At 39.0% G+C, this 57671-nt stretch carries 51 protein-coding genes; 31 read left to right on the top strand and 20 right to left on the bottom strand.

What is annotated here, in order from left to right:
* Positions 1–554 precede the first annotated feature (554 nt).
* Positions 555–1100, top strand: a complete 546-nt coding sequence (locus IEE83_RS14445; protein WP_194121252.1) for an outer membrane beta-barrel protein — start codon at positions 555–557, stop codon at positions 1098–1100.
* A gap of 56 nt (positions 1101–1156) precedes the next feature.
* Here IEE83_RS14445 and ald read toward each other — a convergent pair whose 3' ends face one another.
* Complete coding sequence (gene ald, locus IEE83_RS14440; RefSeq protein ID WP_137341958.1) at positions 1157–2269, bottom strand: alanine dehydrogenase; 1113 nt, start codon at positions 2267–2269, stop codon at positions 1157–1159.
* Positions 2270–2454: 185 nt separating this feature from the next.
* Here ald and IEE83_RS14435 point away from each other — a divergent pair, with 185 nt between their 5' ends.
* The 8 genes from IEE83_RS14435 (at position 2455) to lepB (IEE83_RS14400) (ending at position 9926) form a co-directional block, all read left to right on the top strand.
* The gene (locus tag IEE83_RS14435) at positions 2455–2916 is read left to right on the top strand and encodes an Lrp/AsnC family transcriptional regulator (protein ID WP_194121251.1); all 462 of its coding nucleotides are present in this window, start codon (positions 2455–2457) and stop codon (positions 2914–2916) included.
* 87 nt (positions 2917–3003) lie between these two features.
* Positions 3004–4026, top strand: coding sequence for an SPASM domain-containing protein (locus tag IEE83_RS14430; RefSeq protein WP_194121250.1), 1023 nt, complete (start codon positions 3004–3006; stop codon positions 4024–4026).
* 162 nt (positions 4027–4188) lie between these two features.
* The gene (locus IEE83_RS14425) at positions 4189–4986 is read left to right on the top strand and encodes a ParA family protein (protein WP_137341955.1); all 798 of its coding nucleotides are present in this window, start codon (positions 4189–4191) and stop codon (positions 4984–4986) included.
* Positions 4987–5019: 33 nt separating this feature from the next.
* Positions 5020–5946: a ParB/RepB/Spo0J family partition protein gene (locus IEE83_RS14420; RefSeq protein ID WP_194121249.1), complete on the top strand. Its 927-nt coding sequence runs from the start codon at positions 5020–5022 to the stop codon at positions 5944–5946.
* Positions 5943–6668 (top strand): DUF5683 domain-containing protein, encoded by a 726-nt coding sequence (locus tag IEE83_RS14415; protein ID WP_194121248.1) that lies wholly within the window; start codon positions 5943–5945, stop codon positions 6666–6668. The genes IEE83_RS14420 and IEE83_RS14415 overlap by 4 nt, the downstream gene beginning before the upstream one ends.
* 39 nt (positions 6669–6707) lie before the next feature.
* On the top strand, positions 6708–7421 hold the full coding sequence (gene dapB, locus IEE83_RS14410; protein ID WP_194121247.1) for a 4-hydroxy-tetrahydrodipicolinate reductase: 714 nt from the start codon (positions 6708–6710) through the stop codon (positions 7419–7421).
* 35 nt (positions 7422–7456) lie between these two features.
* The gene (lepB, locus tag IEE83_RS14405) at positions 7457–8584 is read left to right on the top strand and encodes a signal peptidase I (RefSeq protein WP_194121246.1); all 1128 of its coding nucleotides are present in this window, start codon (positions 7457–7459) and stop codon (positions 8582–8584) included.
* A 124-nt stretch (positions 8585–8708) separates the two neighbouring features.
* Positions 8709–9926, top strand: coding sequence for a signal peptidase I (gene lepB / locus IEE83_RS14400; RefSeq protein WP_379992939.1), 1218 nt, complete (start codon positions 8709–8711; stop codon positions 9924–9926).
* Between the two features lie 54 nt (positions 9927–9980).
* On the opposite strand, the gene IEE83_RS14395 is transcribed toward lepB (IEE83_RS14400), so the two are convergent.
* Positions 9981–11804, bottom strand: coding sequence for an alpha-amylase family glycosyl hydrolase (locus IEE83_RS14395; RefSeq protein WP_194121245.1), 1824 nt, complete (start codon positions 11802–11804; stop codon positions 9981–9983).
* Between the two features lie 145 nt (positions 11805–11949).
* Between IEE83_RS14395 and dprA the strand changes: the two genes are divergently transcribed.
* Together dprA and IEE83_RS14385 are read left to right on the top strand one after the other, a co-directional pair.
* Complete coding sequence (gene dprA, locus IEE83_RS14390) at positions 11950–13089, top strand: DNA-processing protein DprA (protein WP_194123411.1); 1140 nt, start codon at positions 11950–11952, stop codon at positions 13087–13089.
* On the top strand, positions 13090–13722 hold the full coding sequence (locus IEE83_RS14385; protein WP_228101812.1) for an AlbA family DNA-binding domain-containing protein: 633 nt from the start codon (positions 13090–13092) through the stop codon (positions 13720–13722). It abuts the gene before it with no gap.
* Between the two features lie 73 nt (positions 13723–13795).
* Here the strand turns inward: IEE83_RS14385 and IEE83_RS14380 are convergent, their stop codons facing one another.
* A complete protein-coding gene (locus tag IEE83_RS14380; RefSeq protein WP_194121244.1) occupies positions 13796–14227 on the bottom strand; it encodes an FKBP-type peptidyl-prolyl cis-trans isomerase in 432 nt (143 codons plus the stop codon).
* A 64-nt stretch (positions 14228–14291) separates the two neighbouring features.
* A complete protein-coding gene (gene proS / locus IEE83_RS14375) occupies positions 14292–15767 on the bottom strand; it encodes a proline--tRNA ligase (protein WP_194121243.1) in 1476 nt (491 codons plus the stop codon).
* Positions 15768–15956: 189 nt separating this feature from the next.
* On the opposite strand from proS, the gene IEE83_RS14370 reads away from it, so the two are divergent.
* Positions 15957–17291, top strand: a complete 1335-nt coding sequence (locus tag IEE83_RS14370) for a hypothetical protein (RefSeq protein WP_194121242.1) — start codon at positions 15957–15959, stop codon at positions 17289–17291.
* 117 nt (positions 17292–17408) lie between these two features.
* Entirely contained in the window at positions 17409–18953 is a 1545-nt protein-coding gene (locus tag IEE83_RS14365) for a hypothetical protein (RefSeq protein ID WP_194121241.1), read from the top strand.
* A 63-nt stretch (positions 18954–19016) separates the two neighbouring features.
* Here IEE83_RS14365 and IEE83_RS14360 read toward each other — a convergent pair whose 3' ends face one another.
* The 3 genes from IEE83_RS14360 to IEE83_RS14350 form a co-directional block, all read right to left on the bottom strand.
* A complete protein-coding gene (locus IEE83_RS14360) occupies positions 19017–19520 on the bottom strand; it encodes a shikimate kinase (RefSeq protein ID WP_194121240.1) in 504 nt (167 codons plus the stop codon).
* A gap of 90 nt (positions 19521–19610) precedes the next feature.
* Positions 19611–20705 carry a BT_3928 family protein gene (locus IEE83_RS14355; RefSeq protein ID WP_194121239.1) on the bottom strand — a complete coding sequence of 365 codons (1095 nt, stop codon included), beginning with the start codon at positions 20703–20705 and terminating at the stop codon, positions 19611–19613.
* A 39-nt stretch (positions 20706–20744) separates the two neighbouring features.
* Positions 20745–21290 (bottom strand): DUF1599 domain-containing protein, encoded by a 546-nt coding sequence (locus tag IEE83_RS14350; RefSeq protein ID WP_194121238.1) that lies wholly within the window; start codon positions 21288–21290, stop codon positions 20745–20747.
* A gap of 166 nt (positions 21291–21456) precedes the next feature.
* Between IEE83_RS14350 and folP the strand changes: the two genes are divergently transcribed.
* The 5 genes from folP to IEE83_RS14325 all read left to right on the top strand — a co-directional run bounded on the left by folP (position 21457) and on the right by IEE83_RS14325 (position 26877).
* Complete coding sequence (folP, locus tag IEE83_RS14345; protein WP_194121237.1) at positions 21457–22320, top strand: dihydropteroate synthase; 864 nt, start codon at positions 21457–21459, stop codon at positions 22318–22320.
* Between the two features lie 24 nt (positions 22321–22344).
* Positions 22345–23148: a diadenylate cyclase CdaA gene (gene cdaA, locus IEE83_RS14340; RefSeq protein WP_194121236.1), complete on the top strand. Its 804-nt coding sequence runs from the start codon at positions 22345–22347 to the stop codon at positions 23146–23148.
* Positions 23149–23256: 108 nt separating this feature from the next.
* Complete coding sequence (gene rpsT, locus IEE83_RS14335) at positions 23257–23520, top strand: 30S ribosomal protein S20 (protein WP_194121235.1); 264 nt, start codon at positions 23257–23259, stop codon at positions 23518–23520.
* A 305-nt stretch (positions 23521–23825) separates the two neighbouring features.
* Positions 23826–25094, top strand: a complete 1269-nt coding sequence (locus IEE83_RS14330; protein ID WP_194121234.1) for a lactonase family protein — start codon at positions 23826–23828, stop codon at positions 25092–25094.
* Positions 25095–25263: 169 nt separating this feature from the next.
* The gene (locus tag IEE83_RS14325; RefSeq protein WP_194121233.1) at positions 25264–26877 is read left to right on the top strand and encodes an ABC-F family ATP-binding cassette domain-containing protein; all 1614 of its coding nucleotides are present in this window, start codon (positions 25264–25266) and stop codon (positions 26875–26877) included.
* Between the two features lie 79 nt (positions 26878–26956).
* Here IEE83_RS14325 and IEE83_RS14320 read toward each other — a convergent pair whose 3' ends face one another.
* Both IEE83_RS14320 and IEE83_RS14315 read right to left on the bottom strand, forming a co-directional pair.
* Entirely contained in the window at positions 26957–27586 is a 630-nt protein-coding gene (locus tag IEE83_RS14320) for a gluconate 2-dehydrogenase subunit 3 family protein (protein WP_194121232.1), read from the bottom strand.
* 36 nt (positions 27587–27622) lie between these two features.
* The gene (locus IEE83_RS14315; protein ID WP_194121231.1) at positions 27623–29362 is read right to left on the bottom strand and encodes a GMC family oxidoreductase; all 1740 of its coding nucleotides are present in this window, start codon (positions 29360–29362) and stop codon (positions 27623–27625) included.
* Between the two features lie 285 nt (positions 29363–29647).
* Here IEE83_RS14315 and IEE83_RS14310 point away from each other — a divergent pair, with 285 nt between their 5' ends.
* Positions 29648–30601 carry an L-threonylcarbamoyladenylate synthase gene (locus IEE83_RS14310; RefSeq protein WP_194121230.1) on the top strand — a complete coding sequence of 318 codons (954 nt, stop codon included), beginning with the start codon at positions 29648–29650 and terminating at the stop codon, positions 30599–30601.
* A gap of 17 nt (positions 30602–30618) precedes the next feature.
* Here the strand turns inward: IEE83_RS14310 and IEE83_RS14305 are convergent, their stop codons facing one another.
* A complete protein-coding gene (locus IEE83_RS14305) occupies positions 30619–32046 on the bottom strand; it encodes an ATP-dependent DNA helicase (RefSeq protein ID WP_194121229.1) in 1428 nt (475 codons plus the stop codon).
* A 140-nt stretch (positions 32047–32186) separates the two neighbouring features.
* On the opposite strand from IEE83_RS14305, the gene IEE83_RS14300 reads away from it, so the two are divergent.
* The 4 genes from IEE83_RS14300 (at position 32187) to coaD (ending at position 34816) form a co-directional block, all read left to right on the top strand.
* On the top strand, positions 32187–32627 hold the full coding sequence (locus IEE83_RS14300) for a CBS domain-containing protein (protein WP_194121228.1): 441 nt from the start codon (positions 32187–32189) through the stop codon (positions 32625–32627).
* A gap of 141 nt (positions 32628–32768) precedes the next feature.
* A complete protein-coding gene (locus IEE83_RS14295) occupies positions 32769–33251 on the top strand; it encodes an NUDIX domain-containing protein (protein ID WP_194121227.1) in 483 nt (160 codons plus the stop codon).
* Positions 33252–33304: 53 nt separating this feature from the next.
* Entirely contained in the window at positions 33305–34210 is a 906-nt protein-coding gene (locus tag IEE83_RS14290; RefSeq protein WP_194121226.1) for a DUF3822 family protein, read from the top strand.
* 120 nt (positions 34211–34330) lie between these two features.
* Positions 34331–34816 carry a pantetheine-phosphate adenylyltransferase gene (gene coaD / locus IEE83_RS14285; protein ID WP_194121225.1) on the top strand — a complete coding sequence of 162 codons (486 nt, stop codon included), beginning with the start codon at positions 34331–34333 and terminating at the stop codon, positions 34814–34816.
* Between the two features lie 79 nt (positions 34817–34895).
* Here the strand turns inward: coaD and IEE83_RS14280 are convergent, their stop codons facing one another.
* Together IEE83_RS14280 and IEE83_RS14275 are read right to left on the bottom strand one after the other, a co-directional pair.
* On the bottom strand, positions 34896–35309 hold the full coding sequence (locus tag IEE83_RS14280; protein WP_194121224.1) for a DUF983 domain-containing protein: 414 nt from the start codon (positions 35307–35309) through the stop codon (positions 34896–34898).
* 60 nt (positions 35310–35369) lie between these two features.
* Entirely contained in the window at positions 35370–36059 is a 690-nt protein-coding gene (locus IEE83_RS14275; protein ID WP_194121223.1) for an NUDIX hydrolase, read from the bottom strand.
* Positions 36060–36115: 56 nt separating this feature from the next.
* Between IEE83_RS14275 and IEE83_RS14270 the strand changes: the two genes are divergently transcribed.
* From IEE83_RS14270 to IEE83_RS14255, 4 genes are all read left to right on the top strand, one after another.
* Complete coding sequence (locus IEE83_RS14270) at positions 36116–37462, top strand: hemolysin family protein (protein WP_452124556.1); 1347 nt, start codon at positions 36116–36118, stop codon at positions 37460–37462.
* A gap of 1 nt (position 37463) precedes the next feature.
* On the top strand, positions 37464–38105 hold the full coding sequence (gene pyrE, locus IEE83_RS14265; RefSeq protein WP_194121221.1) for an orotate phosphoribosyltransferase: 642 nt from the start codon (positions 37464–37466) through the stop codon (positions 38103–38105).
* A gap of 222 nt (positions 38106–38327) precedes the next feature.
* Positions 38328–40427, top strand: a complete 2100-nt coding sequence (gene ppk1 / locus IEE83_RS14260) for a polyphosphate kinase 1 (protein ID WP_194121220.1) — start codon at positions 38328–38330, stop codon at positions 40425–40427.
* Between the two features lie 215 nt (positions 40428–40642).
* Positions 40643–41236, top strand: coding sequence for a TetR/AcrR family transcriptional regulator (locus IEE83_RS14255; RefSeq protein ID WP_194121219.1), 594 nt, complete (start codon positions 40643–40645; stop codon positions 41234–41236).
* Here the strand turns inward: IEE83_RS14255 and epsC are convergent.
* The gene (epsC, locus tag IEE83_RS14250) at positions 41229–42059 is read right to left on the bottom strand and encodes a serine O-acetyltransferase EpsC (protein WP_194121218.1); all 831 of its coding nucleotides are present in this window, start codon (positions 42057–42059) and stop codon (positions 41229–41231) included. The two genes, IEE83_RS14255 and epsC, sit on opposite strands and share 8 nt — an antisense overlap.
* Positions 42060–42261: 202 nt before the next feature.
* Here epsC and IEE83_RS14245 point away from each other — a divergent pair, with 202 nt between their 5' ends.
* The 3 genes from IEE83_RS14245 (at position 42262) to IEE83_RS14235 (ending at position 47275) form a co-directional block, all read left to right on the top strand.
* Positions 42262–43167 (top strand): alpha/beta fold hydrolase, encoded by a 906-nt coding sequence (locus tag IEE83_RS14245; RefSeq protein ID WP_194121217.1) that lies wholly within the window; start codon positions 42262–42264, stop codon positions 43165–43167.
* Positions 43168–43259: 92 nt separating this feature from the next.
* A complete protein-coding gene (locus IEE83_RS14240; protein ID WP_194121216.1) occupies positions 43260–45863 on the top strand; it encodes a phosphatidylglycerol lysyltransferase domain-containing protein in 2604 nt (867 codons plus the stop codon).
* A gap of 5 nt (positions 45864–45868) precedes the next feature.
* Complete coding sequence (locus IEE83_RS14235) at positions 45869–47275, top strand: AcvB/VirJ family lysyl-phosphatidylglycerol hydrolase (protein WP_194121215.1); 1407 nt, start codon at positions 45869–45871, stop codon at positions 47273–47275.
* A gap of 229 nt (positions 47276–47504) precedes the next feature.
* Here the strand turns inward: IEE83_RS14235 and IEE83_RS14230 are convergent, their stop codons facing one another.
* From IEE83_RS14230 to IEE83_RS14220, 3 genes are all read right to left on the bottom strand, one after another.
* Entirely contained in the window at positions 47505–49925 is a 2421-nt protein-coding gene (locus tag IEE83_RS14230; RefSeq protein ID WP_194121214.1) for a TonB-dependent receptor, read from the bottom strand.
* Between the two features lie 235 nt (positions 49926–50160).
* On the bottom strand, positions 50161–50643 hold the full coding sequence (locus tag IEE83_RS14225) for a hypothetical protein (RefSeq protein WP_194121213.1): 483 nt from the start codon (positions 50641–50643) through the stop codon (positions 50161–50163).
* A 156-nt stretch (positions 50644–50799) separates the two neighbouring features.
* Entirely contained in the window at positions 50800–51912 is a 1113-nt protein-coding gene (locus IEE83_RS14220) for a T9SS type A sorting domain-containing protein (protein ID WP_194121212.1), read from the bottom strand.
* Between the two features lie 254 nt (positions 51913–52166).
* On the opposite strand from IEE83_RS14220, the gene IEE83_RS14215 reads away from it, so the two are divergent.
* On the top strand, positions 52167–54029 hold the full coding sequence (locus tag IEE83_RS14215; protein ID WP_194121211.1) for a glycoside hydrolase family 2 protein: 1863 nt from the start codon (positions 52167–52169) through the stop codon (positions 54027–54029).
* 114 nt (positions 54030–54143) lie between these two features.
* Here the strand turns inward: IEE83_RS14215 and IEE83_RS14210 are convergent, their stop codons facing one another.
* The 4 genes from IEE83_RS14210 to IEE83_RS14195 form a co-directional block, all read right to left on the bottom strand.
* Positions 54144–55310: an MraY family glycosyltransferase gene (locus tag IEE83_RS14210; RefSeq protein WP_194121210.1), complete on the bottom strand. Its 1167-nt coding sequence runs from the start codon at positions 55308–55310 to the stop codon at positions 54144–54146.
* Positions 55311–55479: 169 nt separating this feature from the next.
* Positions 55480–56223: a glycosyltransferase family 2 protein gene (locus tag IEE83_RS14205; protein WP_194121209.1), complete on the bottom strand. Its 744-nt coding sequence runs from the start codon at positions 56221–56223 to the stop codon at positions 55480–55482.
* The gene (locus IEE83_RS14200) at positions 56220–56786 is read right to left on the bottom strand and encodes a WcaF family extracellular polysaccharide biosynthesis acetyltransferase (RefSeq protein ID WP_194121208.1); all 567 of its coding nucleotides are present in this window, start codon (positions 56784–56786) and stop codon (positions 56220–56222) included. The genes IEE83_RS14205 and IEE83_RS14200 overlap by 4 nt, the downstream gene beginning before the upstream one ends.
* The gene (locus IEE83_RS14195) at positions 56743–57669 is read right to left on the bottom strand and encodes a glycosyltransferase family 2 protein (protein ID WP_194121207.1); all 927 of its coding nucleotides are present in this window, start codon (positions 57667–57669) and stop codon (positions 56743–56745) included. Before IEE83_RS14195 ends, IEE83_RS14200 begins: the two co-directional genes overlap by 44 nt.
* Positions 57670–57671: the final 2 nt, after the last annotated feature.

The following is a 57671-nucleotide window of genomic DNA, read 5'->3' as shown; positions in this document are numbered from 1 at the left end:
AGTCAGTAGGTTGCCGGCAATATCAATCCAATATCCTTCATGACGAATATCAAATTCAATATTGAAAACCTGCACAATTTGAAATCATGTCTGATTGTTAAGGTAAACCGCGAGAAACCGGTTCGGTACAACAACGCTGATGACTATCAGTATTTTAAATCTAAGGGATTGCGCTAAGCCCACCACAAGACATCCGTGGGGCTCTGCATGACGAAACGGGTGAAAAACCAACCAGGCGTTTTAAAGGTTGGTGGCGCTAAAACAAAAGTGCCGAACCGTGTATGAAGCAGAGAAGCGAACGGATGTTCGTTCTAATTTTTTACAAAAGTACAAATATTATTTTATATGTCAATAGGTTAAGGAAAAATAATTGTAATATTTTCAGAAATAAAAATTAGCTGCGTGAACCGGGAGATTAAAATAGTATCTCTGAATGCCTCAAAAGCCTTCCTTCCTGAATTTTTCACATTGTTACTTTTTTGTATTTAGCCCGTATAAAGAGACAAATCACCAGGGTTGGTGACTTGAAATTTCATAACTATATACATTCTATCATGAAAAAAGTTTTTTTAAGTATGATTTTCGCTTTGGCTGGTATGGCTGCACAGGCTCAAAGTAATTCAATTTTAGTTTATGGTGGTCTGGGGATTAATAGCTCAAAGTCTTCTGCTGATGTAAAAACAAATAGTTTTTCTTTTACTCCGGCTGTGGGTTATCAATGGAATGATCACTGGACGGGTGGTGTAAATCTTAAAACGACATCTTCAAAAACAGGTTCTCCGGAAATTAAGACAACATCTTTCGGGGCCGGACCATTTATTCGTTACGCTTATCCTTTGTCTGATATCTTTGCGGTGTATGGACAATTAAATACAAATTTCTTATCTGGAAAAACGGCTGGCGTTAAAATGGCTGGTTTTGAATCTACAATTTTCCCGGCGATTGGAGTAAACCTTAAAAATGGTTTTGCCTTGAATTTTAATTTCGGTAGTCTTGGTTTTGCAACCAATAAGGTAAAAGGAGAAAACAAAAGCAACAGTTTCGGTCTGAACTTTGGCAGCGGGGCAGGATTTGGGATTTCTAAAAACTTCGGGTTGTAACAAAGAAAGCCGGATCGGAAATTATCCGCTCCGGCTTTCTGACTCAAACCAATATATTAAAGCACTTCGCTAACTTCTGTGTAAGGAAGGTTCCATGCGTCGGAAACTCCTTTAAATACGATTTTTCCGTTAACTACATTAAGTCCTTTTTTCAACTCTTCATTGCTCGCACAGGCTTCTTTCCATCCTTTGTTTGCCAATAATAAAGCATAAGGAAGTGTAGCATTTGTAAGCGCAAGTGTTGAAGTATATGGAACTGCACCAGGCATATTGGCAACGCAATAGTGAACTACGCCGTCAACTTCATAAATAGGATCTTCGTGTGTTGTAGCGTGTGAAGTTTCAAAACATCCACCCTGGTCAATCGCAACGTCAACCATGACAGTACCAGGTTTCATTAATTTCAACATATCACGTGTAATCAATGAAGGAGCTTTCGCGCCAGGAATCAAAACGCCGCCAATAATAAGGATAGAGCTTTTTACAAGATCACGAATGTTGTATTCATTTGACATAACAGTGTCAACATTCGCAGGCATAATATCTTCAAGGTAACGCAGACGTGCCAGGCTGATGTCAACAATGGTTACGTTTGCTCCTAAACCCGCCGCCATTTTCGCAGCTTGCGTTCCAACGATTCCACCACCTAATACCAAAACGTTAGCAGGTTTTACACCAGCAACACCGCCAAGCAAAATTCCGAATCCGCCCATTGGTTTTTCAAGATATTTTGCGCCTTCCTGCACAGCCATACGTCCGGCAACTTCGCTCATTGGGATAAGAAGAGGCAAACTTCTGTCTGTTCTTTCCACAGTTTCATAAGCCAGACAAACGGCTTTGCGTTCGATCATTGCATTTGTAAGCGGCTCTGACGAAGCAAAGTGGAAATATGTAAATAACAACTGATCTTCTTTGATCAGCGCATATTCACTTTCAATCGGCTCTTTTACTTTAATGATCATTTCAGCAATGGCGTACACTTCTTCAATAGTTGAAAGAATAGTTGCACCTGCTTCGGTATATTGTTCGTCTGAAAATCCACTTCCTTTTCCTGCTTCTGTCTGCACATAGATAGTATGTCCATGTTTACGGAATTCAGTAATTCCCGCTGGCGTTACGGCCACACGGTTTTCATTATTTTTAATTTCTTTCGGAACGCCGATGATCATAGTAATAAGAGTTTGATTTGAAAAACAGTTGTTTTATAAATTCAATTGTAAAAATACCGTATCGTGGAAAAACTTTCTTTTGTTTGAAATAAATACAGAAAAAAAAACTGTTTTGAGATTTTCGGAAAGAAATTAATCCTTTCATTTGTACCGAAATAATCAGTTTCGACAAAAAAATACTTTTCATGCAACTTGATCTGACAGATAAACGAATACTGGAACTGCTCCAGGAAAATTCCCAGTTCACAATGAAAGAAATTGCAAGCAGGATTAATCTGTCGGTTACGCCTGTACATGATCGTATCAGAAAGCTTGAACGGGAGGGTTTTATCGATAAATATGTGTGTCTTTTGAACCGCAGAAAGCTTGGAAAATCTTTGGTTGTTTATTGTAATATCACCCTTGACAAACAGAAGCGGGAAAGCTTTGAGGATTTCAACCAGGCCATTGTAAATATGCCCGAAGTTTTGGAATGTTCTGTGGTGTCGGGTAACTTCGATTACATGCTGAAAGTGGTGGTTGAAGATGGCGAAGCTTACAATCAATTTTACCAGCATAAACTTTCTGCCCTAAAAAGTGTGTTGCACATCAGCAGCTATTTTGTAATTTCGGAAATAAAGTACTCCACAGGTATTTCAGTTCGTTAACAATAGCAGATGCGAGGCCGGAAAAATACTTTTTACCATTATTAAGCCGATTAAATCTTCAGGGTTCGACGGCTAAAAATCAACAAAATGAATAAAAATTTTAAAGATGGCTTAAACCTGATGTCCAAGGTAACCCCGAAACGTGCGTGGAATGCCATTCAGATATTAAGCAGTTATTTTTACTCAAAAACCACCGGCCAGCCCGTTCACTGGGGTATGCCGATTGCCATTTCTTTCGAACCCACAACTTCCTGCAATTTGCGTTGTCCGGAATGTCCAAGCGGCCTTCGCTCTTTCACCCGGCCAACGGGTATGATGGAAGAAAAATTATATAAGAAAACCATTGACGAACTAGCAGATACTTTATTATATCTGATATTTTATTTTCAGGGAGAACCATATCTGCATCCCAAGTTTTTTGAGCTTGTCAATTATGCCCATGAAAAAGGGATTTACACGGCTACTTCCACCAATGCGCATTATTTAACCGATGAAAAAGCGCGTAAAACCGTAGAATCAGGTTTGGATCGTTTGATAATTTCGATTGACGGAACTACACAGGAAACTTACGAACAATACAGAATTGGTGGAAATCTGGAAAAAGTTCTGGAAGGAACCCGCAATATTATTAAGTGGAAAAAAGAGCTGAAATCAAGTACGCCTCACGTTATTTTCCAATTTCTGGTTGTTAAACCAAATGAACATCAGATTGAAGATGTGAAAAAATTGGCCGAAGAAATGGGTGTGGATGAAGTTGGTTTAAAAACTGCCCAGATCTATGATTATGAAGAGGGTTCGGATCTGATTCCTACTATTGATAAGTATTCACGGTACAAGAAAAACGAAAGTGGCCGTTTTTCGATCAAAAACAAGTTTGTTGACCATTGCTGGAAGATGTGGCACTCCTGTGTCATCACCTGGGATGGAGGTGTTGTTCCATGCTGTTTTGACAAAGACGCCGAATATCAATTGGGTGATATGAAAAAAACAAGCTTCCGTCAACTTTGGCGTGGCAAAAAATATAATGACTTCCGGGCGTCCTTAATACGGTCTCGTTCCGAGATTGAAATGTGCAAAAACTGCACAGAGGGAACAGAGGTTTGGGCGTGAAACATTGGGTTTTCCCTCCTTAATTTCAAATTTTAACAAATATTAATATAAGTTATCAATCTGATATTGAGGTTGTAAAGACTTTTTATTCAAACTCCGTGGAACATTTTTTGGTGGTTTGCTCTGAATAATTGAAATTTGGCATTGGTAATTCAAAAATTCATGGGCAAAGTAATTGCAATTGCAAACCAAAAAGGCGGAGTAGGTAAGACTACAACCGCAATTAATCTTGCTGCGAGTTTAGCAGCATTAGAATTTCGTACACTTATTATTGATGCAGATCCGCAGGCTAATTCCACATCCGGACTTGGATTTAATCCACAGGAAATGGAAAACAGTATCTACGAATGCATGGTGGAGGATGTCAGAACGGGCGAGGTAATTTTAGAAACAGATTTCCCAAATCTGAATCTGCTGCCGTCGCACATTGATCTGGTAGGAGCGGAAATTGAAATGATCAACCTTAAAAATCGTGAGCATCGTATGAAAGATGCGATTGCGGAAGTTAAGGACGATTATGATTTCATTATTATTGACTGTTCTCCATCGTTGGGTTTAATAACGATAAACAGTTTAACAGCGGCAGATTCAGTGATTGTGCCGGTTCAGTGCGAATATTTCGCATTGGAAGGTTTAGGGAAACTTCTTAATACGATCACAATTATTCAATCCCGACTGAACACAAATCTTGCCATTGAAGGCATTTTGCTGACCATGTATGACCTGCGTTTACGTTTGTCAAATCAGGTTGTAAATGAAGTGACAAGTCATTTCGAATCTTTGGTCTTCAATACCATTATCCCCCGTAACATACGTTTAAGTGAATCGCCAAGTTATGGTATCCCTGTTTTGGCTCAGGATGCTGATAGCAAAGGTGCGATCAGTTATTTAAATCTGGCAAGAGAAATTCTTACCAAAAACGGGCTGCTTTCAACAGATACACATCAGGGAGTAAATTGATTCATTGTATTTAAGGGGAGATCATAGCGCAGAATGGAAACTAGCAATAAAAATAAAAAAATGACCGGCCTTGGTCGTGGTCTTGGGGCTTTGCTTCAGGACTCGGACAAGGGTAACACTTCGCGTCCTAGTCCGCGGCCTTCATCCATTGATGCGGTCGGCTCGATGAATGAAATCGAGCTGGATCAGATCGAGGCCAATCCTTATCAGCCAAGGACAAAATTTGACCAGGAAGCACTTCAGGAACTTGCGGATTCTATCCGGGTTCAGGGAATTATCCAGCCGATTACGGTCAGGCAACTAGGTCAGGATCAGTATCAGCTGATATCAGGAGAAAGACGTCTTCAGGCTTCCCGCTCTCTTGGAATGGTACGTATCCCTGCTTACGTGCGTACAGCCAACGACCAGCAAATGCTGGAAATGGCACTGATTGAAAACATTCAGCGGGAAAATCTTAATTCAATAGAAATTGCCCTGAGTTATCAGCGTCTGATTCTTGAATGTAATCTGAAACAGGAAGAATTAGGTGTACGTGTCGGTAAAAACCGGACTACGGTTAACAATTATATCCGCCTTTTGAAATTGCCACCGGTGATTCAGGCAGCATTGCGTGATAACCGTATCAGCATGGGTCATGCAAGGGCGATTATTACTATCAACAGTGACCAGATTCAATTAAAGATTTTCAATAAAATTATTGAAGAGGGCTGGTCTGTTCGTAAAGTGGAGGAAGAAGTACGCAAGCTTGGTATGATGAGCAGTATTTCTTTTGAAACGAAAAAACCTGTTACACTAAACCAGGAAATAAAGTCATTGCAATTTCAGTTATCCTCGTTTTTCGGAGCAAAGGTTTCTGTGAAAAGCAGTGATGACCATAAAGGGGAAATCAAAATCCCTTTTGGTTCGCAGGATGAATTGAAAAAGATTTTGGAAACATTGAAATTCGATAGCAAAGCTTGAAAAAGTGGTTTTGGATTGGGATGTTTATTCTTATCGCAGGTAAGATTAGTGCCCAGAAGACGGAAAAGGTTGAGGAGAAGGAACGAAAGAAGCCTGAGAAAACGGTTGTTTTTGACGACAGTACTGCTTTTATTCAGGGAGATTCTGTAAAACCACAGATTGCGGCCGGGAAAAAGAAATTTATTCCGAATCCGGGTAAGGCTACAAAACTGGCAGCGTTAATTCCAGGATCAGGGCAGATTTATAATCGTGATTACTGGAAAGTTCCTTTAGTGTATGCGGCTTTTGCTGGCGGAACCTGGACGGCTCTTTATTGGAATGTACGGTATCATGATTTTTTGAAAGGATATAAATCTTTCTACGATCTGGATCCTAAAAGCAGTAATTATGGCAAAGTAAAAGTTGCGGCGGATGCGCGTCTGCCTATTTTTTATCGGGGAGGTATTTTGAATGGTGCGCGTGTGGACTCTCTGAAGTTAACGATTGATCAGGTAAAACGTGAGAAAAATACCTATCGGCGTTATAAAGAAACTGCCATCGTGTTTACTGTTGCGTTGTATGCGCTTTCAATTATTGAAGCAAACGTAGCGGCACATTTAAAAACATTTGACTTATCGGAAGACATCAGTATGAAAGTCTCGCCGAAAATTCAACAACCTAATATGACATTGCCCACGCCGGGAGTAAGTCTGGTTTTTAACCTGCACAGGCGGAAACAATAAGAGTTAAGTTTAGTACAGATTGAAATTTAAGTTTTTACAATGAAAATATTGTTGCTGGGTTACGGCAAAATGGGGAAAACAATCGAAAAGATTGCCCTGGAAAGAGGACATAGTATTGTTGGTAAAATAGATCTCAGCAATCGCAGTGAAATGGATCAGCTTGGTAAGGCTGATGTTGATGTTGCGATCGAATTTAGTTCTCCTGAATCGGCATATGATAACATTACCTATTGCTTGAAAAAAGGCTGGCCGATTGTTTGCGGTACTACGGGTTGGCTTGAACATCGTTCAGAAATTGAAGCATTATGTCAATCTGAAAAAGGGGCTTTTTTCTACGCATCAAATTATAGTATCGGCGTTAATTTATTTTTCCGTCTGAATCGTCAGTTGGCGCAATTAATGAAAGGCCATGGTTATGCAGCTTCCATGACGGAAATCCACCATATTCATAAACTTGATGCACCAAGCGGAACTGCCATTACTTTGGCGGAAGGATTAATCGCTGAAGACAGCAGCATAAAAGGCTGGACACTTGCACCTGAAAGTGAAGGTGGTTTGATCCAGATTAAGGCAGAAAGAGAAGGAGAAGTTCCTGGTACGCATATCATCCGTTATGAATCTGAGGTTGACAAAATTGAAATTGCACATACAGCCCACAGCAGAGCAGGTTTTGCCTTAGGCGCTGTGATTTCTGCTGAATGGTTGCCAGGCAAACAAGGTGTTTTTGGAATGGACGACCTGTTGAAAATTTAGACTGATATTACTGTAACTCTCAATTAGAATAAAACATGGCTTTTAATCAGGGAAATAACCCTAGTTCTTCAAAGAAAAAATCTGCTGTTCGTGAATGGTTCGACTCTGTCCTTTTTGCAGTAATTGCCGCAACACTTATTCGCTGGTTGTTTTTTGAAGCTTTTACAATTCCAACTCCTTCGATGGAGAACAGTCTTCTGGTTGGTGATTTTTTGTTTGTTAGTAAGCTTCATTACGGTACTCGCACGCCAAAAACACCAATCCAGGTTCCTTTAACACATCAGACAATCTGGGGAACGAATATACCTTCCTACACAGATGCAATACAATTGCCATCATTTCGCCTGCCGGGTTTTAGTGATGTAAAACGTGGAGATGTGGTTGTGTTTAACTATCCGCCGGAATTACAGCACCCGGTCGATTTGAAAACCAACTATATCAAAAGATGCATGGGATTGCCGGGCGATAAACTGGAAGTTCGCGATCTTCAGGTATTTGCTAATGGAAAAGCAGTTGAAAATCCTCCACGGATGGAAAACGAATATTTCGTTGCCACTTCAACAAGCGTAAATGAGGCAAAAGTTTTTAAGGATAACGGAATTTCAGAATTCAATTCTTACGTAGAAACTTTTAACGATACTATTGCTACAAATGATCAGCCTGGATATCTGGTTTATACAACCGTCGAACTGGCTGCAAAATTGAAACAATACGATTTTGTAAAAGGAGTAACAGTGGTAAAGGCCTCGAAAGAAATCAGCGAGCCGATGTTGTATCCAAATTCTCCTTTGTTCAAATGGAATCGTGATAACTACGGACCAATCACAATTCCAGCAAAAGGTATGACAGTCCAATTAACGCCGGAAAATGTGGCTTTATATGGTACTGTAATCAAGAGCTACGAAGGAAATGATAAAGTTGAAATTACTGATAATACAGTTAAGGTAGATGGTAAGGTAATCACGAGCTATACTTTTGGGCAGGATTATTATTTCATGATGGGAGATAATCGTCATAACTCAGCGGATTCGCGTTATTGGGGTTTTGTACCAAAGGATCACATTGTAGGAAAAGCGGTATTCGTTTGGATGTCTATAGATCCGGCACCGACAAGTTTCTTTGGTAAAATCCGTTGGAACAGATTGTTCCGTATCATTAACTAAGATATAATTTAAGTCAGATATTAGGAGGGAAAGAATGGCATTTTTGCCAACTCTTTCCCTCTTTTTAGTTTGTAATTATTATATTAAATAAAATTATATATACTTGTTTGTTTGTTATTAAATTATGATGCAATATTGCATCATAATTTTGTACGCCATGATCACACCAGCTAAGAAAGAAATAGCCAGTTCACCAAAATTAATAAGAAGAAAATCTGCCATTCGTGAATGGTTTGATTCCGTTTTATTTGCCGTCATCGCAGCTACGCTGATTCGTTGGTTCTTTTTTGAGGCTTTTGTTATCCCCTCATCTTCGATGGAACATACTTTGTTGGTTGGTGATTATTTATTTGTGAGTAAGCTGCACTATGGCACACGTACACCGGTTACGCCTTTACAAATGCCGCTGACGCATCAAAAAATATGGGGCTCAGAAATTCCTTCTTTTTTTGATTGGATTTCATTGCCACAATTTAGATTACCAGGTTTTTCGGAAGTGAAAAGGGGAGATGTTGTCGTTTTCAATTTACCGGTTGAACATCCGAATCTTTATAAAAATTATGAAGCAGTTTTACCAAATCTGAAACCATATCCAATTGATTTAAGGACGAACTATATCAAAAGATGTGTTGCTGAGGCTGGTGATAAATTTGAGATTAGAAATTCTCAGGTTTATGTAAACGGGGTAAAAAGTCTGAATCCGCCTGAAATGCAAAATGAATATTTTATGGCTGTTACTACTGCTATTAATGAAGCAAACATTTTCAGAAAAAATGGAATCACAGAATTCTCACCTTATATGGAAACGCAGAATGATACGCTGGCAGATAATGATGAGGCAGGTTATATCGTAAAAACTACTGCTCAAACAGCGGCAAAACTGAAAGCTTATGATTTTGTAAAACACATTGAAAAGACGGTTATGCCAAAAGGATTACGCGAGTCTCATCTTTATCCGGAATCAGATTTATTCAATTGGAACAAAGATAACTATGGTCCGGTGGTGATTCCGAAAAAAGGAGTGACGGTAAAACTAACACCAGAGAATGTTGCCTTTTATGGTGAAGTCATTCAAAATTATGAGAGAAATTATAATGTGGTTTTGAAAGAGGGAAAGATATTTCAGCAGGGGAAACAGCTTGAAGGTTATACTTTCAAACAGGATTATTATTTTATGATGGGTGATAACCGTCACAATTCGGCGGATTCAAGATATTGGGGACTGGTTCCCAAAGATCATATTGTAGGAAAAGCAGTATTTGTATGGATGTCAATTGATCCCGATCCAGTTGGTTTTATGAGTAAAATCCGCTGGAATCGGTTGTTTAGTATTATTAAATAAATAAAGGCTTCCAAACGGAAGCCTTTATTATTGTTGTCTATGAATTTGACCGGCTTATTCTTCCTGAGAATAAATCAAAGCTGTATAAGGTGGAATTTGAAGTGAAACAAATTGTTGCAGATTGTCGAATTCTCCCTGCATCGTCTCAACATCAAAAACGCCTAAATTTGAAAAATCAGGATCGTAATCTCCCTTGTCGCTGTTGAAACGAAGTTTCCATGAACCTTCTCTTGGGAAACCTACTTTATAATCGTCAAATGTTTCAGTTGAAAAGTTAAGAACAACGACAACACTATCCTTCGGTCCGCCATCTTTATAACGGTGCATTACAATAACCTTTTTATCGTTATCAGCACGAATAATCTGAACATCCTGGCCTTGTAAACCTTCGGTTACTCCAAACCAGTTTCTACGCAAATGAATCAGATCTCGATGCAAACTGGCAAATCCTGCAAATTTATCAAGTCTTGACCAATCGATCGGATCACTGTCAGAAAACCATTTATCTTCTAAAAGCGGCTGACCTTGGAAAATCATTGGGATTCCTGGCGCAGTCATAACCAACGCAACACCTAGCGCAGCACGTTTTTTGGAATACCAGTTATTTACGTCCCCATCAGCAATTTCCTCAGCAACTCTGGCTTGTCCGTTAGAAACCTCGTCATGAGATTCGGTATAAATAATTCGCTGGAAAGAATCAGTATTATATTTTCTGGTTATAGCACTGACTACCGATGGGATATCTCTGTCCTGATCATTAGCCGTTATTACCGCGTCACGAACAGAATGTACGAATTCTGCGTCCCATTGAGAGCCATAACCCATACCGCCATTTTCCACAGAATTTGTTACAAAATCAAGTGAATGCATATCCTCAGCAATCGTGATTCTGTTAGGAAATTGCTCCTTGATATCTTTGTTAATCCACTGCATTAAAGAAATACCGTCTTTCAGATCATTTCCAGGATTTCCATCGGCTTTAACATTTCTGATATAGACAACCATATCCATTCTAAGCCCATCAATGCGGTATTCCCTTAACCACATTAAGGCATTGTCGTGTATGTATTGCCTGACTTCTCCGCGGCCATAATCAGGTCTTGTGCCTCCCCATGGAGTTTCGGATTTCCAGTCGTTGTAAAAATAAATCCCCCCGCCGCCGTTTTCTGACCAGCCATCAAACTGCCAAAGGTCAAGATCGGATGGGCCAAAATGATTATAAACCACATCGAGAATTACAGCAATACCATGCTCATGTGCGGCCTTTACGAAATCTTTAAGACCTTCCGGTCCGCCGTAATCTGACTCTATTGCAAATGGATTTGATGGATTGTATCCCCACGAACGGTCGCCCGGAAATTCAGAACTTGGCATTAACTCAATGGCGTTGATTCCCAGTCCCTGAAGATAATCCAGTTTTTCTATGGCAGTATAAAAGTTGCCGACATGATTTTCTTCTTTAGCGTTAAAAGTACCAACATGAAGTTCATAAATTACGACTTCATTCCAGCTCGGCATCTGAAAATTTGAATCCTGCCAATCAAACGATGCATGATTATATACGACACCATTTCCAGCTGAATTAGTCACTTTCAATGCGTAAGGGTCGTTTCGCATCAAAACGCCGTCTTTGGTTTTGATCGCAAACTTATATTCGTCTCCTTCTTTTGAGTTTTCAACTAATAAGCTCCAATTTCCGTTTTCTTCGGACTGCATTGGATTTGCCTGATCATTCCAGTCATTAAAGGTTCCAACCACAGAAACGCTTTCGGCATTTGGTGCCCAAACTCTGTAATGAACTCCTTCCGGGTGACAGGTTGCACCCATGCCTTCGAAATTTTGTAAAGTAGCGGTGTCTTCAGTATTTATATTTTCCATGAAGGAGTTGGGGTTATGATTAACATTTTTCCTATAATGAGCAAATTGTGTGCCAAGAGCATACGAAATGAAGATTTTAGACCGTAAAAAGTACAATGTGAAGCATATTTTTATAATTTGCGTTCTCAAAACACACTATCACTTTATGCTTGAAAATCCTGAAAGCGAAAAGCTTAGTACGCTTGCTTTGGTAAATACACCTGGAATCGGTTCGGTTACCATTCGACAACTTATCAGCTACTGCGGAAGTGCAGAAAAGGTTTTTACTTCCGACTACAAAAGGCTTATTAAAATTCCTGGAATAGGGGAAAAAGCAGCACGATCCATTCTCAAAAAGGATGGCCTTGCAGAAGCCGAAAAGGAATGGCAAAACTGTATTAAAACAGGCGCAAAACTTCATTTTTTCTCGGATAGCACTTACCCCAATCGTTTAAAATCACTTTATGACGCCCCCGTTGTTTTGTATTCCAAAGGCAATTTTGACTACAACAGTTTAAGAACGGTAGGGATTGTGGGTACAAGGCAGGTGACGGAATATGGAAAAGCAGTTACTGAAAATATCATCAAGGAATTAATCCCATATAATCCACTTGTTGTCAGTGGCCTTGCTTACGGAATTGATATAACTGCGCATAGGGCTTGTTTGAAAAATGGTCTGGCAACGATCGGTGTGATGGCGAGCGGATTAAGTGTGATTTACCCGGCAGTACATCAGAAAACTGCTATTGAAATGCAGGAAAAAGGCGGGTTGGTTACAGAAAATGCCTTGGCCACAAAACCTGATTTTATGCGCTTCCCGGCCAGAAATCGGATTATTGCCGGTTTAAGTGATGTCACCATTGTTGTAGAATCTGCAAAGAAAGGCGGAAGTTTAATAACTGTGGATTTTGCTCAGAATTATCATCGTGAAGTTTTTGCAGTGCCTGGGAATATTTCAAATCCTCAATCAGAAGGTTGTAATCAATTAATTAGGGATAATAAAGCCTGTATATTTATTTCAGTTCAGGATATGGCGGATTCAATTGGATGGAATTTGCAGAACAAAGTCAGCAATTTAACTGTTGCTGGTACAGATAGTCCTTATGAATCAACATTTATCTTTGATGGATTTACGCAGGATGAGGGGCAGATTTTATCCCTTTTGAAACGGCAGGGAAGTATGCAAGTGGATGAATTGTCCTGGCAAAGTGGTTTACATTTGAATAAACTTGCCACGCTTCTGCTCAATCTGGAATTTCAGGGAATGGTAAAATCGCTGCCCGGTAAAAAATATGGGTTAATTTAAATGATGATAAAAAGCACAATACAGTTAATTAAACAAGGTGAGGGGTTGACAGTGGAGTTCAAACGTACTATTGACAATCCTTTTAAAATTGCGAAAACGCTGGCATCATTCGCTAATACTTCAGGCGGCGTTTTGCTGATTGGTGTGGGAGATAACAAGGAAGTTCTTGGAGTCGCTTCTGAATTAGGTGAGCTTGAAAAACTGGAAAGAGCCTGCACAGAGTTAGTTGACAAAGCCTTATCAATTCGTTTTAAATCCGAGAAACTGGATAACAGAGTATTGTTGCGTGTTGAAATTGACGAAAGTCAGGAACGACCGCATTATGCAATTAATGAGAAAGGTCAGCGAATGATTTATGTTCGTGTCAAAGATAAAAGTGTACCTACGCTGCGACTTTTTATTGAGGGACAAAGTGATTTTGATACTAAGACCTTACTGGAATCCCGGCATGTCAGATCACTTATTCAGTATTTAAAGGAATATGATTCTGTTACAGCCAAAGTGTTTTCAAGAATTATAAATATTTCGGAAAAGAGAGCTGAGCGTTTGTTAAATGATCTTGCGGATAAGCAGGTATTACTAAAATTACAAAAAGGAAAACCGGAAATGTTCAGTTTGAAATGGGTTGAATAAATTTGGTATATATAAAAAAACGGGCTTGAATCAACTTTTGATTCAAGCCCGTTTTTTTATATTCAATTTCAATTTATTCGATACCTACAAGTTCCAATTCAAAAATCAGATCCTGACCGGCCAATGGATGGTTTGCATCAAGAATTACAAATTCGTCTGTAACTTCTTTCACGATAACCGGAATCACCTGGCCGTTTCCGTCCTGATGCATATTCAAAGTTATTCCAACTTCCAAAGGAATATCAGCTGGTATCTGGCTGCGCTCAAAGTTGACGATCATGTCTTCGTTGATTGGGCCGTAAGCCTCTTCGTTTGGAATATGTACCGTTTTTTTATCTCCAACTGCCATGCCGGTAACACCGTCATCAAAGCCTTTGATTACCTGTCCGCTTCCCAATTGAAAAGACAATGGCTCACGTCCTGCCGAGGAATCAAACAGTTGGCCATCCGGAAGAGTGCCTGTGTAGTGTACCTGGACAGTATCACCTGCTTGTGCTTGTTTCATTTTATTAGAATCTATTGGTAAAAAAATAAGTTTAAGATGATGGTCAACAAATTAGGACCTCGTATTAATATGCTCTTGCAAAAACAACTCTTCTGTTAGAAGGTTTGCCTGAATAAATACAAACCCCTTCCTCTTCCACAGAATCCAAAGGAACACAACGAATCGTTGCTTTAGTTTCCTCCTTAATTTTTTCTTCTGTTTCCGAAGTCCCGTCCCAGTGAGCAAGAATGAATCCACCTTTGGTATCAAGCACTTTATTGAACTCTTCAAAAGTGTCAACCTTTATCGTGTTTTCCTCACGGAATGCCAATGCTTTATTATAAATGGATTCCTGAATGTTCTCTAATAACGTGCCAATGAAATCAGCGATTCCATCCAGAGAAACTGTTTCTTTGGTTTTGGTATCACGTCTTGCTACTTCAACCGTATTGTTTTCCAAATCACGGGCACCCATAGCCAAACGTACCGGTACTCCTTTAAGCTCATATTCAGCAAATTTGTAACCCGGTTTGTAAGCATCGTTATTGTCAAATTTAATACTGATTCCTTTTTTGCGAAGATCTTTCGTGATCCCTGCAACTTTCTCTGAAATCAATGTTAATTGCTCTTCATTCTTATAAATCGGAACAATCACTACCTGGATAGGAGCAAGCTTTGGAGGTAGTACTAAACCGCTGTCATCCGAATGTGCCATAATCAGTGCACCCATCAAACGCGTACTCACACCCCATGAAGTTCCCCAAACGTATTCCAGTTTTCCTTCTTTGTCCTGGAATTTAACATCAAAAGCGTTCGCAAAATTTTGTCCAAGGAAATGGGAGGTTCCTGCCTGCAAAGCTTTTCCGTCTTGCATAAGGGCTTCGATACAGTAGGTGTCAACCGCTCCTGCAAATCTTTCATTAGCAGTTTTAACACCTTTTACAACGGGAAGCGCCATCCATTCCTCAGCAAACTGAGCATAAATTTCAAGCATTTGTTTTGTTTCTGCTACCGCTTCTGCCGACGTCGAATGTGCTGTGTGGCCTTCCTGCCACAGAAATTCAGTAGTTCTCAAAAATAATCGGGTACGCATTTCCCAACGAACCACATTTGCCCACTGATTGATAAGCAAAGGAAGGTCGCGGTAAGACTGAATCCAGTTTTTATATGTACTCCATATTACCGTTTCAGAAGTTGGACGAACGATTAATTCTTCTTCCAGCTTCGCTTCCGGATCCACGATTACACCGTTTCCATTGGGGTCTGCTTTTAATCTATAATGCGTTACTACCGCACATTCCTTTGCAAAACCTTCAACGTGTGAAGCTTCCTTGCTCAGATATGATTTTGGAATAAATAGGGGGAAATAAGCATTCTGATGGCCTGTTTCTTTAAACATGTCATCCAATGCGCGCTGCATTTTCTCCCAGATAGAATAGCCGTAAGGTTTGATCACCATACAGCCTCTGACAGCAGAAGTTTCCGCCAAATCGGCTCTTTTTACTAGTTCATTGTACCATTCGGAGTAATTTTCACTGCGGGTTGGTAAGGCTTTACTCATTCTACGAAAATATTATAATTGGAAAAGAGTATGACGGTTTGTCACTTCGCTTTTATATGAAGTTGCAAAGATAGTTTTTTATGTTAACTTTGGAATTAATGTCATACTAATGATGTTTTATTCACAGTCTGGTACGAAAATTTATGTATATTAGATACAACATTATAAACAACTAGAGCCATGAGGAGCATGAATAATTTAAAATATTTTTCCCTGATGTTGCTGTTGGGAGCTGCCGGATGTAGCAGTAATCAATACGCTTCACAATCAGGTGGAGGATATGATGACCTTTACGGAGGGATTCCAAATACGGGAGTTGTTACAAAAAACAATCGTTCGACACAGACTATGTCCCGTTCAAGTAATCCTGATTACGTAGATACGCGGGATGAAGATGTAATAAGCAACGGCGATTATTATGATGATTCATACATTTCAGCCAGAAGTGCGCAACGTAACATTTCAAGTGATGTAGGATATAATGCCGGTTTTACTGATGGATACAATCAGGCAACCCGCTTTTCAAATCCTTATAACTCATATACTATGAATAGCGGCTTTAGATCTTATTATCCTGGCTATATGGGTGGAATGGGAATGGGAGGTTTAGGTTTAAGCCTTGGTTTTGGAAGCATGTTTGGTATGAGTCCATTTTCCAGTTTAGGATTTGGTCTTGGTTACTCTTCGTTTGGTTATGGCTATTCTCCATACGGTTTCGGAAGCAGCATGTACGGATACAGTCCTTATGGCTATGGTTACGATCCATTTTACAGCAGCTTGTATGGATACGGCGGATATGGCTATGGCGGTTACGGATACGGCGGTTTTTACAGCCCATGGGCTTATAGCAGTCCTGTAATTGTTGTTAACAATATCAACGACAGAAGAGCATTTGCACGTACTTATGGTGCTCGTGAATCAGGTGGAAGTCCAAGAAGCAGCGAACGTTATAATTCTAATTTTGTTAATTCGCCTCGTTCAGCAGATAATTCCTCCGGACGTAATTTAAGATCTTCAGGTAACTCATCTTCCGGTGATTCTTATTATTCTTCTCCAAGAGCAAATAGCCGTGGTAATTCTGGGAATAGCAGAGCCGGGGTTGATGGTACTACCGGAAATGCCAATGCAAGAAGCAGCAACGGCTATTCAAGATCAGGAAATACGGTAAGTGACGGAAATACATATTATTCTCGTCCAAGAAGTTCTGGAAGTAACTATTCGGATGGTAGTTTAAATTCGTATAGCCCACGTTCTTCTTCCGCATCTAGAAGCTCAGATTCTTACAACTTGCAAAGAAGCCAATCAAACTATTCCGCTCCGGCGCGTAGTTCACAATCTTATCAGGCTCCTACAAGAAGTTATGATAATTACAGCTCGCCAAGAAGTAATAGCAACAATTACAGTGCTCCTACTTACAGTGCACCAGCAAGATCTTACAGCGCACCAAGTTACAGTGCTCCAAGCGGAGGCGGCGGCGGTGGTTCAAGAGGCGGCGGTGGCGGCGGTTCAAGAGGTCCACGCTGATAATCAGGAATGATTTTTATAGATTAAATTATAAATCGACCCTGCAAAATGTCATAATTTTGCAGGGTCTTCGTTTAGTAACCAGTATATTCAACTATTAAAAACTTTACACCAGCCATGTCAAAATCAGGAAAATGGATTGGACTTTTTTGCAGTTTAACGCTATCCATTCCAACATTTGCCCAATACGCCTCTGATGCTTTCAGATATTCAGAAATTAATCAAACAGGAACTGCACGTTTTCAAGGGCTTGGCGGAAATCATGCAGCGCTTGGAGGAGACGCAAGTTCAATAAGTGGAAATCCGGCTGGATTGGGGTTTTATACAAGATCAGAATTTAGTATGAGTCCATCAGTCGCAAATTACAATACCAAATCAGAATATATTGGTAATACTAGAACTGATGGGAAATCCAATTTCAATTTATCGAATGCATCTTTGATTATAACAAACAAACCTGGTTATCAACGCAGATGGAAAAGTTCTTCGATCGGAATTTCTTACTCGCGTCAGCAATCATTTCAAAACAGGTTTAGTTATTCCGGATTGAACAATAGAAGTGCCTATGTTGATAAAGTTTTGGAAAATGTTAACAGTACAAAACCAACCACTGCTGCACTTGGTAACGATTATGATTCAGACGCAAACCTGGCTTATTCTGAAGCGGCAGCTTATTACCAGTTGTTTTTGATTAATCCAACCACGGCTACCGGGGCGCCATATAGTCGTTATGATGCCAACAGTCCTACACAACAATTGGGAGAGTTTGATTCAAAAGGGGCACAAACCCAGTGGAATTTTACTTATGCAGGCAACTACAATGATAAATTGTATGTAGGTGGTTCGATTGGATTTAACAGAATCAAATATGACTATATTCACACCTTAACGGAGACTTATACGACAGGAACTGTTTTTAGGGGTGCTGTACAAAGTGAAGATTTGACTGTCTCGGGAAATGGGGTGAATGCCACATTCGGTATTATTTATAAAGTAAATCCTACATTTCAATTAGGTGGATCGCTTACTTCTCCGACCTTTACGAAAGTCAGCGAAACTTTTAATCAGAGTACGCATGCGGATTATATCCTAGGTTCTATCCGGGATGATAAAGGAGTTGATGTTGGTCCGAGCCTTTTGGATATTCCTCAGGCTCCAAACGATTTTGAATACTCTATTACAAGTCCTTTCCGCGGATCTGTTGGTGCTACTGTGTTTCTTAATCAGAAAGGTTTTATTACAGGTTCGTTGGAATATGTAGGCTATGGAGGAATGCGTGTCAGAACCAAATATTTATCGGATACTGATAATCAGGCTTTCAAGGAAAATTACAAGCAAGAAATTCAGGACACCTATAAAGCTGGTGTTAATGCCCGTCTAGGTGGAGAATACCGCTCCGGATTATTCAGAGGAAGATTAGGTATTGCTTATTTGTCAGATCCATATAAAATTCAGTCTGACGGTATCAATAGAGATAAATTGTTATTTTCAGCTGGTATAGGTATTCGTAATACCCGGTTTTTTGCAGATATTTCCGGTACTTACAATGCATTTAAATCAGTGTATACACCATATGTCCTGACAAACGCTCAGGATTATGCTTCTGCTAAAATCAATAACCACACAACAAATGTGGTATTAACAGTGGGAACATTTTTCTGATAAATCTGATAAAACAGGTTATAAGAAGAGAGCCGAAAATCATCATGATTTTCGGCTCTCTTCTTATAATAAGGGCTTGACAATAGCCACTAATTTCGATGCGTCTGCATCACCGCTCAAAGTGAAATCAGCGCGGGAATAATAGGGGAGACGTTGCTGATATTTTTTTTCAAGTTCAATTTCAAGGGAAGTTGCACCTGATAATAATGGACGATCATCTTTTCCGTGATTTTGAATACGCCTGGCAAGTTCTATATGGTGAACGTCAAGAAAAACACTTATTCCTGATTTTTTGATGAAATCCATGTTATCAAAAAAACAAGGTGCTCCACCGCCGGTTGCAATGACCACACTTCTGTTTTCAATAGTATTTTTTAAAATCCGGCTTTCTACCTCCCGAAAATAATTTTCACCCTTCTGTGTAAATATTTCGTGAATTGTCATTTCCTGATCTTTTTCAATCAGTTTATCCATATCTACAAAACGGTAGTCGAGCAGGCGCGCCAGTTTTTTTCCCAAAGTAGACTTTCCCGAAGAAGGAAGTCCGATCAGAAATATATTTTTCATGTCAAACTTATAAAGGCTGTATATATCAAAAACAGCTTGGGGTCAATTAAACTGCAAAAAGGGAAATAAATACCAAGAAAATGAGGCGAATTACTTGGCCAGATCTTCTAAAACTTCCTCTTCGGTCGGAGTATCATTGTAATGCCATTTACCCTTTACAATGCCATCTTTCAAAAGCCATAATCCCGGATTCGAACGAGAAATTGTTTTTAGTACCGTTGCATCAACGTAATAAAACGGTAGTACCAATTGATGTGAAGAAAGGAATTCTGTAATTTCCGCACTGCTGGCTGATGTAAGAACGATTGGCTCGATACCTTTTTTCTTAACGCCATTAACAAGTTTTTGAATATCAGGAAATGCCGCAGTATTGATATCTGTAAGGTTTTTAATGATCAGAAAAAGTTTCTTACCCTTAAAAGTTTGTTCTGTAAAATCACCTTCATCATTCCAAACCCGGTAATCGGTAATTTTTGGTTTGGCATCTTCGTTTAAAACAATCATATCCTTAAAAACAAGTGTCGTGTCTGTTGGATACTGTTCAAATTCCTGATCTTTTCCTCCTTTCGTAAAAATATATTTATACTTCAAAGGTTCAGAAGGTTTCATTTGTGCCGGAATACTGGCACCCACGCGATAAGCAAGCAAATCAATTATGGGTAAATGTCTGATGGAATAAACTGCAATTCCCAAAGAGGCCAACGTGGAAAGCGCCACAATGAAACCTGTTGGCTGCGATTTAAAGATTTTTCTTTTGTAAAGAATTACAAGAATCAATATCAAAAGGAAAATATCTTTTCCAAACGAAGTCCAGGGCGTCAGTTTGATCGCTGCACCAAAACATCCGCAATCCGTAACTTTATTAAAATAAGCGGAATAGAATGTCAGGAACGTAAAGAAAATAATAATCAGCAATAACAGCCAGGAAATCGTTTTTGGCTTATAACTCACTAAAAGCGCAATCCCTAAAACAACTTCTGCCGCGCATAGAAATACTGAAAAGTAAAGCGCAAACGGAATAAGTGCTTCAAAGAAATGTTGAAAATGAGAGAAATCGGTGGCAAAAACCTCAAAATATTCTTCAAGTTTATATTGCGTCCCAACCGGGTCATTTAACTTGATCAGACCTGAAAATATAAACAGTAACCCTACGATGATCTTGGAAATATGGGCAAGAATTTTCATTTTAAGCAATTGTTAGGCAACCGTAATTCTTAAATTCAATTAATTTGTTTGAAGCGCATTTGACTTGATAAGACAAAAAACCGAATAGTTTATTATGTCCTGATACCCCGATTTTACGCCTTCCGAAACCAATGTAAATCCTTCATTATCTTCAATTTGTTTGATACGAAGCAATTTCATCAAAATAATATCCGTCATTGAACTTACCCGCATATCTCTCCAGGCTTCCCCGTAATCGTGATTTTTATTGAATAACAACTCCTTCACTGCTTCAACCTGGTCATTATATAATGCAGTTAGTACATCCGCACCGATTTCAATTTTGTTATCACCCAGCTCAATCTGAATCAGGGCCATTACGCAATAATTGATGATACCGATAAACTCTCCGGAAATATCATCATTTACTTTTTGTATCCCTTTTTCCTGAATTGTCCGGATTCTTTGGGCCTTAATAAATATCTGGTCTGTAATAGAAGGAATGCGCAGGATGCGCCATGAAGTTCCGTAATCTTTATTTTTTTTTGTAAAAAGATCTTGGCAATACTGAATGATTTCCTGATATTCCGCTTCGGTCGATTTCACGCGTACTTAATAAGTTTTGGCTTTATGAATTTTCAAAATTTATGATAACTGAAACAGTCCATTAAGAATGCTTTTGTAAACTAGTATTTGTGTTTTAAAATGACGGACTTTTGTTGGCTCTGAAACTCTAAAAACACATATTATAATCTCGAATATCAGCTATTTTATGGCGCAAGTTAGTAAAAAAACGATCAAAATTAAGGGGCAATTGCTGGATCTTTCCGTGCCGCGTGTCATGGGGATTTTAAATATCACACCAGATTCCTTTTATACAGAGAGCCGTATGGCTTCGATAAACGAAGTAATGGACCGGGCTGAAAGTATGCAAAATGACGGGGCGACATTTATAGATATTGGTGGCTATTCCACACGTCCGGGAGCAGCTGAAATTAGTGCAGAGGAAGAAGCTGACAGGGTTTTGCCGGTAATTGAGGCGCTTAATAAGAATTTTCCCGATCTTATAATTTCTGTTGATACCTTTCGTTCAGAAGTGGCGAGGCAGTCAGTTTTGAGCGGCGCGCACGTTATTAATGACGTGGCAGGAGGAATTCTGGATAATAATATGTTTGATACGGTTGCAAGCCTTGGCGTTCCATATATATTGATGCATATGCGGGGAACGCCGCAAACGATGAGTAAGCTGACAAATTATGATTTTCTGGTGCCTCAGGTTTTAAAAGAATTAGGACAGAAACTTGTCAATCTTCGCCAGAAAGGGGTTTCGGACGTTATAATTGATCCCGGTTTTGGTTTTGCCAAGACAACCGCTCAAAATTTTGAACTCATGAATAATCTTTCAGAATTTCATCAGTTGGGGTGTCCGCTTTTGGTGGGAATTTCGAGGAAAGGTATGATATACAATACGTTGGGTATTTCTGCAAAAGAAGCTTTAACAGGAACAACGGTATTGAATACAATTTCTTTACAGCATGGAACGTCAATAATACGTGTTCATGACGTAAAACCGGCTATTGAGGCTGTAAAACTATGGATGGCCACTAGTGGCGTGAAGGAAAAAATAGTAATTTAGTCGCGAAATAATATTGAGTTTCTTATGCGTGTTGGTTTTTTAAATGTTAACTGGACTGATATTCTGGATGTTTTTTTGGTATCGATTCTTCTTTACCAGATTTATTTTCTAGTCCGAGGCAGTATAGCGAGCAGGGTATTTTTAGGTTATTTGTTTGTATATGTCTTTTACCTAGTCGTTAAAGGACTGGGTTTGGGTCTGCTGACCGCGATTTTGCAATATTTCATGGGAGTAGGGGCTGTGGCTCTTATTGTTATTTTTCAACAGGAAATACGCCGTTTTTTATTAATTATTGGGAAATCAACTATTTATACAAATAACGAATTTTTGAAAAAGATACTGGGAAGTACCGTTCTCGACCTGAAAAACAAAAACCTTAAAGAGATTGTAGACGCCAGTAAGACTATTGCTTCTAATTTTAACGGTGCACTCATTGTCGTTAACAAGCGGGATGATCTGGGGAAATTCATTGAAACCGGAGAATTACTTGATGCACGGGTATCAAAACCATTAATTGTTTCTCTTTTTAATCAATATAGTGAACTTCATGACGGGGCGGTAGTAATTGTTGATGGAAGATTAAAAGCAGCACGTTGTGTTTTGCCCGTTGCAGATGGTGTTGACGTACCATCTTCATTAGGATTTCGCCACAGAGCGGCGATGGGAATGAGTGAAGCAACTGACGCTGTGGTAATTGTAATTTCAGAACAAACCGGCAAAATATCTCTTGCAGTAGAAGGCGAATTGCTTAGCAATATTCCGTTGGCGGAGTTGGAAAATCGCCTGGCTGAATATCTATCGTCGGATGTGCAGCGACTGGTAAAATAGAAATTACGTATATATTCAAATATATTTATCACTTAAGTTGCGTTTTTAATATCATATACCTATTTTTGCACACCGATTCCAAGAATTGAAAAATATCATTATTATAAAATGGCAAATCATAAATCAGCATTAAAAAGAATTCGTGCCAACGAAACGAAGCGTTTGCGTAACCGCTACCAGCACAAAACCACTCGTTCTTACATCAAGAAATTGAGAGAAACGACTGACAAAACTGTTGCGATAGATGTTTACAAAACTGTTTCTTCTATGTTGGATCGTTTGGCAAAGAAAAACATAATCCATAAGAAAAAAGCATCTAACCAGAAATCAAAATTAGCTAGATTAGTTAATTCTCTTTCGGTAGCAGCGTAAGCAGCTTTTACTATGATTTTTTGCCCCGATGGTTTCACTGTCGGGGTTTTCTGCTATATAATTATTCCTGTTGTGAATTTTAGATTAATTTGAACTAATCGGATAAGTAGATACGATTACTAATAATTCATGGACAATGGACGGTTGAAGGACAGTAAATCTTGTAGTTTAAATGTTTTATGTCATATATTGCAATCTTATAAAAAACGTTTTAAGCCTGTTTTGAGTAGTTATAACGTTTATTTTATAGCCAGCTAAATTCTGTTTATTCTAAAAATTCAATTTATCTAAACATTTCTTTTTCTATGAAAAAAGTCGCATTATTTGCCGGTTTTGTAGCTTTGGGACTTCTTCCTGCTGCTGCACAATCGCCTGTTAATTTTAACGCCCGTGGCCTTGTGGTTGTTTCTGATGCGGATATGTCGGCCTCGGCGCTTGTTGATGGGAAGCTATTAAGAGACAACACAGCAAAAGACGTTTTAACATCAATTAAATTTCCGGTAGAGAGAGGAAGCAAATCCGTAGGAACGGCACTGGTATCAAATTCATTATTAGGATCAGCCAAGACAATTGCAGTGCCGGCGACTGGCGGTTTGGCATATGTTCTTGAAAGCCGTCTTCGTCCGGACGATGGTGTTGCTGAGTATAAGGATGTAGCAACTGAGTTGCCCGGCGGTGAAAAGTTATTTGTGGTTGATATTGCAAACCTAGCTGCACCAAAAGCCAAGTTTGGATTTGCCGTTGGAAAGTTTCCTACTTCCATTGATATCAATAAAAATGAACTGATTATTTCAACAATGCAGTCCGGCAAAGAATTGGTTTTTATCGAATCAGCTCCTGATGGAAAGCCTGCAAGATTCCTGAACTTGCCTTTTGGCCAGGATTCTACAAATAAAATCATTGATATTTCATGGCACCCATCGGGTGACTTTATCGCTTTTACATTGAAAAGCCATGAAGTTGGTCTATATAAAGTACTTCGCGAAGCTGGTAAACTGAAAAATGTTGAACTGGTTGGTAAGCCGGTAAAAGTAGGAATAGAAGCTACCTTTGGTAAATTTTCTCCTGATGGCAAACATTATTTCGTTTTAGATAATAAAGCTGCCGCTGGTAAAGGAACAGGCGAAGGAGAAATATTGGTAGTTGACTTCTCAATGGACGGAGCTACGGAACACAAAATTGCAGGAAAAGCCCCGGTTGGTGTAAACACGGGTTCTTTTGCTATCAGTCCTGATGGAGCCACTCTTGTTTCCGTTAGTTCAGGAAAAAGTGGATCACCCTGGTCAGAAGCCGGTTCTGCAACGGGAAGCTCTCTTTCTCTTTTCAAAATAGCAAACGGTGCACTTACGAAAGTGGTTGATTATCCATTTGAAGGAATTTATCCTGCAAGCGTTGCTTTTGATAAGGACGGATCAAACCTTGCTGTTTCAGTTTATGAATATCAGGAATATGGCAACGGAACGGGCGGTGTTGAATTCTGGACTGTAACGAAAGGTGAAACGCCGGCTTTGAAAAAACAGGTTGCTAAAATCAGTGTTGGAAAAGGAGCTCATACGCTACGTGTGATTCCTTGATTTAAACTTAATAGATTTCAAACAGAAGAGGCCGGTAAATAATCGGCCTCTTCTGTTTGTTATGTTTAAAGAAACCATTGTATACTTCTGGTTTCTATTGAAAAAGAGGCTAAAAAATCCTCTAATTTTTGTATTTTTGCACTTTCATTCATAAAAAATCAGTTTTAAGATGATTACGGTTCAGAACGTATCCTTACGGTACGGCAAAAGGGTGTTGTTTGATGAAGTAAATATAAAGTTTGTACCTGGAAACTGTTATGGTATTATTGGGGCGAATGGAGCAGGTAAATCAACATTTTTAAAAATTCTTTCCGGCGAAATTGAACCTCAGACAGGTTTGGTTAGCATGAATCCTGGGGAGCGGATGACTTTCCTTAAACAGGATCAGTTTGAATTTGATGCTTATACGGCTATGGAAACTGTGATTTTGGGACATGAACGTCTTTATAAAATCATGAAAGAGCGTGAGGCGATCTATGAAAAGGAAGATTTCACAGATGCGGATGGTGAAAAAGCAGCAGATCTTGAAGCAGAATTTGCAGATTTGAATGGTTGGGAAGCTGAAACCGAAGCTGCACAATTGTTGAGCGGACTTGGAATTGGTGAAGATATGCATGGAACATTAATGGGTGATTTGAATACCAACATTAAAGTTCGTGTTCTTCTGGCCCAGGCACTTTTTGGAAATCCTGATGTACTTTTACTGGATGAGCCAACCAACAACCTTGACGTTGAAATGGTGTTATGGCTTGAAAACTTCCTTGCAGATTTTAAAAATACGGTAATCGTTGTTTCTCACGACAGGCATTTCCTGGATGAGGTTTGTACGCATATTGTGGATATTGATTTCAGCAAAGTACAAATGTTCTCGGGTAACTATTCTTTCTGGTATGAGTCGAGCCAGCTGGCTATGAAGCAACGCCAGGACCAGAATAAAAAATCAGAAGATAAACGTAAGGAACTTGAAGAATTTATCCGCCGTTTCAGTGCGAATGCTTCAAAGTCCAAACAGGCAACTTCACGTCAGAAATTACTGGAAAAACTGACGATTGATGATATCAAACCGTCTTCACGTAAATATCCTTACATCGCCTTCAAATCTGAACGTGAAGTGGGAGACCAGATCCTGACAGTTGACGGTTTATCTAAAAAGACGGAAGATGGTGTTGTTTTGTTTAACAACATGAGTTTCAGTGTTAATAAAGGTGATAAAATTGCTTTTGTTAGTCGCAATACACTGGCAATCAGTGCGTTTTTTGATATTTTGAACAATGAGGCAAAAGCTGATAAAGGAACCTTCAACTGGGGCGTTACGATTACCAAATCCTATTTCACAAAAGATCCGACTTCTTTCTTTGATGTTGATTTAAACCTTGTTGACTGGTTACGTCAGTATTCAGAAGAAAAAGATGAAAGTTTCATCCGTGGATTCCTGGGTCGTATGCTTTTCTCAGGAGAAGAATCACTGAAAAAGGCAAAAGTACTTTCAGGAGGTGAAAAGGTACGTTGTATGTTGTCTCGAACAATGCTTTCAGGTTCGAATGCTTTAATCATGGATGACCCAACTAACCACCTTGACCTTGAATCGATCACAGCGCTTAACAATGGTTTGATTGATTTCTCTGGCTGTTTATTATTCTATTCTCATGATCATCAGTTTGTACATACTATTGCAAACCGTATTATCGAAATCGGGCCAAAAGGAATTCTTGATAAGCTAATGCCTTATGATGATTTCTTGAAAGACGAAACAGTTAAAGCGCAGCGGAACGCTCTTTATTAATCAGATACAATGCCATAAGAAAAAGGTCATCGGCGTACACTGATGACCTTTTTTCATTTACTCCTATAAATTCCACTTTTTAGGCAAATCCATATTGTTTCAATACTTCCTCCGGTGGTCCGGCCCACATATTAGGCGTATTTCCAACGTAACCAATGTCATCCACACCAATTCTGGTCGTATAAAAACCTGAGGCCGTTAAATTACGCATAAGATTGAAAAAAGCAACACCTTGACTGAAAACAGGCTTGGCTTTTTCAGGATATGCGATGTCGTCAACGATCTGGATTTGTTGGGCATGGGTACAAAGCGTAAAATTTTTCTTAAATCGCTTGTTCGATTCCAGGTCAAGCCAGGCCAGTCCACCCCTCATTGGTGTTTGGTGCTGCGGCATATCTTTTACAATAAATTCAATAAATGCCGGTACACCAGCATCAGAAGCGCTGCCAGATTTTGCATCGGCGGGGATAATAATATCAGCTAATACTTTAATTGTAGCCAGTTCCGCCACTGTGAAAAATTTCTCCTTCATCAACTGCGCATCCCGGATTGCTTCTTCCTTTTGACGGCCTCCCGGTATCTTTAAAGGAACTTCCGGTGGCAGTGCCGATTCAACTTCTCTTGCTTCTGCCAATGATTCCTGAGGATTCAAAGCTGCAAAGCCAAGAGAGCTGAGTGTTAATGCTTTTAATGAGTCTCTGCGTTTCATTTTTATATAATTTGAGTCGGCCCGAGCCGACAGTTATTATAAATTCTTTTGTTTGATCTGTTCAATAATGTGATCAGAAGCTCTCCACGAAAGTGCAAGAATTGTCCAGGTAGGATTTTTATCTGCCTGTGAAACAAATGAGCCGCCATCTACAACATAAACATTTTTCGCATCATGTGCCTGTGAAAATTTGTTCAGAGCAGACGTTTTCTTATCATCACCCATACGGACAGTTCCAACTTCGTGAATGATACGGCCGGGAGCTGCAATACCGTAATTTATATCTGCACCAGGTTTTGTTCCCATTGCAACACCACCCAAAGCATGGATCATTTCTTCGAATGTATCATGCATGTGTTTGGCCTGCTTAATTTCGTAATCCGTCCAATTGTAGTTAAAACGAAGAACCGGGATACCATATTTATCAACCACGTTCGGGTCAATTTCACAATAGTTATTGATATTCGGAACCGCTTCACCGCGACCTGCCATACCAACATAGGCACCATAGAAACGGCGGTAATCTTCTTTCAGTGAAGCGCCGTAACCTCCTGCCGGTTTGGTAGCTCCACTTGCAGTTGGATATTTTCCGTTCATGTTTTCAATACCTGAACCAAAACCATAACTTGGCATACCCATACCACCACCATATTCAATATGATAACCTCTTGGGAAATCCAGTTTTTTGTTGTCGAGCCACCATGGCGTGTACACGTGCATGCCTCCAACGCCATCTTCATTGTAACGTTTACGATCCATCAAATGTGGTAGAAACGCACTTCTTGAAGCTCCTGTTGAATCGTGCAGATATTTTCCAACGACACCACTTGAATTGGCTAAACCTGCTTCGTGTCTGTCAGATTTTGAATTTAAAAGCAAACGTGCAGATTCTCCCGCGCTCGCAGCCAAAACCACAACTTTTGCCTTAATCGTATGCTCCGTTAATTTGTTACGGTCAACATAAGAAACGCCTGTTGCCAGTCCGGTTGACGGATCCGTAAGAATTTCACGGGCCATGGCATTATTGATAAGCGTTACATTTCCTGTTTTCATCGCCGGGATTACCAATACCGATGAAGCAGAAAAATCCGCATAAGCCTGACAAGAACGACCACACTGACTGCAATAAAAACATACCCCGCGCTGATCATTGATCGGTTTTGTAAGGATGGAAAGACGGGATGGAATTACTGGAATATTGGCAGCTTTCCCTGCTTTTTTAAGGAATAGTTCATGCAAACGAGGAGCCGGCGGTGGAAGGAAAATTCCATCCGGTTCATTATGTATATTTTCAACCGTACCAAAAACACCGATCAATTTATCAACCTGGTCATAGTAAGGTTTTACATCATCATAACTGATCGGCCAGTCGTCTCCAAGGCCGTCAATGCTGTGGCGTTTGAAATCATTTGGGCCGAAACGAAGTGAAATTCGTCCCCAGTGATTGGTCCGGCCGCCCAGCATACGGGAGCGGAACCAGTCAAATTTCGTATTGTTTTTATGTGTGTAAGGCTCTCCATCCAGTTCCCAGCCTCCCCACGCAGCATCAAAATCCCCAAAAGGGCGTGTCGTACTGGCACCGCGGCGAGGAGATTCCCAAGGCCATTTTAATTGTGTAATATATTTAGGATCAGCCGGATCAAAATATCCACCCGCCTCCAGAAGAGCCACTTTTGCACCTGCCTTCGCTAGCTGATAAGCGGCCATTCCACCTCCTGCTCCTGAGCCTATTATACAGACATCAAAAACAGCAGGTTGTTCTTTAATTTGGAACATAGTTAAGGTTTGATTTAGAAAATACTATTTAATCAATAAATATAAACATGGAAAAGGTAACCGTCCCCTTTAATAATCATTTTCAAGGTAATTTAAAACGAATCTAAATGGTGGAATGAGGGTATGATTTATCTTGTTCATTTTAACAAAAATTCATTTGAACAAGCATAACAAATTATGGTACGGCCAAAATAATAATACTGAAATTTGATCAAATTGGACCTCTAAAATGCGTAATAAAAACGATTTTGATACCTTTGTAGTCAAAAAAACAAGAATTACATTTTGGCTATCATTGGGAAAGACATTCGTCTTGCAAAAGAATTTTTACAAAAGGGACAACTGGTAGCAATTCCTACCGAAACAGTTTACGGTCTGGCAGGAAATGCATTGGATGAAAAAGCAGTATTATCAATTTTTGAGACCAAAAACCGTCCGTCTTTTGATCCTTTAATTGTTCATACGGATTCTGTTGAAAAACTATCATTACTCGTTTCCGATATACCAGAGGCGGCTCTGATATTAGCGCAAAAATTCTGGCCGGGGCCTTTAACCTTATTATTACCAAAAAAATCTGCCATCCCGGATCTTGTAACTTCCGGACTTGATACTGTTGCTGTCAGAATTCCTGATCATCCTTTAACACTCGACTTACTCCGTGCGCTGGAATTTCCTCTGGCCGCTCCAAGCGCAAATCCATTTGGATATATCAGCCCCACGAATGCGCAGCACGTTGAACAGCAACTGGGAGAAAAAATTCCCTATATAATGGATGGTGGTGAATGCGGAATTGGTATAGAATCAACGATAATTGGTTTTGTTGATGGAATTCCTACCATTTACAGATTAGGTGGACTGTCCATTGAAGATATTGAAAGTGCAGTAGGAGGGGTGGCTCTGATGGCACATTCATCTTCAAACCCACAGGCACCGGGTATGCTGAAAAGTCATTACGCGCCGAAAAAGCCGTTTTTTTTAACTGAAAGAAATGATTTTCCTGTTCACGCTGATGGTTTTGGTTATCTACTTTTTGATAAATACATAGAAGGAATCGATCAAAAAAATCAAAGGATTTTAAGTCCGACAAGCAATTTGAAAGAAGCTGCTCATAATTTATTTGCTTATTTAAGAGAATTGGATGCACAATCGTTAAGCCAGATTTGGGCGGAGCCAGTTCCAGATAATGATTTGGGAAGAGCAATTAATGATCGTTTAAAAAGAGCGGCAGCGGTTGATTAAACTGGATTGATTTCGTCTTATTTGAAAAAGTAGGAGTGAAAGTTCATTAAAAAAACTTCATCCGTAGCACGGGTAATAGCGGTGTACAGCCAGCGAATAAATTCATTGTTTATTTGTTCCTCAGGTAAATAGCCTTGGTCAATAAACACTGCGCTCCATTGTCCGCCTTGCGCTTTGTGACAGGTAAGCGCGTAAGAAAATTTCACTTGCAAAGCATTCAAATAAGGATCTTTCCGCAAAGCTTCGGATCTTTCTTTTTTCGAGGTGATGTAAAAATAATCTTCCAGGACACTGTCATACAACTTTCGGTTATCCTCGGAAGATAGGGAAGGAGAAGCCGAGTGCAGTGTATCCAACATTATTTTGGCATCAAACTCAGGTTGCTTTTCATAATCCGTTAATCTTAAAACAACGTCGGCAAACCTGAAACCGTGAATTTCCTGAGTTTTCTTGATTTTTAATAACTCTACAAAATCACCGTTAGCAATAAATCCCGCAGGAGAGTCTTCATCTAACACGGAATAGTTATTCCTGACAACCATAAGCCTGTCGCCGGCATCCAGTTCTTCTTCCGAAAAGTTGATGGCTCGGCGGATGTACTCATTATATTGTACAGCTGATTTGTTTGAACGCGTCAGAATTATGGTATTCTCCTGACCATATTTGTCAAAAGCATAACGCAAACCTTCTTCCAGTCTTTCGCCAGTCATCCGGAAGGTGTCCCGGTATGATTTGGTGATGATATTCACTGTTGGTTTTTCTTCACGCAACTGGTCACGGAGTTCTGTTGCATTAAATAAAATTCCGGACTGTTCATCCTGGCGCATTACCTCGGTCAACTCTTCTTCAAAAACTGACATATAGAAATTTTTTTCAAGATAAACTTTATCCAGTGCCGGACTAAGTTCTTTGCCAACTGGCGGAAGCTGAGCCACATCGCCGATCAGCATCAATTTATTTCCGGGATTTTCAAATACAAATTCAATCAGATCAGCAAGTAAGCTGCGGTTACCAAATTCTGCATCATCACTGATCATCGACGCCTCATCAATAATGAAAAGCGTATTGTCATGATAGTTTTTTTGTCTTTGGAAAGTCAGGTTTCCTGAAAATGAATCAGCAGTTTGCTTATAAATTTTCTTATGAATCGTGAGAGCGATTTTTTCAGAATAATTCGACATCACTTTGGCTGCGCGACCGGTTGGCGCGAGCAAAACCGATTTGTATCCATAATTTTTCAGCACTTTAATCAAGGTACTGATGATGGTCGTTTTTCCGGTACCGGCATATCCTTTCAGTAAAAAACAATCGCGGTAACGTTCCAGACCACTTTCCTCAATCAAGAAATCATCCGTTTTGGCAAAAAAGCGAAGCTGGCCTTTTGTAGGTCTGAAAGGAAATTTTTTGACTAAACTTTGTGACGGTAATAATTGGCCTGATTCCATGGATACGAAACTACTGGATCAAAATCAATTATCAAAGTCGACATTCAGTAACAAAAATAAACCTGGATTTAATTGCACTTTTTCATAGTATTTCATATATTAGTTTTCGAGTTTATTCATAAACCATAACCGGAACGTCTATGCAAGTATACCAAGTGCTCGCCAACAAGTCTATTGACGCTATTTTCTCTATCACAAAAGAGACAACTGTTTTCCATGCCTTAGAGCTGATGGCCGAAAAAAATATCGGTGCTGTACTGGTTCTTGAAGACGGGGAATTAATTGGAATATTTTCAGAACGAGACTATGCCCGCAAGGTTATCCTATTGGGTCGTGCGTCACGCGATACGCTGGTTCAGGAGGTTATGACAAGTCGTGTCATCACGGTGGAAACAGATCAGAAAATTGAGGATTGTATGCAGATCATGTCTGACAAACACATTCGCCATCTTCCGGTTAACAGAAAAGGAGAACTTGTCGGTATCATATCAATTAATGATATTGTATCGGCCATTATTCGTGAACAAAAAGCGCATATAAAAACGCTGGAAGGATATATTTCGGGCACACCATACGCTTGATTTTTTCAAGGAAGTTATTAGAAACTCAAATCTCTGTTAGTCAGTAAGCTGTGCTAACGGAGATTTTTTGTATCAAATAAAAGGAATAACTTGTCGTTTTTGACAGGTTGGCTATCTTTGTCCCCTCCTAAAACAGAAGCCTTGGACGCGGGAAAAAACGAAATTACAGAATTGTACGGAAGCAGATTACGCATTCGCGTTTGCGGAATTTGCGTAGCTGATAATTGTATTCTGATGATACGGCACCGTTTTTTAGGTGATGAAAATATTTTCTGGAGCCCACCGGGAGGTGGTATGCAGTTTGGAGAAAGTGCTCCTGAGACATTGAAGAGGGAATTTCTGGAAGAAACCGGCCTGGAAATTGAAGCTGGTGAATTACTTTTTGTTAATGAATTCATCCAGCCTCCTTTACATGCAGTTGAGCTATTTTTTCAGATTAGAAACTTTTCAGGTTCTGTTATAACTGGTATTGATCCCGAATGCTCAGAGCAAAACCAGATTATCAAGGAAGTTCGTTTTATGTCGATGGAAGAAATTAAGCAGCTTCCGGAAAACCACGTTCACAGTTTATTTCATAATTGTGAAACTATTGAAGATGTACTGTCGCTCAAAGGTTACCTTTGAAATAAAAGCATGGCTTAACGTTATTTAAATTATAAATACTTTAACAATATATTGTGGCACTAATTGAAAACCAGGCAATTGAAGTAATTCCGACCCTTTTGGTAGGAGATAATTCATTTGATGCAGATGCAATACCGTTTTGTACGTTGTGCATTGAAGTGGATGAAAGACGTATACGTTTTTGTATCGTCAGGGATGAGAAAATGGAATGCATCTGGCTGGAAGATTATAATTTTGACGTTGTTTTAAGTCAGGAAGAGGTTTTTGACAGATTGAAAAAAATTTTCACCGGACATTTGCTCTGGTCATCAAATCATTGGAAAAATGTAAGAATTGCAATTAATTCCCATGCATTCAGTTTGATACCAAGTCTGATTTTTGAAAAAGATTCGGCGCCAAGTTATCTGGAATTTGCTTTGGGACATCCTGTAAATGATGATGAAAGAGTACTTTATCATGAGTTGCCCCTCGTTCATGCAAACAATGTTTTCAGTATTCCGAAGGTATGGTACAACTGGATGGTAACCCACTTTGAATCGTCTGATTTATCATTTTATCACCTTACAAGTCCGTTAATCATTGGCGCTTTAGTGAGCCACGCGGAACATCAGGAGATTAAAGTGGTTTCCGTATTTTTGGAAAAGGGTTATTTTACCCTTGTTGTGACGGAAAGTGAGCAGCTTATTTTATGCAATCGTTTCAAATTTTCTCAGCCTCAGGAACTTGCCTATATCATTCTTTTCGCTTTAAATGAACTCAACTTTTCTCCCGAAGAAATGAAAGTTTTGTGCTACGGAGAGGTTAGTCCGCTGTCTGATAATTATGTAGAACTTGGACGTTTCTTCTCGAATATTCAGATTGGAACCGGCCCGACTACGCTTCGTTATAGCACACATTGCGGAGATATTCCGGGACATCGGTATTTCGGTTTGTTCAACACATATCTGGTATCTTCCTGAAAATTACGGATGAGTCTTACTTAGAAAATAATTAAGATTGCATTTTATAACGTTTGGTTCTGGTTATTTCAGTATTATCGCATCTGAATTCCAAAATGTCTCTCTTTTTTATTTGAATATATGAAGCGAATAGCGCTGTTTCCCGGATCTTTTGATCCTTTTACAAAAGGTCATGAAGATATCATTTTGCGAGGCCTCAGACTTTTTGATGAGGTAGTAGTAGGGATAGGAAATAATTCCAGCAAACAGCGTTATTTTCCTTTGGACGTCATGAAGGAGCTGATTGAAAAGACATTTGAAAAGGAGAAAAACGTCAGTGTAATTACTTACAACGATCTTACCGCTCGTGTTGCCAGGGAAATAGGAGCAAAATTTTTGTTAAGAGGACTTAGAAATACAACTGATTTTGAATATGAAAACGGCATAGCGCAGGTGAACCGTTTTGTGTATGAAGAAATTGAAACGGTATTTCTAATTACGTCACCAAATCTTGCCCCGATTAGTTCCAGTATTATCAGAGATCTTCACAGATATGGACAGGGCGTGGATGATTTTCTTCCTTATTCGTTGTCGGAGCTAAATAAACTTAGAGAAAAGAAAAGCTGAGATTTTAATATTTAATAAAAAAAGCGCCTGATAAGTTAAGTGTAAAACTTATTTGTCAGGCGCTTTTCTGTAATATCGTTTATTGTAATTTTTTGGCAGCTTTCAATTCCTTGGCCAATTTACCTTTCACCGGATCATATTTTACAAATATATTAATCCAGATCAGTCTGGCCGTCCTGAACATAACAGGTATCAGAATAACGTAGGAAATTAACAGTCCGGCCAGAACGTAATTCAAATCATAGTCCAGTATTACTACAAAACCTACAAACGCTGCAACCATCAGCGCCACTGAAAGTGCGTAACTTACATACATTGAACCGATATAAAATCCTGGTTCTCTGGTAAATGACTCTTTGCAATACGCACATTCATCGTTGACCTTGTCGAATTTCTTTAAATTGTATGGGTTGTTGGTTTTAAAGAAAGCACCAGTCTGACATTTCGGGCAGGTATTGGTGAAAATGCTGTATAATTTGGTTCCCTTGAACATGGAATTGCGGAATAATGAATAATGAAAGCTGAGGTATAAAAATCCATACCTCAGCTTTTACTATTGTTCCTTAAAATTTTGAATTTTCTTTAAACTGTCAACCACGTAACGTATTGAACTGAATGAATTGATCAAAATTGATTTGGCTTCCGAAGGAGTGTACCATTCCAGTTTTTCTATTTGTTCTTCCGCCTGTGGCTGCATTGCAGAATCGTCCAGGCAGTCGAAAAGGTACCATTTGGTTCTTTTTAAAATCCGGTTGTTGTTCATGGTATAAGTATGCCATGTTGTGCATATTTTATCACGAACAAGTGCTTTTACACCCGTTTCTTCCTCAATTTCCCGAACAGCCGCTTTTTTTGAGTTTTCACCTTTGTCTAATTTTCCTTTTGGCAAATCCCATTTTTTACGACGAAACATAAAAAGCCATTTGTCTCCTTTTACTACTACACCACCTGCGGCTTTGATGACTTTGTACAGACTTTTAACCTTTTCTTCAACATCTGCCTTCTCGCGGGTAGCAAGTGTGACGGATAACATTTCCTTGGGAAGTTCCTTTTCCAGCAAGTTAATTGCTTGAATAGCAGTTGTTGAGGTTGCGTTCAGGAAAAGTACATGTCCGGTAAACATACTCTTTTGCAGCTTCTCCAGTCTAAGATCAACGATGTGATCAAAGTCAGAAGTTTCAGCCGCAGTTAATTCATTTGTCCGTACTATTCGGAAGGGACGGTCGTCGAAAAAAATAATCATTTGATGTGGGTACGGATGTCGATGAGCAAAATTAAGTAAAGAGTTTAGTTTAGACAGTGATTATTATTGATAAATTTGCAGTAATAATAAATAATAATTTCTTGGAACTCCTTATAATTTTACTTTTAGTGCTTCTCAATGGTATATTTTCCATGTCTGAGATAGCACTTGTATCTTCCAGAAAATCCCGCCTAGAGGCAGCTGCCCGGAACGGAGATTCGAGTGCCAAGGCTGCCTTAAACCTGGCCAACTCACCAACCAGATTTCTTTCGACTGTTCAGATAGGTATTACATTAATCGGCCTTTTGACGGGTATGTACAGTGGTGATAATATCACGGCAGACTTCGAAAAAATAATTGCTACCATTCCTTTATTGCTACCGTATAGCCACACACTTGCCGTCGGTACGGTGCTGGTTGCAATCACTTATCTTTCGCTGGTTCTGGGTGAACTTGTTCCCAAACGGATCGGTATGGCCAATCCTGAGGCGATTTCTAAGTTCATGGCGCGGCCGATGAATATAATTTCGGTTGCCACAGCTCCTTTTATTTCTCTGCTTGGTTTTTCAAGCGATCTGATCATTCGTCTGCTTAATATCAAACAAAGTGAAAATTCTGTTACAGAAGAGGAGATCAAGAGCTTGATTCAGGAAGGAACAACCGGTGGTGTTTTTGAAGAAATTGAGCAGGAAATTGTTCATAATGTTTTTCAATTAGGCGACCGGAAAATTACCTCCCTGATGACAAACCGCCAGGAAATTGTCTGGCTGGATGTGGAAGATACCGTTGAAGAAAATAAGGCAAAAGTTCTTGAATCTCGCCATTCTGTATATCCCGTATGTCGTGATACCGTTGATGATGTTGTGGGATTGATTTACATAAAAGATCTGCTCGCAACGGATCTGGAAGTTCGTTTGGCGGATTTGACCGAGATTTTAAAGGATCCGGTTTATCTTCCCGAAAGTAACAGGGCCTATCAGGCTTTGGAAAAATTTAAGGAGCAAAAGGTTTATTTCGGGATTATTGTAGATGAATATGGCGGTTTGCTTGGTGTTGTGACGATGCATGATATCATGGACGCTTTGGTAGGAAATATTTCCGAGGAAGATGAAGAAGATTCTGAAATTATCCAGAGGGAAGACGGAAGTTATTTGATTGATGCCCAATTACCTTTCGATAATTTCATCCAGTATTTTGACCTGAATATGCAGGAATCAGAACGAAAGGAATTTGTCGGGTTTAACACGCTTGGAGGATTTGTACTTCATGTGCTGGAAAATATTCCTAAAACCGGTGAGAAGTTCAAATGGAAACACTTTGATTTTGAGGTGATTGACATGGATAAAAGCAGAATAGACAAGTTGTTGGTTACAAATAATAAGAAAGACGATTCAAACGAATAAAATGGCAGAAGAAACCGAAATATCCCGCAGAGTTGCAGAGTTACTTTTAGAAGCACAGGCTATCAAATTAAGTCCGGACAAACCTTTTCAGTGGAGTTCTGGTTGGTTGTCACCAATTTATTGCGATAACCGTGTTGCTTTATCATATCCTGATACAAGAACATTTATCAAGAAAGCACTGGCAGATCTTATCAAATCTGAATATCCTGGTGTAGATGCAATTGTGGGTGTTGCCACAGGCGGAATTGCTCAGGGTGCTTTGGTAGCCGATATTCTTGAACTTCCTTTTGCCTATGTTCGTCCTGAACCTAAAAAACACGGAATGGGAAACCAGATTGAAGGCCGTCTGGAAAAAGGTCAATCGGTTGTCATTGTTGAAGATTTGATTTCGACAGGTGGAAGTTCTCTAAAAGTTGTTGATGTTCTGCGTAACGCTGGTATTGAAGTGGCGGGAATGGTTGCCATTTTTACCTATGATTTCCAGGTTGCTGAAAATAATTTTGAAGAAAAAAATGTAAAACTAAGTGTTATAAGCAATTACAACGCGCTAATAGCCTCTGCACTTGAACACGAATATATCACCATGGAACAGGTAGAAAGCCTGAGTCAGTGGCGGGTGCAACCGGATTTGTGGGGAAAATAAAAAAATAAGGAAGAAAAGCCTGAAAGACTATGACAGTCTTTCAGGCTTTTTGCTGTATTATCAAAATCCCGTAAGATAAACGCTTGAAAGTTTCCGGGAAAATATTAATTGTTTAACATTGAATGTTTTCAATACATTGTTATATTTCGAGTAACAAACACTTCTCCTGCCCTCCAACTTCATAATCTTGTTGCATAATTTGAATCCTTTTTAGTTTGTTAAATGATTGACGTTTCTTACCCCTATTTTGATACGAATTTAAGCTGGCTCTCTAATAATTTCAGGTTACTTCTGGAAGCGAACGATGATTCTGTTCCGGTTCGTGAAAGGCTGAAATTTATGGGTCAATATTCCTATCAGATTGAAGAATTTTTCAGGGTACGAATACCGAATCTTCTCGCCATGGGTGAGGTAAGCAAGGATATCAGAACAAAACTGAATGTATATCCGGAATCGCTTTTGGAGCATGTTTATGAAACCGTAGATAATCAGCTCAGGGAATTCAACGAAATCCTGGTTACACGCATTTTACCGTCACTAAATGATCAGGGTGTCCATCTTTACTATAAAGAATCTTTTTCTCCCGAGCATTTATCATTTGTAAGAAAATTCTTCATAGACAAGCTTTTCCGGTATTTGCAGCCTGTTTTTCTGGATGGCCGCAGAAATTCCAAAATCTCCTTTTTTGAATCAAAAGAGCTATATCTTGTCGTTCATCTTGTTTTTAAGGAAGACCAGGATGAAGATTGGTATGCTGTTGTAAATATACCAACAGAACCATTTGGCAGGTTTGTAGAAATGCCTGAATATGAGGGGAAAAAGTATGTAGCTTTTCTTGAAGATATTATTCGTGAAAACCTGCCGGTTCTTTTTCCCGGATATGAAATCATTGATTCATATACCCTTAGGGGTGAGAAGGAAACTGAACTTACTATTGAGGATGAGTATCCAATGGTAATGGCTCAGCGGATTATTAAACAACTTGAAAAAAGGAATTTTGTTCAGCCACTTCAATTTTTTTATGAGTCGGGTATGCCTCTGTACATCCGGGAATATTTATCCAACAGGGCAGGAATGCTCATGAATGAATTTCATGAAAGAGGAAGTTATCTGTATATGCAGGATTTGCTGACGTTTCCTTCATTCTCCAAAAAGCTGGATTATCCTTACCAAAGACCAATACATAATAGTGAATTTGAAGAAACTGAATCTGTTTTTGAATCAATTCAGCGGGCAGACCAGCTGCTTCATTTGCCTTATCATTCCTATAATCCGATTGTCAGGTTTTTCAATGAAGCGGCAATTGATCCTTATGTTAAGGAAATTCATGTTTCTCTTTACAAAATCAGTGCAAATTCCTTTATTCTAAACTCGCTTATCAGTGCTTCCAGAAACGGGAAAAAAGTTGTCACTTATGTTGAATTGAACGCAAAGCTGGATATTCAGGAAAATATGCAGTGGTCACGAAAAATGAGAGATGCGGGTGTCAAGATTATTTTCAGCATTCCCGGGCTCAAAGTGCATGCAAAAATGGCACTGATTAAACGTCGTGTGCAAAAAGGGTGGGAGCGTTATGCATTTCTAGGCACAGGAGGTTTTTATCGGCTGACAAGCCGCGAATTTGTTGACCATGCGCTGCTTACCAGCCACCGCGAATTGACGAATGAACTGGAATTGTTATTTGGTTATCTGTATACACAAGATGAACCAAAAAAGTATAAATATCTGCCTTTCAATTTTTTACAGGTCACTCAGTTTACAATTCAGAAAAAACTGATTGATCTGATTGACAGAGAAATCAAGAATTCCAATGCCGGTTTGAAATCATTTATAACGATCAAACTAAATCAGATTCAGGATCATACGCTGATTGATAAACTGTATCAGGCTAGTAAAGCCGGGGTAATGGTGCACATCATTATCAGCGAAAGCTGCGGAGTGATTCCCGGTCTTCCGTCAATCAGTGATAACATAACGGTGAGCCGGCACGTGGATCGTTATATGGAAAATACCCGTATTTTTCATTTTGGTAATCGTGGTAATGATGAGATTTATCTTTCATCCTGCGACTGGACTTACCGTAATCTGCATCGTAGAATTGATGTTTGTTTTCCAATCCTTGATGAAGCTTTAAAAGGCCAGATGCGCCAGGTTTTGAAAAATTATGTTAATGATAACCAGAAAGCAGTCAGGCTGGATTTATACCAGAATAATTTAAGAATCCAATACGACGCAAGCACACCAAAAGTAAGGGCGCAGGAAGCAAACTATCGACTTGCTGAACGCCTTGAAAGAAATATGAGTATTCGTAAATCTGAATAAATTATTTTAAATTTATAAAAAATAATTTACCCTCCAACGTATAATCTTGTTTAGCCGTTTTTGAAACCATCAGGCTAATTTTTGAAAAATTGAAATTTCAAACAATCATTGTTTTTCAACTTAACGGAGTAAAATCCTCTTGAGATGTAAAAACTATATGACTATATTTGAAAGCATGTCACTGTCTCTCAATCAATAAACAGGAAATACTCAATATGGGAATAGTAGAGCGAAGAGAACGACTGAGAAATCAGGTTCGTTCCGATATCGTGAAAACAGCCAAAGAAATAGCCCGGGAGGAAGGGTGGACTGCCGTTTCGATTCGAAAAATCGCTGAGGTTATTGAATATAGCCCGCCTATTTTATATGAATACTTCGAAAGCAAGGATAAATTACTGGAAGCAATCAGGGTTGAAGGTTTTGATTTTCTTCAGGCCGAGTTTATAAAAATAAAAACCCATTTTAGAAATCCTGAGAAACAGCTTTCAGAGGTTGCGAGATGTATCTGGGTTTTTTCAGTTGAAAATCCGGAGATTTTTCAGGTGATGTTTAATCTCGAAGGAGCTTACTGTGATTCCAAACGTGTTTACTCGCATGCTATGAATATCCGCGACAATCCGGTTTGGGAAATGATTGCTGTTTTACGCCCGAAATCAGGTGAAATGGTAACCAAGACCTACTATGAGTGGTGGTGCCTTACTTATGGCTTTATCTCAATTACCATGACAACCCAGCCACGTTACGCTTTCGCCCAGGCGGAACCGATTTACATGGAGGGTGTGAGAAGGTTTATAAAAAGTATTATGTAGCTGCACTGGTCTGGCGTACTTCTATTTTGCTTTGGTGATACACCTGGGAATATGGAGGTACGCTGCGAACCAGCCACGCATTTCCGCCTATTATGGTGTCATGCCCTATGACAGTCTCGCCGCCTAAAATTGTCGCGTTGGCATAAACTACAACATTATCTTCAATCGTAGGATGTCTTTTCTTCGATGCCAGTGACTTGGAAACGTGTGTTGCTCCCAGAGTAACGCCTTGGTAAAGTTTGACATGATTACCAATAATGGTAGTTTCTCCAATGACAATTCCTGTTCCGTGGTCTATAAAAAACGAATGACCTATTTTCGCGTTAGGATGAATATCAATGCCAGTCTGGCTGTGGGCAAATTCTGTCAGCATTCTCGGAAGCAAAGGGATACCTTCCAGGGCAAAACTATGGGCAATGCGATAGGTCGCAATCGCAGTAAAACCTGGATAGAGCGCAATAACCTCTTCAATACTAACCGACGCCGGATCATTTTCAGTGATAGATCTTGCATCTTTCAGAAGCATTTCATAGATCTCCGGAATATGGTCAAAAACGGAATCAAGAATTTCTTCCCGGCTCCTTTCCAACTGTGGTGTCAGGGGCGCAAGCATACAATCAAGGCGATGCCGAAGTTCCAGAAACGCTCCTTCCAAGTCTTGCCCCTGATCATTACATTGACAATCCTGACTAATTGGAAAAAGAAAATTTATTAATTTCTGGATAAATAAACCTGCATCATGTCTGGATGGTAATTTGTATTGAAAAGTAGTATTTTGCTCATTTAATTTTTGGAAAAATAATTTCTGCTGGTGGTTGTTCATTATTCCTTATTTTTTGGTAATGCTTTTTCGGAAACGGCACTGTTTTTGTATTGATATATGGGAAACACAAAAATGGCCCGAAAGATTATATTTTGGTAAATTCTTTTAAAATTCTTTGGGTAAACGTGTTTTTTGTCTACATTCTATCGTATATAGGATGTGAATTGTGAAGTTATAAATTCTTGGAGTAATCAGGAAACTTATGTTACGCGTTAAAAAAATTCAGTCCCCTTTTATAATTCTTTTGTTGGCTTTTTCTCTTACATCATGCTTTTCCAGGTATCTGATTTCTGAAAAGCAGGTACGCAAGCATTACGCCAAAAAAGATATTCGCCCGGAAATTCAGATTATTAAGAATGATACGCTTTCACTTTGCATTGCAAGTGTTGGCAATGATACCCTGCCAATGTTGCTTCTGATTCACGGCGCACCTGGTTCATTGTGGGGTTACATGAACTTAATGGACGATCAGGACCTTCAAAATCATTTTCATATTGTATCTGTTGACCGGGTGGGTTACGGAAAATCGCGGTTGAAGATGAAAAAGAAGCGTAAATATGTGACGTCAATCGAAACTCAGGCCCGTTCCCTGCTTCCGGTATTCGAACTCAATCATTCAGATCAAAAAGTAATTGTATTGGGACGTTCCTATGGAGCACCCATTGCGGCGAAAATGGTTTCACTTGTTCCGGAAAAAGTAAAGGAGCTGATCATGGTTTCCCCGGTTATTGATCCGGACAAGGAAAAATTCTACTGGTTTTCAAAATGGGGAAGAAATTCACTGGTTCAGCTTTTTTTGCCGGGAGATTTCAATACAGCAACGGCTGAAAAATATTCCCATTCGGACGAGCTGAAAAAGTTGTTACCCGTTTGGCAGAATCTTCACGTCCCGACAACCGTGATTCAGGGTGGAAATGACTGGATTGCTGATCCTTCCAATCTTGATTTTGCGAGAAAACATATTAAAAGTAAGAGATCACAATACATATTTCTTAACAATGCCGGTCACATGATTACTTACACCCATTTGGAAATGATCAAGGAAATGTTACTTCGCAGTCAACTGTTTAAGGAGAAAATAACAGCTGTTGATATCAGTAATGAATAAATGGGTGGCGCCTTTAAAAAGTATTTAGGGCTGTTGGGATAAATTTATTTAGATTTCCATTTCTCTCCTCGATAAAAAGCAGCGGTCGTCCTATGGAAAAAGTATCAGATACCTTTAAGTCAGGCTTTAATTTTGTAACTGAAAATAAAAAAATAATTTCAAGAGGCTTAATCGCCGTTGTCTGCATATTAATGGCTGTCTGGTTTGTCAGACATGAAGAAGCCGAAGTCAGAAAAGTATATGGCTTAATCCAGTCCGCTTCCCCTGTTTATATTTTACTTGGACTTTTAGTCACAGTCGGATACATACTTTTGCAAGGAGTTATGTACCAGTTTTCCTTCAAAGCATTAGGGAAAAACATTGATCTGATTACTTTGACCGAGTTATTTTTAAGAAGGAATTTTATAAGCGTATTCTTGCCAGCCGGAGGAATTTCTTCCCTGGCTTTTTTTACGGCAAAAACGGAAAGAAAAGGCGTTACTAAAACCGAAGTTCATCTGGCCTCGTCTATTTATGCCGTTTGCGGAATTGTTTCAGTATTTGTGGTTGCCATTCCTGCGGTGATCTGGCTTTTATTCCAAAAGTCTGTCTCTAATAGTGAATTATATGCATTCGGTGGATTATTCATCCTAATTTTGCTTCTGTATTTTGCTATTAAATCCTTTATTGATCGTGGCCGGTTTTATAATTTTCTCTTAAAATATCAGCCTGATCTTGAAATTGTAATGGAACAAATGTCCGATGGGCGTTTTTCTATCTCTGCAATCATAAACTGCCTGCTCTTTTCTGTGCTTATTGATCTGGCCGGGATTCTTCATTTATACATCGCATTTTTTGCGCTCAACGTTTCGGCGCCTTTTGAAGCAGCCTTCATGGGCTATCTGGTAGCCACTATTTTTTTGATCCTGTCACCATTTTTAAGAGGAATTGGTGCAATTGAGCTTTCACTTAGTGTGCTGTTGGTTCAATACGGAATGGATAGTGTGGCTGCTATTTCGGTTACTATGATTTACCGTTTTTTTGAATTCTGGGCTCCCTTAATAGCGGGAATGTTGACTTTTCTATTCAAGAAAAATAATCTGATATTAAGAATACTCCCGGCATTTCTGATATTAATACTTGGTATTATAAATATCGTTTCTGTTTTGACGCCATCAATAGCTTCACGCGTTCAGGAATTACAGGGTTTTATTCCGGTTAATTTTATTGCCGTTTCCAATTATTTCGTTCTGCTCACAGGCGTTGTTTTAATTTTTATGTCTGTATTTCTGCTGAAAGGATATAGGACCGCCTATTATCTTTCCATCGGATTGTCTGTCCTATCCTTCGTAGGCCATCTGACCAAGGGAATTGATTATGAAGAATCATTGACTGCTGCTTTTGTAGTTCTGGTTTTACTTTTTACAAGACAGCAATATTTTAGAAAAGGAAATAAAAAATTTCAACTATTTGGTATCAGGACAGTTCTGGTAGCAATAGGAGCGGTTCTGGTTTATGGCATTGTGGGTTTTTATTTCCTGGATAAAATTCATTTCAATATTGATTTTTCATTTCCGGCGGCGGTAAAAAATACGCTTTTATATTTTGCCATGATCGGGAATGATCTTGATCCACAGACAATTTTTGGGCGTGACTTTTTATATTCGCTTAATTTTCTGGGTGGACTTTGTATTGCCTTTTTGATTTACACCGGCATTCGTCCATTAATCTTTAAACCGGAAATGGAAGACGCAAGTTGGGAAAAAGCGAAAGAACTGGTGACCAAATACGGAGACTCCTCGCTGGATTATTTCAAAACATACCATGACAAGCTTTTGTATTTTGGAAAACAAACGGAAGGTTTTATTGCTTATCGCGTAGGAAATGGTTTTGCAGTTGTATTGGAAAAACCGGTTTGTGCCAATGAAAATGATATGCAGTTGCTGATAAAAGAATTCGATCAGTTTTGTAGAGAAAATGATCTGGAATGTACTTACTACCGATGCGATCAGGAAGTATTACCGGTATTTCATTCGTTAGGAAAAAATTCTCTCATTATTGGTCAGGAAGCTGTTGTGAATTTGAAGTCATTTTCTCTGGATGGAGGTGATAAAAAATCACTTCGCAACGCAGTTAAAAATATTGCCAATAAAGGATTTTCAGTCAAAATTTATAATGCTCCGGTAAAAGATGGCGTTTTGCAACGCTTGAAAGCTGTTAGTGATGAATGGATTGAAACAACGGGTTATACCGAAATGGTTTTTTCACAGGGAATTTATGATAAGGATGAATTAAAAAAGCAAACCATAATTACTCTGGAAAATGAAGATGAAAAAATCATCGGTTTTGCCAATATTATCCCTGATTACGTGCGTGGTGAAGGTACTTATGATTTGATACGAAAAACAAAAGATGCACCCGGCACCACGCTGGATGCGATGATGATCGAGATTATCAAATATTTTCAATCACAGCATTTCGATTATCTTAATATAGGAATGGTCCCGTTATCTGGTGCCGAGGAGAATAAGGATATTACAGAACGAGCCATCAAATTTGCTTATCAGAATGTTAAACAGTTCGGATATTATAAGTCGCTTCGCGAATATAAAAGCAAGTTTTCGCCTGAATGGAAAAGTAAATACCTGATTTATGACGACGCTTACGCATTGATCAGAATACCGACAGCCCTGAATAAGGTTGTGAAAATGAAATAAAATTTATGAGATTTAAATTGATCTTGCTGCTGTTTGTCCTTTCGATTTCGGTAAAAGCGCACGTTCCCGATTCTTTACAATATGGAATTTTTGGTAAACTTAAAGTATATCAGCCGTTAACCAGTCCAAAACAACTGGTTCTTTTTATCAGTGGAGACGGCGGCTGGAACCAGGGCGTGATAGACATGGCTGATAATTTTGTTGCGATGGACGCAATGGTTGTCGGAATTGATATTCGGAGTTATTTGAAAAACCTTCAAAATACTAGATCTGCGTGTTACTATCCTGCGGCTGATTTGGAAAATTTGAGCAAGTTCATTCAAAAAAAATACCGATATAAAAATTACGTAAGTCCACTTTTGGTCGGATATTCTTCCGGAGCGACACTGGTTTATGGAATTCTTGCGCAGTCTCCCGCAAACACATTTTGTGGCGCCTTAGCTTTGGGTTTTTGTCCTGATATTCAGATAAATAAACAGCTTTGTGCAGGGTCCGGGTTAAAATCGCATTCGCTGGGGAAGGGTAAGGGGTTTTATCTGGAAGCCGCCAAAAATTTACAGGAACCATTTATAGCATTGCAGGGCATGCAGGATCAGATCTGTGATTTTAAAACTACGGCAAGTTTTCTGAAACAGATTCCAAATGCAAAATTAATCGCTTTACAAAAAGTCGGACACGGGTATTCTGTTCAGAAAAACTGGGTGCCCCAATTAAAAACGGCTTTCATTGAAATCATTTCAAAAAAGCAGGATGAAGTAAAAAACAACCGGGAGGAGATCAATGAAAGCGAGTTAAAAGAATTGCCTATTCACGCTATTTCATCCAAATCCAACCCCGAGAAACCAATGGTTTTTTTAATAACAGGAGATGGAGGTTATACCAGTTTTGATCAGGCTTTCTGCAAAGAACTCGCCAATAACGGAATGCCTGTGGTTGCACTTGATGCCTTGAAATATTTCTGGAATGAAAAAACTCCGGCTTCCACAACTGTGGATGTTGAAAAGCTTATTTCCTTTTATAGAAATAAATGGCAGCGGGATAAAATTATCCTGATAGGATATTCTTTTGGCGCTGATGCATTTCCTTTTGTCTATAACAATTTTGATAAAACAACACGTGAAAGCGTCCAGCTTCTCGCCATGTTATCTCCGGCCACAGAAGCAGATTTTGAAATACATATTTCAGATATGCTCAGTCTGCCCCGCGGAAAAAGGCAATATGATGTTTCGGCAGAGGTAAACAAGATCAAAAACCTGAAAATTATTTGTCTCTATGGTTCAGAAGAAGAGCCGGAAATTAAATCGGAAATTAAAAATCCGGAGGTAAGTTTTGTTACAATTCCTGGCGGCCATCATTACAATAATAGTTATAAGCAACTTGTAAATATTATTGTACAAAAGTCTGATAAATAGTATTTTATATTGAAATTGTATTTTTTATATTTATCAAAAACATTGATAAATACAGATTAATTTTGAATATTTCTGAATTGATATGGAACTTCATTACTTGTTATATAATCAGATTTTATTTTAGCAAATTCGGTTTTTACAAAAAAGAAAACGACCAGTCAGTGACCAGCCGTTTGTCTGAATTAATTAACCTAAGAAAAAAATCTGACACCGAAAATTACTTTTCGGGTCAGATTTTAATACCCAACGAAACTACAATACTTCTTCCATCAGAAGACCAGATACCTGCTCCCGGATACATTGTCGGGCGTTTCGTGTAATAGCTCTTATTCAGGATGTTGTTCACCCCAAATTTCAAATTATATCTTTTTGCAATTCTCAGCGTTCCGTTAAAATCCCACAAACCGTAGGATGGTACTTTTCCTTTCGCCGCATTAGCGGAAGGCGCAACTGTATTAAGCGCATCTGAAAATAGAGAACTTACATAACTATACTGTAAAGTTGCAAACAGTGTGTTATGCGCAAATTGTAATCCATTTCTAGTGATCCAGGTTGGAACGCCTTCAAGTTTATTTCCTTTTGTATTCAGGTTCTCGTTGTTCAGGATTGAGCTTCCTTTGATATAGTAAGCGTCAAAATAGGACGTCGAGGTAAATACTGAAAATTCAGTTTTACTTCCGTTTTGACGCTGGATTGAAAGCGGTTTGTATTCAACATATAATTCCACACCTTTTGTCATGCTGTTTCCGGTATTTGTCCGAAGGATGTAATCCTTTCCGGCTTCGTCCTTCATAGCCAGCGTCCCCATTCTGTTTTGATATAACATCTGGAAAACACTTACATCATAAGAAAAGAAACTGCCCATTTTTCCATTGATACCGGCTTCAAGATTATAACCTTTTGAGTCTTTCAAATTTTTATCAACCTGTTCCAAAACAGAACCGGGAATAATATCTTTTAAAACGGTTGGCCGGTAAGCCTGAGAAAATCCGGCGTATATTCTGCTGTCCGCATCAAGTTTGTATTGTGAGCTGATTCCGAAAAGAGGGAAATGATGTTTGATTTTATTCGGAAGTGCTTCTGGCTGGTAGTAAGTTATTGCACCGGTCATATTGGTTGTTCCGTTTTCTACACGGAATCCCGGTGTTACCGTCAGTTTAGGGGTGATGTACAGTAAATTTTCTACAAAGAAAGCAATGTTGTTTGTTTTCAAGTGCAAATCTCTACCCCAAACCGGGTTGGTGAGCGATAAATCAAAATCACTGCCAGTTGTACCTTTTCCTAATTGTCGGCGACGAAGGTGATTTTTCATAACCTGCACACCTCCTGAAACAAAATTGGTCAGTTCGCCGATGCGGTATTGGTGCACGAGACGAAGCTCCGAAGTGAAACTTTTAAAGACATCAATATCAACCTGGCGTTGTTTATATTGATTTGTGGTGGGATCAATGGCGTCAGGAACGTTTGCAAACGCATCGATCATCACACTGTTTCTATTTCCGTAAACGCCCGAGTTAGTCCAGCGAAGTTTAGTGAACGGACTGATTTTCCAGTCAAGAACGATGGATGGAACGTAAATATCTGGATTGAAATAGTTTCTTGAACGGGTTGACTGACGTGGATCCTGGACAAACATTAAATCCGTTAAAGGACCAGGAATTTGATAAATGTATGACGAACGTCCTAACTCTGCCTTTACTTTTAAATTTTTTGTAAATTCATAAGAAAGACTTGCAAACTGAGACTGTGCATCTGACTTCGAATTTTTTCGATAACCGTCGGAATGTCTTTTTTGATAGTAAGCTGAATAGGTAAGCTTGCCTACTTTTCCACTGATGGAGTTGTAGGAACTAAAAAGGCCATAAGAACCGGCTGAATTAATTGTTTCAAAGGTAAATGCTTTTGTAGTATCAGGTTGCTTTGATACATAGTTGATCATCCCTCCGAATTGAGCTCCATATTGCAAAGATGCGGTACCATGAACAAGTTCTATTCTCTCAATAGATTCCATTGCCGGACTATAATGACTTGCCGGATATCCATACATATCGGAATTGGTAATCACTCCGTTTTGACGAATATTATACTCCCATGAACGGTGCGGATCAAGGCCGCGGGTCGAAATGTTGATCTGATTTCCACTTCCATCCATGTCATAAACAAATACACCGGGGATTTTTGCAAATATCTGACGTCCAGTTTTTTCTGCAATGTTTGCATTGATTCCACCGAGTTGAAGAACTTCATTTTTGGTCCCGGCAATCAGGTAAGTATCATGCACATCGGGTAGTCGTTCTACCTGAATACTGTTTTTCTCTTCCTCAATTACAACTTCGTCCAGACTGTTAATGTCTTCTCTCAGCGTAACTGTAACATGATCAGGCTTGCTAGCAGAACTTTTGACTTTTATTTTTTGAGAAAAATAGCCAATTGAAGTAACATGAAGTGTATATTCTTTTCCCCCAGTATTTTCTATTTTGAAAAAACCTTCTTTGTCGGTTACTGCTCCTTTTTTAGTGTCTTCGATTCTTACACTGACACCCTCAATACCAATGCCATTACTGCCAATAATTCTTCCCGTAACAGAATTATTTTGTGCAAATGATATCAGGTTCATGAAAAGAAAAAGAACCAGGAGTCCGTATTGCAAACGATTTGATTTTAAGGGGATTACGGATTTTATTGTGGTAGAGTTTTTTAGCTGCATAAGCTGTCTAAAACTTGATTTGGATTAATTAGAACAAAATTATTTGATGCTGTTTTGATAACAGAGTAGATCGTCCCAAAGGTATTTCCAATGATATCCAGGCATACGATTTATAGTCGTATGACGCTATCATTGAAAGACCGTTAGGTCTTCCTTTCCAGAAGATTGAATGAAATAATTAGCTCAGCAAATCAGGCGGGGGAGATGGAATGCTTGATTCCGGAATTACAGGACAATAGGGTGTATAATCAAAAGTCACCGGCGTTGACCACTCAAAAATGTAAAATGTATGTTTACGGCCGATAGCCATATACTCTTTCAGGAAGTTTTTCAGAATAGTCCCGGTTGCTCCTTTGTGAGAATCGGAATTTGTTTTGGCGTGATCTTCGAATGTAGAAACCATACACCAGAAACGTTCTCTTGAAGTTTGGCTAAATTCACATTGTACATACAACGTATCATTAACAATTTGTTTTGATACGATTTTGTAATATTCGTTGCCCTTTAAAAGTTCTTCATTAGATGGCATCGAACTTTCCCATTCACCCAGATAAGGCAGTGTCAAAGGGAATTTAAGCAGCAGGTCACAATTAGCCAGTTCAGATTTAAGGGCGTCATTATCATCTTTTTCCAATAAATTATAAACGGAAAAGCCCATCATATTAAAGATGAGAAGTCCGAAAAGTAATATGGATAAAAGTTTTTTCAATTAACCTACTGGTGGTAGTCAAATCCCCTAATTCTGCAAATATACCTTGAAGCTAGCAAAATTCAGCTAGCAATCAATATAATTAGCAAACCTTTGGAAACCCTTTTCCTAACGCGCAACTTTCCTTGTGACAAATTTGCCCAGTTGATCCGTCACGCGAATTATATATATCCCTTTTGCCATTTGACGCAAATCCAATGGCTGGCTCCATTGCGTAAGACTTTCAGTTGTATTAATCTGGCGAACTATCTGGCCATTCATATTGATCAGCTCAATGCGAAGGGTAGTGGCTGTGGCGCTCTTCACACTTACGGTAAGGAAATCTTCCGTTGGTACAGGATATGCGTCAACAACCATTGCCAAATTATCCGAATCTGGTAATGAAGTAACCAGCCCCGAGTCATTTACAGGTACATATGGTGGAATTTCAACAGTCTGTCCCGGTTTATCAATTACTGTAATCAAGCCTTCGCGGTAGGTTTCTGATATTTTAATACCATCTCTCCATTCATCAATTACAACGGCATAAATATATTTTCCCAAAAGTTCAGGAGCATTCCAGACCAGTTTTTTAGCAGTCTGGTCAACATAAAATGTTCCTTTTTTATTTACGTCGTTAGGATATATGTAGCTCTCATTCAGACTGCGGACACCACAGGTTCCCGGAGAAGTTTTGCTTAATCTTTGTAAATGAGCAGTCGTGCTGTCGGAATCTGTAACCGTAGATTTTAAATCAATTTTGAATATTTGTTTTGATCCGGCAGTAAAAACAGGAAGTGGCAGTACTGGCGTCGAGTTTGAAACCTGTGTATCAATTACAGTCCACAAAAACATCTCTGAAAATTCAGAATTGGCGAAATTAAGCAGACTTGATGTCCGATTAGCAATGTTTGTAGAAATCTGGAAGATACCGGCTGACGGATAAGTGTATGTTACCTCGTAAGTACCAACAGCAACACCACTTTGATCTCCCGTTAATACATTGAAACTGGTTCGCTTTACCTGAGCAGTATTTCCGTCACCAAAGCACAGCATAATTGCATCCTGTGCCGCCGAAGCCCCGGAAGCCTGAGGTGTTACATCAAAATAAATTTGTGCACTAATTCTATATGTTTGGCCTGTTAAATTTACAGCTTTAATCTCACCACCAAGAAGATGTGTGGCATAACTGGCTGAACTGCATAGGCAAAGTAAAAGTACTATTCTGTAAAAAGCGGACATTCGGAATCAGGTTTGCGTTGCAAAGTATTTTATAGCTTTTCAACGAATGAAATGCATTAATTCGTATTATTTTCACCTGGAAATACCAAGTATTTGCAAGGTAAAACTTTGAATCAATAAATTAAAATCGGATACAAAATCTTTAAAAATTTGAAGCGTCCCGTATGTTATGGTGATGATCGACGGTTATCACAGTAGAGCAGCCGGACAATTTTCTTTCCTTGAAGTATATCTAATTTAAACCTCTTGTTTTAATGCAAAAATTATTTGCCAGTTTAGCACTCACAGCTGGGATGTCGTTACAAATTGCAATAGCACAGCAATCCGGCGCCTGGAAAATGGTGGACGGAAAAATATCCACTCCATGGGCTCAAAATGTAAATGCTGCTAACCCTCACCCGGAATATCCACGACCACAATTGGTGCGTGAAAAGTGGGTTAATCTCAATGGTTTGTGGAATTATTCCATTGTTCCAAAAGTATCATCGGATGCAAAACCTTCCACTTTCCAGGGAAATATTCTTGTTCCTTTTGCAGTGGAATCGACATTGTCTGGTGTGGGAAAAACAGTAGGAAAGGACAGTGTTTTGTGGTACAATCGTAAAGTCAATTTTGCTTTAAAAACAAAAAGTGAAAATGTATTACTTCATTTTGGAGCGGTAGACTGGGAATGTGATGTTTTTGTAAACGGACAAAAAGCCGGTTCTCACAAAGGAGGTTATGATGCATTTTCAATTGATATCACATCTTTTCTTGTGAAAGGAAATAGCCAGGATATCTCGGTAAGAGTTTGGGATCCAAGTTCAGACGGGCCTCAGCCAAGAGGAAAACAGATTAAAAACCCTAATAGTATCTGGTATACACCTGTTACCGGAATCTGGCAGACGGTTTGGTTGGAAACAGTTCCTTCAACATACATTACTTCGACAAGAAATACGCCGGATATTGATAAAGAAAGTATTGCGATAAAAGCAGTAATCAAAAATGCACAACCAGGCGATGTTGTAAAAATAAGTGCATTTGATGGTAGCAATGCTGTTGCAGATAAAGAAATATCACCCGAAGAAGAAGGTGTGCTGACGATAAAAAGTCCAAAATTATGGTCTCCTGAAAATCCTTTCTTATATGATTTAAAAGTATCAGTAGTAAGAAAAGGGAAAGTAGTTGACGAAATAAAGAGCTATTTTGCTATGCGTAAAATTTCTATGAAACCGGATCAAAACGGTATTCAGAGAATGTTGCTCAACAATAAATTTGTATTTCAGTACGGCCCATTGGATCAGGGCTGGTGGCCGGATGGACTCTACACTGCACCAACAGATGAGGCACTGAAATTTGATATTGTTAAAACAAAAGAAATGGGTTTTAACATGATACGGAAACATGTTAAAGTTGAGCCAGCTACGTGGTATAATTACTGCGACAAATTGGGCATGCTTGTGTGGCAGGATATGCCAAGTGGAGACCTGGGAAATCATTGGGAGCCAAATCCGGGAATTACCGGAAACGAGACGGAACAAAACCGGACACCGGAGTCGGAAAGTATCTACAAAACGGAATGGAAGGAAATTATGGATGAAACATACAATTTTCCTTGTATCGTTGTCTATGTTCCGTTTAATGAAGCCTGGGGTCAGTTCAAAACAACCGAGATTACAGAGTGGACGAAAAAATATGATCCAAGCCGTTTGGTAAATAGTGCCAGCGGTGGTAACTTTTTCCCTGTGGGTGATATTATGGATTTGCATCATTACCCGGCTCCTGTGATGCCACGGCCCGATTTGTTTGGTGCAAAACAAGTGATTGTTCTGGGTGAATTTGGTGGACTAGGACTTCCGGTTCCTGAACATACCTGGCAGCAAAAAAATAACTGGGGATATCAGAGCTTCAAAAATAGTGAGGAATTATACGCAAAATATGAGTCATTTATTAACAGCTTTGAACCTTTGATTAAAAAAGGCTTGTCGGCAGCGGTTTATACACAGACAACCGATGTTGAAATTGAAACGAATGGTTTGATGACTTATGACCGCAAGATCATAAAAATGCCAGAGGCGAAACTGATGCAGATTCATAAGAAACTGTATAATCCTGCATGGGGAAATTCAAATCCTTGATAAAAAAGATTGCAGTGTAACAAGAAAAGCCGTTCCGAAATATTCAGAGCGGCTTTTTATCATTTATAGATTTGACTTCTTAATTGATTGATTTATAAATCGTTAAGTTGATTTCTAGTGTAAGGATGGATGATTAAGGAATTTTTTTTTCTCTTTTATACTAACAGCTCGTCTTTTTAAATAATAAGCGATCACCATGTAAGCGATAAACATCCCGATGTATATGTAAAGGGAAGCCGTATTGGAAATGTCGCCATGGAAAGTGAAGAACAATGCTGTGTTAACAATGGTTATCATCCAGAGTGTAAACGATGCCCAAAAATGATTCAGACCAGAATCAATCAGAATGTGGTGCATGTGGTTTCTATCCGCCACAAAAGGAGATCCGCCTTTCACAATCCGAACAATAAAAACACGGAGTGTATCAAAAATCGGAACAATCAATAAAACCATCACGATAATAGGTGCGTTGAAATAAGCCGTGCTGTCATTTTGATAGCTAACATTCAATGATAAAAATTCAACAGCAAAAATCGACAACAGATATCCAATTATGAGTGAGCCGGTGTCGCCCATGAAGATTTTGCTTGTTTTAGAGAAATTGAATCTTAAAAATCCTAACAATGAGCCTGACATTGCAAATGCAAGACAACCGAAGGAAAAGTGATTGTTGAGGATAAACCAGATTCCGAAACCAATCCCGGCAATTAAACTGATACCTCCTGCCAGTCCATCAATTCCATCAATAAGGTTAATTGCATTAATGATGGCAATAAATACAAAAACAGTAAGCGGAATGCTCACAAAGTACGGAATATGATGAATTCCGAAAATACCGTAAAAGTTATCAATTTTAAAATTTCCCATTGCTACTAAGATCAGCGAAGCGCAGATCTGAACCAGCAATTTCTTGGTTGAATCCAGCGCAAGGATATCATCTTTAAGACCCAGGAAAAACAGAATAATCACACCCGTTATAGATAGACTGATCAGGTTTGAATCAACTATATTTTCCGAATGTGGCCAAAGAAAATAAGATATTAATGTTGAGGCAAATATGGCAATTCCTCCCAAAGTAGGCGTTTCTGTTTCATGCGAACTTCTGAAACCTGGCTTGGCCGTAAGGTGCAGAAGATTGGAAAGGTTTATTATGATGGGAATTGAAATAATGGATAAAAAACAGGCTATTAAAAATGAAAGAATACATTGATAGACATCATGATGGATCATGTTGTTGAAGACTCCTTCACTTAATATATAGGTTGGTAATTGTAGTTCCATGATGATTGTTGTTGAATGACCGGATTGTATATCAGATATTTCAATCAGATTATTTTCAAATTTGACAAATTATCAGGAGAATTGATAATCTAACTCACTGAAAGTCAAAATACTTAGTTAAAGGTTTATAATTTTTTTAGCGTGTGTTTCTTGTTTTTTTCATCTGATATCAAATAAATTGAACAATTTTCCGGACAGGTTTAAGCAATAAAGTAAAAAACCACGGTTTTATATCGTTTACCCGCCAGGCTTTTCTATCGTTGTTATTTGCCTTGATCCGATTCTTTAGAGTATTGTTACTTACCCCGCCAGTTCTCATTTTTACTAAAACCTTTGGAATATAAGTCAATTTTATTCCATATTTGAATATAAAGCGCAACATTATTTCATAATCCGCTGCACTTCCCATATCAAGACGAAAATCACCGAATTGCTCATAACACTTCTTTTTAACAAAAAAAGTAGGATGCGGTGGCATCCAGCCCATTAAAAAAGAATTCGGTTTATATTGGCCCGAAACCCAGTTACGCTTAATTACTGTTTCATTTTGCCCATCCACATAATTTAAATCACCATAACAGGCGTCTGCATCCGATTGATTCATTGCCTTAACTACATCCGAAATGATGTTCGCATCCGCATAAAAATCGTCTGCATTCAAAATTCCTACCACGTCGCCCGTTGCAAGTTTTACTCCCTTATTCATGGCATCATAAATTCCCTTGTCAGGTTCACTTATGAATTTGCTAATTTTTGAACCATAGGAAGCTATTATTTCCTTCGTGCCGTCGGTCGAATTTCCGTCAACAATAATATATTCAATTGAATCAAAATTTTGGCTCAAAACAGATTCTATGCAATGCCTGATGGTTGCAGCCCCGTTATAAACAACCGTGATTATACTTACTTTCAATTTGTCAGATTTCTTGTTTTAACAAACAAACAGGGATTTCCCTGATAAATACCATAAGCTTCCAAATCTTTGGTAGCTACCGAATTAACGGTTAAAACAGCGTGTGAATGAACAGTAACACCTGGGCAAACCGTCGCTTTTGCACCAATCCAGGCCCCGTTTTCAATTTTTATCTGACCTAAAATCAGGTCAAATGTACTCTTTGTATAATTATGGTTTCCAGTCAGTAACATAGCTCCTTGAGATAGACAGCAATTGTCACATAAAGTAACGGTCGTCAGGTTATCTATCCACACATTTTCTCCAATCCACACGTAATTACCTATTTCCAGAAACCAGGGATATTTTATATTTACTTTTGGTTTGATAGTAACATTATTACCGATTTTCGCTCCAAAAACTCTTAAAACCAATGCTTTAATAAACATCGGAATTGGCAGATAGGTGTTGACAAATATCCGGCCTGTAACATGCCAGGCCAATTGTTTCAATTTGCTGCCAGGTTTGTACCAGCTGTTGTTATATTTTGACAGACTGGTTTGGGCTCTGGAGGTCTTTTCCATATTCTGTCCTAAAATGTGAAACAATATTTTCTTTTTCCTTTCCAGCCCTCTGGTAAACTTCGTATATCTTGGCATCCACTAAAAAACGATACCAAAATCCTTGCAAAAAATGCCAGATCAATCCCTTTTTGCCATCCAGAAATCCCCCTTTTATGATAAATCTGAATACAAAATATAGAAATGGACGTGTAAAGAGAGGAAGGTTTGCGTATTTAATTTTCAAATAACGGGTGCGTTGTTCCTGACTCCCCCAGAAATTTGGCGTTACCGTTTCTTTATTCCCAAAGTTATATTTTATATTTAATAAATCTATTACCTCCCGTATTGCATAATTATTATGTTTTTGCGTCCACCAGGTCAGATTATTAAGATTATGATCCACGATATCGTGTTGAAGCTGAGCCGTTGTACCGCTGCTCAACTTGATATGCTCATCCATCCAGAGTTCTTCACAAACGCCCAATCCGCGACGCCAGATCCGCAGAAGCCATATCGGATAGTATCCTCCATGATTGATCCACTGATCCATAAAATATACACGCCTTTTCACATAGAGACCGGAAATATTTTCCTGGATACCTGAAAGTGATATTTTCAATTCTTCTGCAAGTTCGGGAGTAATGTATTCATCCGCATCCATCCGCATCAGCCACTGAGTCTGAAAAGGATTATTCCGAATTCCGAAATTAAATTGAAAAGCGTAGGAGACCCACGGATTCTGAATTACGGTAGCGCCCAATTCTTCTGCAATCGCAACCGTGTTATCCGTTGAAAATGAATCTATAATGAAGATTTTATCAGTAATTAACTGAAGGCTTTTGATACAACGCCCGATGTGTTTTGATTCATTATTCGTTAAAATGATGACGGATAAATCAACCATAA

The organism is Dyadobacter subterraneus, from assembly GCF_015221875.1.
Lineage (GTDB): Bacteria > Bacteroidota > Bacteroidia > Cytophagales > Spirosomataceae > Dyadobacter > Dyadobacter subterraneus.
The sequence above is the reverse complement of the archived record's forward strand: the minus strand, read 5'-3'. Positions and strand labels throughout refer to the sequence as shown.

Excerpts from the sequence above, each read along its gene's own strand:
- IEE83_RS14420 (WP_194121249.1), top strand. The coding sequence starts at position 5,020 with ATGGAAACTAGCAATAAAAATAAAAAAATGACCGGCCTTGGTCGTGGT.
- cdaA (WP_194121236.1), top strand. The coding sequence starts at position 22,345 with ATGCGTGTTGGTTTTTTAAATGTTAACTGGACTGATATTCTGGATGTT.
- IEE83_RS14195 (WP_194121207.1), bottom strand. The coding sequence starts at position 57,669 with ATGGTTGATTTATCCGTCATCATTTTAACGAATAATGAATCAAAACAC.
- IEE83_RS14370 (WP_194121242.1), top strand. The coding sequence starts at position 15,957 with ATGAATAATTTAAAATATTTTTCCCTGATGTTGCTGTTGGGAGCTGCC.
- dapB (WP_194121247.1), top strand. The coding sequence starts at position 6,708 with ATGAAAATATTGTTGCTGGGTTACGGCAAAATGGGGAAAACAATCGAA.
- IEE83_RS14275 (WP_194121223.1), bottom strand. The coding sequence starts at position 36,059 with ATGATTATTTTTTTCGACGACCGTCCCTTCCGAATAGTACGGACAAAT.
- IEE83_RS14240 (WP_194121216.1), top strand. The coding sequence starts at position 43,260 with ATGGAAAAAGTATCAGATACCTTTAAGTCAGGCTTTAATTTTGTAACT.
- IEE83_RS14220 (WP_194121212.1), bottom strand. The coding sequence starts at position 51,912 with ATGTCCGCTTTTTACAGAATAGTACTTTTACTTTGCCTATGCAGTTCA.
- IEE83_RS14330 (WP_194121234.1), top strand. The coding sequence starts at position 23,826 with ATGAAAAAAGTCGCATTATTTGCCGGTTTTGTAGCTTTGGGACTTCTT.
- IEE83_RS14215 (WP_194121211.1), top strand. The coding sequence starts at position 52,167 with ATGCAAAAATTATTTGCCAGTTTAGCACTCACAGCTGGGATGTCGTTA.
- IEE83_RS14380 (WP_194121244.1), bottom strand. The coding sequence starts at position 14,227 with ATGAAACAAGCACAAGCAGGTGATACTGTCCAGGTACACTACACAGGC.
- IEE83_RS14225 (WP_194121213.1), bottom strand. The coding sequence starts at position 50,643 with ATGATGGGCTTTTCCGTTTATAATTTATTGGAAAAAGATGATAATGAC.
- IEE83_RS14430 (WP_194121250.1), top strand. The coding sequence starts at position 3,004 with ATGAATAAAAATTTTAAAGATGGCTTAAACCTGATGTCCAAGGTAACC.
- lepB (WP_194121246.1), top strand. The coding sequence starts at position 7,457 with ATGGCTTTTAATCAGGGAAATAACCCTAGTTCTTCAAAGAAAAAATCT.
- IEE83_RS14425 (WP_137341955.1), top strand. The coding sequence starts at position 4,189 with ATGGGCAAAGTAATTGCAATTGCAAACCAAAAAGGCGGAGTAGGTAAG.
- IEE83_RS14355 (WP_194121239.1), bottom strand. The coding sequence starts at position 20,705 with ATGAAAATTCTTGCCCATATTTCCAAGATCATCGTAGGGTTACTGTTT.
- dprA (WP_194123411.1), top strand. The coding sequence starts at position 11,950 with ATGCTTGAAAATCCTGAAAGCGAAAAGCTTAGTACGCTTGCTTTGGTA.
- folP (WP_194121237.1), top strand. The coding sequence starts at position 21,457 with ATGGCGCAAGTTAGTAAAAAAACGATCAAAATTAAGGGGCAATTGCTG.
- IEE83_RS14395 (WP_194121245.1), bottom strand. The coding sequence starts at position 11,804 with ATGGAAAATATAAATACTGAAGACACCGCTACTTTACAAAATTTCGAA.
- coaD (WP_194121225.1), top strand. The coding sequence starts at position 34,331 with ATGAAGCGAATAGCGCTGTTTCCCGGATCTTTTGATCCTTTTACAAAA.
- IEE83_RS14360 (WP_194121240.1), bottom strand. The coding sequence starts at position 19,520 with ATGAAAAATATATTTCTGATCGGACTTCCTTCTTCGGGAAAGTCTACT.
- proS (WP_194121243.1), bottom strand. The coding sequence starts at position 15,767 with ATGAGTAAAGCCTTACCAACCCGCAGTGAAAATTACTCCGAATGGTAC.
- epsC (WP_194121218.1), bottom strand. The coding sequence starts at position 42,059 with ATGAACAACCACCAGCAGAAATTATTTTTCCAAAAATTAAATGAGCAA.
- ppk1 (WP_194121220.1), top strand. The coding sequence starts at position 38,328 with ATGATTGACGTTTCTTACCCCTATTTTGATACGAATTTAAGCTGGCTC.
- IEE83_RS14210 (WP_194121210.1), bottom strand. The coding sequence starts at position 55,310 with ATGGAACTACAATTACCAACCTATATATTAAGTGAAGGAGTCTTCAAC.
- IEE83_RS14305 (WP_194121229.1), bottom strand. The coding sequence starts at position 32,046 with ATGGAATCAGGCCAATTATTACCGTCACAAAGTTTAGTCAAAAAATTT.
- IEE83_RS14315 (WP_194121231.1), bottom strand. The coding sequence starts at position 29,362 with ATGTTCCAAATTAAAGAACAACCTGCTGTTTTTGATGTCTGTATAATA.
- pyrE (WP_194121221.1), top strand. The coding sequence starts at position 37,464 with ATGGCAGAAGAAACCGAAATATCCCGCAGAGTTGCAGAGTTACTTTTA.
- IEE83_RS14245 (WP_194121217.1), top strand. The coding sequence starts at position 42,262 with ATGTTACGCGTTAAAAAAATTCAGTCCCCTTTTATAATTCTTTTGTTG.
- ald (WP_137341958.1), bottom strand. The coding sequence starts at position 2,269 with ATGATCATCGGCGTTCCGAAAGAAATTAAAAATAATGAAAACCGTGTG.
- IEE83_RS14300 (WP_194121228.1), top strand. The coding sequence starts at position 32,187 with ATGCAAGTATACCAAGTGCTCGCCAACAAGTCTATTGACGCTATTTTC.
- IEE83_RS14200 (WP_194121208.1), bottom strand. The coding sequence starts at position 56,786 with ATGGAAAAGACCTCCAGAGCCCAAACCAGTCTGTCAAAATATAACAAC.
- lepB (WP_379992939.1), top strand. The coding sequence starts at position 8,709 with ATGATGCAATATTGCATCATAATTTTGTACGCCATGATCACACCAGCT.
- IEE83_RS14325 (WP_194121233.1), top strand. The coding sequence starts at position 25,264 with ATGATTACGGTTCAGAACGTATCCTTACGGTACGGCAAAAGGGTGTTG.
- IEE83_RS14445 (WP_194121252.1), top strand. The coding sequence starts at position 555 with ATGAAAAAAGTTTTTTTAAGTATGATTTTCGCTTTGGCTGGTATGGCT.
- IEE83_RS14320 (WP_194121232.1), bottom strand. The coding sequence starts at position 27,586 with ATGAAACGCAGAGACTCATTAAAAGCATTAACACTCAGCTCTCTTGGC.
- IEE83_RS14255 (WP_194121219.1), top strand. The coding sequence starts at position 40,643 with ATGGGAATAGTAGAGCGAAGAGAACGACTGAGAAATCAGGTTCGTTCC.
- IEE83_RS14280 (WP_194121224.1), bottom strand. The coding sequence starts at position 35,309 with ATGTTCAAGGGAACCAAATTATACAGCATTTTCACCAATACCTGCCCG.
- IEE83_RS14365 (WP_194121241.1), top strand. The coding sequence starts at position 17,409 with ATGTCAAAATCAGGAAAATGGATTGGACTTTTTTGCAGTTTAACGCTA.
- rpsT (WP_194121235.1), top strand. The coding sequence starts at position 23,257 with ATGGCAAATCATAAATCAGCATTAAAAAGAATTCGTGCCAACGAAACG.
- IEE83_RS14435 (WP_194121251.1), top strand. The coding sequence starts at position 2,455 with ATGCAACTTGATCTGACAGATAAACGAATACTGGAACTGCTCCAGGAA.
- IEE83_RS14235 (WP_194121215.1), top strand. The coding sequence starts at position 45,869 with ATGAGATTTAAATTGATCTTGCTGCTGTTTGTCCTTTCGATTTCGGTA.
- IEE83_RS14385 (WP_228101812.1), top strand. The coding sequence starts at position 13,090 with ATGATGATAAAAAGCACAATACAGTTAATTAAACAAGGTGAGGGGTTG.